Source organism: Bradyrhizobium sp. SZCCHNR1053, from assembly GCF_032381235.1.
Taxonomy (GTDB): Bacteria; Pseudomonadota; Alphaproteobacteria; order Rhizobiales; family Xanthobacteraceae; genus Bradyrhizobium.
The window spans coordinates 112,792-169,267 of record NZ_JAUHJM010000013.1; the positions used below are offsets into that span (position 1 = coordinate 112,792).

A 56,476-nucleotide genomic window follows, 5' to 3' on the forward strand; every position below is an offset into this window, starting at 1 on the left:
TGTTCAAATCAGTATCCGCAGCGCTGCTGGCCGGCGCATGCGTTTTCCATGCAGGTCTGGGCCGCGCCGCAGCCCAGGGATTTCAGCAGCCGACCGTGATCTATAGCGGCCCGCCGCAGCAGTCCGCGCCGGTGCGCACCGCCTATGTCGAACGCTCGCGCATGGGCGGCGGCTTCATCGAATTCCTGTTCGGGGATCCGCAAGGCGGCCGCGGCGCGCCTCCGCCGGGACAGCCGATGTACCAGCAGCAGCCGTCCTACTACGAGCCGCAGCGGCTGGCGCCGGGCATGGTCCCGCAGCAGGGAGTGCCAGATGAGGAGGCCTATGAGCAGACGCAGCGGCCGCTCGATCCGAAATACGAGAAACAGATCGTTGACTATGACGGCAAAGAACGGCCGGGCACGATCGTCATCGATACGCCGAACAAGTTTCTCTATCTGGTCCAGGGCGAGGGCAGGGCGCTCCGCTATGGCATCGGCGTCGGCCGCCCCGGCTTCACCTGGTCGGGTGTGAAGACGATCTCGGCCAAGCGTGAATGGCCGGACTGGACGCCGCCGCCGGAAATGCTCGCGCGCAGGCCCGACCTGCCGCGGCACATGGAGGGCGGACCACAGAACCCGCTCGGCGCACGCGCGATGTATCTCGGCTCGTCGCTGTATCGGATCCACGGTTCGAACGAGCCGTGGACGATCGGCACCAACGTCTCGTCAGGATGTATCCGGATGCGCAATGAGGACGTCATTGACCTCTATGGCCGCGTGAACGTCGGTGCCCGGGTCATCGTGCTCTGACGACTGCCGCTGCGCGACATCAGCAACAGAAAAAGGCCGCCCGTGGGGGCGGCCTTTGCATTTTTGAGTTGGCTGCGACCCGGGAGCTTCACGCGTAGTCGCTGCCACCGTCGTCGTCGCCATAGCCGTCATCGGCATCGAAGTCGGCCGCGTCGCTGTCATTGCCGCTGTCGTCATGGCTCGCCTGGTCGAACAGGCCGGCCCGGCCGCCGTCGCCGCCCGGGCGGCCGATGTCGTCGAGACCGGCGTCGCGCGCCAGCGAGCCGCCGGACTGGTCGCCGCTCCACGGGCTGGCACCGCCGCCCCGCTCCTCGATGATCGTGGTGTCACCGAACGCCTGATGCGACCCGCCGCCCATCATCGAGCGGATGCCGCCGAGCAGCAGCGAGCCGCCGACCATGCCGGCCGCTGCGGCCGCCGCCGTGCCGAGGAACGAGCCGCCTCCACCGCCGAACATGCCGCCGCGCGGCTGGCCGAAGCCGCCCTGGTCATAGGAGCTGGGCTGGCCGGGATAGCCGGGCTGGCCCTGGTAGCCCGGGGGCATCGCCTGGCCGCTGTTCCAGACCGGGCGGCTCTGCGACGGCGGCGGCACGTTGGGGACCGAGCCGCGACTGCCCGAGCCGAAGATGCTGTCGCGCATCGAATCGAGGAAGCCGCCGGACTGGCCCTGCGGGGCCTGGGCGTGCTGCAGCTCCTCGATGCGGGCATTGGCGCGCTTCAAGGCCTCATCCTGCACCAGCACCGTCTGCACCAGCGCGTAGACGGCGTTGGGAGCCCGCTGCAGCGCCTGGGCGATGGCGGCGGCGGCCTCCGGATCACGCGGTGCACTCTCCAACGTGGCAAGCCGGTCGAACAGATCGTCGATGAGTTGGCGTTCTTGCGGTGTCATGTCGTTCTCCTGCCGCTTGCCTTGTTCCGGCCAAGCGCGGCCAAGATTTAGGGGGACTTTGTGGCCGGGCCAGCCGGAGCGCGGATTAAATTTCCGTATGCGACAAAGCGTCTTTGCACTTGCGAGGCGTTTCGGAAGCCGAAGGCGGACGGCATGCCTGCCTCCCTCCCACTTCGAACGCCGCCGTGCCGGGTTTTGTTCGCCGGGGCACGCGAAACATCCATCAGCCGAGCGTCACCTTGCGGCGCTCCAACAGGCCCGGAAAATGCTCGCCGGCAAGATAGGCGTGCTCATGCTCGCGCTGCACCGTCAGCGGATCGAGCTCGATGAGGACGTCATCGACGAAACCGGGGTGGCACATCACCAGCCCATGCTCGGGCAACTCGTCGAGGAAGCCATCCATCAAAGCTCCGAAGTCGGAGGCCTTGGTGAAGTCGTAGGCGCCCGCGAAGCCGGGATTGAAGGCGATCTCGGCCCGCCTGGCCTGACGGCGGAATTGCGCGCTGAGCACGTCCAGCAGCAGCGCCTTCGGTGCCGCCAGCCGCTGCATCAGGGGCAGATTGCGGCCGCCCTGGCGCACCCAGGCCGTGGGCGCAGTTTCCTTGACGGCGGCGAGAAAGCCCTCGCGTACCTGCGGATAGAGCTGGGCATGCTGGTGGCCGTCGACGAAATCGGGGGCGCGACCGAACAAATCGCCGAACGCTGCAAGCTGAACCAGGACCTCGGCACGGATCATCTCGGGATCGAGCCGGCGGGTCAGTCCGGCGCGCAGCAGCTTCGGGAAGGGCAGGAACATGCCGCCTTCCGAGGGACGGAAATGCATCGTCAGGGGCCGGAACGGCGCGGTCAGCGTGACGTGCAGGCCGATGGCGCAACGCGGGCTGTCGGACGCGACCTTGGTCAGCTCCGTCACCTCGTCGCGCCCGATCGCGGCGCCCACGGTCATCACCGAGGTTGCGTTCAACCGACCGCGCGCGATCAGGTCTCGGATGGCGCTGTTAACCCCGGGGCTGATGCCATAGTCGTCGGCGCACAGCCAGATGCGCCGGTGCGGCGTCGCGCTCATTCGGCGGCGTTCCTCTCGGCGCCGTCGCTCCGCGCATCGAGCGCTGCACGCTTCTCGCTGTGCTCGGCGACGAAGTAGATCGGACGCGCCTTCAGCTCGGACAGGATCTTGCCGATATACTCGCCCATGATGCCGATCATGATCAGCTGCACGCCGCCGATCGTCATCAGGCCGACCATCAGCGAGGGATAGCCGGGCACCGACTTGCCGGTAGCTAAAGTCTCCCACAGGATCGAGAGGCCGAACAGAAAGGCCGCCGAGGCGAGCAGGATTCCGAGCAGGCTGGCGAACCGCAGCGGGGCGACCGAGAACGAGGTCAGGCCTTCGATCGACAGGCCGAGCAGGCTGGTCAGGTTGAAGGCCGTCACGCCATGGGCACGCGCGGCAGGCTCGTAGTCGACGCGGATCTGGCGGAAGCCGATCCAGCTCGCCAGGCCCTTGAAGAAGCGGTTGCGCTCCGGCAACTGCCGCAGCGCCGCCACCGCGCGCGGCGACAGCAGGCGGAAGTCGCCGGCATCCTCCGGGATCTTCTGCCGCGCGCCCCAGTTGATGAGCGCGTAGAAGCCGTGCACTGCGACGCGGCGCAGGAACGGCTCGTTGTCGCGATGCGCCTTGGCGGTATAGACGACGTCATAGCCGTCCTTGATCCAGTGCGTGACGAGCTGCTCGACCAGGGCCGGCGGATGCTGGCCATCGCCGTCCATGAACAGCACGGCGCCGCGCCGGGCATGATCGAGGCCGGCCATCAGCGCGGCCTCCTTGCCGAAATTGCGCGACAGCGAGACGACCTGGATGTCGAGCGCATCGGCCTGCAAGGTGCGCGCAATCGCAAGCGTGTTGTCGCGGCTGCCGTCGTCGACATAGACCAACTCGCAGGCGAGGCCGAAGCGCTGGCGCAGCGTACGGGCGAGATTGTTCAGCCGCTCGTGCAGCGCCGTCAGTCCCGCGCCCTCGTTGTAGACGGGGATAACGATCGACAATCCCTGCGACGCGGCGTCGGCCGCAGTCGTGGTCAGATCCGACACGTCAGTTCCCAGCATTGCTCAGCGTCCTCGTTCTGCTACCAACATATGGTAGCTGCGCTCGCCTGTCGCTACGATGAACGGCGATTTATGATCGCAGGAAGGCCTCGAGGCGAGCAAACAGCGGATTTTCGCGGTCGAGCACATAGTCGAGCGAGGCGACCGAGACGGTCTCGGCGCCATGTGCGCGCAGAAAGCTGCCGAGCGCGTAGATCTGCGCCGGCGGGCAGTGCAGGGTGAGCATGCCGGACGAGGTCGGGCCGCCGAACGGAGCCACGACGCCGAAGCGGTTGTGCGCCTCGGTCAGCATTGCTGCGTCGCACCCTTTGAAGCGGGTGCGGACCTCGCGGTATTTGCTGGCGCGGGCGCGGGCATGGATGTGGTCGAGAATGATCCGGGCGCTCTCGCGCGGACCCTCCGACCAGTCGGCGTCGCGGGAGGCGACCAGATTAGCCTGGCTGCGCAGGATCACGCCGTCGTCCAGCACCTTCAGCCCGTTGGCGGCGAGGGTCGAGCCGGTGCTGGTGATGTCGACGATGAGCTCGGCGGTGCCGACCGCCGGCGCGCCCTCGGTGGCGCCGGCGCTCTCGACGATGCGGTAATCGACGATGCCATGGGCGGCGAAGAAGCTGCGCGTCAGGTTGATGTACTTGGTGGCGACGCGCATGCGGCGATTATGCTGGGCGCGAAAGCCGGTGGTGACGTCGTCGAGATCGGCCATGGTGCGGACGTCGATCCAGGCCTGCGGCACGGCGACGACGACGTTGGCGCCGCCGAAGCCGAGCGTATCGATCAGCAGCACGCGCTTGTCGGCATCGGTGATGCTCTCGCGCACAAGATCCTCGCCGGTGACGCCGAGATGCACGGTGCCGCGCGCCAGTTGCGAGGCGATCTCACTCGCAGAGAGATAGGCGATCTCGACATTGTCGAGACCTGCGATGGTGCCACGATAGTCGCGCGCGCCGCCGGGCTTGGACAGGTTCAGCCCGGCGCGGCCGAAGAAGGCCTCGGCATTCTCCTGCAGACGTCCCTTGGAGGGAACGGCGAGGACGAGGGGGCCGCTCATGATGCTCTCCCGCGCGGGGACTTGCCGACGGCGCTGCTCTGGGCCAGGCGCTCGATCCAGATCGAGAAGCCGACGGCCGGAATCGACTCGGCGGCGCCAAGCTGGCTCAGCAGGCCGTCATAACGGCCGCCGGCGACCAGTGGCTCGTCGCCATTGCCCGGATGATGCAGCTCGAACTCGAAACCGGTGTAGTAGTCGAGGCCGCGGCCGAACGACGTGGCGAAGCGCACCTTGGTGATGTCGATGCCGCGCTGGGCCATGAAGCCGGCGCGAGCCTCGAACGTGTCGATCGCCGCTGAAATGTCGAGCTTGGCGTCAGCGGCGAGCGCGCGAAGCTGCTGGACAGCCTCGGTCGGGCTCCCGCTGATTGCGAGGAAGCGCTTGATACGGTCCAGCGCGTCACGCGGCAGCGCGCCGCTCTTGAGGGTGGACTGCTCGAGGAATCGGTCGGCGATCTCCGCCACCGTGCGGCCGCCGACCGCGGTTGCGCCGGCAATCGACATCAGGTCGGTGACCAGGGCGAGCGCCGCCTTGCGGTCGGAGCCGGCCAAGGCGGCGAGCACCCCTTCATACTCGTTGCGCGGGGCCACCGAGGCGATCGCCAGCCGCTCGAGGTCCTGCGCCAGGGTGCGCTTGCGGTTGAAGTCCTTGATCAGCCGCCGCCGCCATACCGGATAGAGATCGAGGGCGTCGATCAAGGCCGTGAACAACGCGACGTCGCCGGTACGGATATCCACCGCGGCAAGGCCGGCGGTGGCGGTCGCCTCGATCGCCAGCGCCAGCATCTCGGCATCCGCGGCGGGCCGATCCTGACGGCCGAACGACTCGATGCCGGCCTGCAGGAACTCGCTCGGGCGGCCCTCGCGGTAACGAAATACTGGACCGAGATAGCTGAAGCCGGCCGGATGCCCGGCGCGGGCCGAGGCGAGGTAGTCACGGGCGACGGGAATGGTCAGGTCGGGGCGCAGGCAGAGCTCTTCGCCGGCGGCGTCGCCGGTCAGATAGAGGCTCTTGCGGATGTCCTCCCCGGAGAGATCGAGAAATGGCTCGGCCGGCTGCAGGATCGCCGGTTCGGCCCGCTCATAGCCGGCCTGGGCGAAGGATTGCAGCAGCATGTCCGCCCACGCGGCGGGTCCGGTTGGAGCGGGTCCGGTCATGTCGATCGAGTTCCAAAGTGGAGTGAGCGCCTCTGGAGGCCGCGGCTGCCCCTTAGCATGGCCGTTTGACGGTTTCGACTGCGAATGGCCGCGGCAAGCCACAATTGGCCGGATGCCTTAACCGCGGGGGCCGGTCCAGTCCCCGAGCGTAGCCTGGATCACGGCGAGGGCGGCAACGCCGGCCGTATCCGCGCGCAGGATGCGCGGGCCCAGCGCTAGCCTGATCACGTGCGGCTGGCGGAGCAGCAGCGCCCGCTCGTCGTCGGCAAAACCGCCCTCCGGTCCGATCAGCAGGTCGATGCCGGCCGGGTCCTTGCCGCTGCGCAGCGCCTGCAGCGGATCGGCCAGTTCGGCGGCCTCGTCGCAGAACACCAGCAGCCGCTCAGGTTGCCGCTGCGCGAGGAAGCGCTCCAACGGCACCGGGTCCTTCACCTCGGCGAGACTGAGGATGCCGCATTGTTCGGTGGCCTCGACCACGTTGGCGCGCATGCGCTCGCCATTCACGCGCGACACCTGGGTGTGACGGGTGATGACCGGCTGCAGGCACGAGGCGCCCATCTCGACCGCCTTCTGCACCATGTAGTCCAGCCGCGCGTGCTTGAGCGGTGCGAAGACGTAGGCGATGTCCGGCAGGTGATCCTGAGGCCGGCTCTGCTGCTGGATCGTCAGGCCATCTGGCCGCTTGCGGCCCTCGATCACGGCCCGCCATTCGCCGTCGCGGCCGTTGAAGACCAAGACGTGATCGCCGGTGCCGAGACGCAGGACGTTGCCGAGATAGTTGCTCTGATTGCGGTCGAGCGCGACCGTGCCTCCCTCCTGCAAGGGTGCGTCGACGAACAGGCGCGGGGCGGTGAAGTCGTATGCGGGCATGGAGCGAAGCGGTGCCGATGATGGATGTTGCTTAACCAGACCACGCGCCGGCCGCAAAGCCGGCGGAGCCGTCACGGGGTGTTGTATCGGGTATTGGCGATGGCGCCTTTCGGCCGTGCTGTCGACAGATTTTACCGGTTCGATCCCGCCGGTCGTCCCTTGGGGACGGACATCCGACGATTCCGTGAGCCTTGAAGCGGAGAACGGCCTTGATCTTGAGACATTCGACTTGGGCGCTTGCCGCGGTCATCGTGGTGACGGTCGCCGGGCCGTCCCGGGCCGACGACAAGGCGATCGCTGCTCCGCCCCAGCAAGCGGCTCCCGCGGTGCCGGGTGGTGCCGCAGCGGCCGGCTTTCGCCCGCCCGAAACCTGCCTGAAGGAATTCACCCCGCTGCGGGACGAGACCGCCCGCCGGGCCAAGCTGCTCAAGGCGGCGACTGGGCGGCGTTTCGCGCCCGGCGAGGCTTGCCAGCTGGTGCATGACTACGAGCTCGCCCAGACCAAGATGATCGACTACGCGGTCGCCCATGCCTCGCTCTGCGGCATCCCGCCCAAGATCACCGATCAGCTGAAGGCGAATCACGAAAACACCCTGGCCGTGATGCGCAAGGTCTGCACGGCGACGTGAACCGTCCCGCCGGCCGCCGAACTGGCGACTCCGGCCTGACGAGGTGGGCGAGGGCGCGGAGTGAACGGATTTTGGGCCCCGATGTTCGGGAAGGGCCTCGTTTTGGGCCTCCGCGCCGGTTGGAACCCGGCTGCGTCCCTCCGCCGCGGCTGTGATCAACTCCGCGGTTGTGCTGGACGGGCGAGAATCGTAAAAGCCCCGGATCGGATCGTGCTTTCATCCGGAAGTGTTGAGGATTCTTGGTCTTACCGGAGAACCAGCCTTGATCGTCCGCCAGTCTTTCATGCCGCTCGCCATTGCCGCCCTGGTGCTCTCCACAGGGCAGCTCTTCGCGCAGAGCTCCTTTCCCGCGCCGATGCCTGGTCAGGCCCAGACCAGCAACTCGCCGTTTCCGCCCATCAACGGCGCGGCGCCGACCCGGGCCGCAGCTCCGGCAAGTCCGTTCCCCAGTCCAGGCGCCTCGGCGTTCGGCGGCGGTGGTGGCTTCCAGCCGGCCCCGATGGGAGCCGCGCCGCAGGGTGGCCCGCCGGAGAGCTGCATGAAGGAGTTCATTCCGCTGCGCGAGGAAGCCGAGCGTCGCGGCAAGCTGATCAAGGCCGCGAGCGACCGCAAGGCCTCGCCTGACGAGGCCTGCAAGCTGATCGCAAATTTCGGCAAGGCCGAAGTGAAGATGATCAAATATGTCGAGGCGCATTCGGCGAGCTGCGGCATTCCTCAGCAGATCGCCGATCAGCTGAAGGCCGGTCACAAGAACACCGACGCGCTGGAAAAGAAGGTCTGTGCCGTGGCGGCGCAGATGCAGTCGGGGGCCGGAAGGCCCTCCGCTCCGAGCCTGAGCGACGTCCTGGGCTCGTCGGCCGCGTTGCCTGAGGCCAACACGACCAAGAAGGGCGGATCCGCCTTCGACACCATGACCGGCAACGTTCTCACCCGATGAGCGACACGGCCGTCCGCGTTGCTGACGCGACCGGCAATTGGGTCGATACGCTGGCGCCGGTCTGGAGCCGGCCCTACCTGCGTCTCGCCCGCTTCGATCGCCCGATCGGATCGTGGCTGCTGCTGATGCCGTGCTGGTGGTCGGCCGCTCTGGCTGCTGGGATCGCCGGGAATCTATCCATGTTGCCGGCATGGACCGGGCTCTATTTCGTCGGCGCGTTCGTCATGCGTGGCGCCGGCTGCACCTGGAACGACATCACCGACCGCGATCTCGACGCCAAGGTGGAGCGCACACGTTCGCGACCGATTCCCGCCGGTCAGGTCGGCGTGAAGCAGGCGCTCGCCTTCCTGGTGGCGCAGGCCCTGATCGGTTTGGTGGTGCTGCTGCAGTTCAACCGGTTCGCGATCGCCACCGGCATCGCCTCGCTGCTGATCGTCGCGATCTATCCGTTCATGAAGCGTGTCACCTGGTGGCCGCAGGTCGTGCTGGGTCTCGCCTTCTCGTGGGGCGCGCTGATGGGATTTGCGGTCGCGTTCGGCCGCATCGATGCAACCGCGCTGCTGCTCTACGCCGGGTCGATCTCGTGGGTGATCGCCTATGACACGATCTACGCGCATCAGGATGCCGAGGATGACGCGCTGATCGGCATCAAGTCGACCGCGCGCCTGTTTGCCGACCGCACGCATCTGGCGCTGGTCATCTTCTACAGTCTGGCCGTCATCCTGATTGGGGCCGCGTTCGCGACCGCCCACGTGCATGTCGCGGCGTGGCTCGGGCTGGCGTGCTTTGCCGCCCATCTCGGCTGGCAGATCCGGCGTCTGGATATCGCCGATCCGGCGCTGTGCCTGCGGGTGTTCAAGTCGAACCGCGATGCCGGACTGCTGCTGTTCGCAGGGCTGTTGGTCGATGCCGTGCTGCGCGCAACCTGATCAGCTGCGCGCGATGATCTCGCGCTCGCCGCGATGGATCGAGGCTGGATTGAGCTGGTAGCCGACACGGCGTCGCATCAGGAAGCGCGGGCGGCGCGAGCGGATCGCGTTGCGGCGGCGGCGGCGCGGCGTGGCCTCCCGGCGCGTGTCCTGCAACTGGGGCAGCGCGAAGGTCTCGCTCCACATCGCCCACGCAGCAACGATCTCGTTCTGGTCGTCGCTGACGCAGAGCGGGATGGTCAGGGAAGGGTCGCGGTGGACGAGCACCAGCATCACCTGTGTGTCGTCGATCTCGCGCACGCCGATGCCGAGGAAATCGCTGACGCGGAGGTTCAGGGCCATGCGCATGCCGCTGACGGCACGACGCAGGACCACGCGCTCCCGGTGCAATTCGATCTGCCGGATTCCGCCATCGGCACGGGTATCGTGCGCGCTGTACGAGACGGGCAGGGAAAGAGGGTCGAGCCGCAGGGCGCGGCCCGACCCAGCGGAATGGCTTCCGCCTGTTGCTGTTTGACGCCTCACGGCTTGGTCTCCCCGCCGGGATTATGCTCCCGGTCGATGCGTGTGACCTTGCCACGCGGATCGCCCGTATCGGCTTAACAAGCCTGGTTAATCAGATCTCACGCGTGATCCTCCTACCGTCATGATTGACAAGCGCTTGCCCCGCATGATTGACGAGACCTTGCCGATTTGCCGACAATCCGATGTGCCGTCTGCCGTCCTGCTTGAAGTCGGCGTGAACAGGCCACATTTCCTTTGGATTGAGCCGTCTTCGCCGCCCACCTGACATCGATCGGATCGTGTTCGTGACCTCTTCCTCAGCCTCATCGTCGACATCAGCCCAATCAGATCTGCTCGACCAGTCCGCCCTGCGAACGCTCGCCGAGCGGCTGGTGGAAGCCGCGAGGAAGGCCGGCGCCGATGCCGCCGACGCCATCGCGGTGCGCGGCATCTCGCAAGGCGTCGAGGTCCGTGACGGGCGCGTCGAGGAATCCGAGCGCTCGGAAGGCGACGATGTCGGCCTGCGCGTTCTCGTCGGCAAGCGCCAGGCCGTGGTGTCGACCAACGACGTCAGCGGGGACGGCGTGGCGCGGCTGGCCGAGCGGGCCGTGGCGATGGCGCGGGTGGCGCCTGACGACCAATATGTCGGCCTCGCCGATCCGGCGCTGCTGGCGCGCGACATTCCCGAGCTCGACCTGCTCGATCCGCAGATTCCCTCGACCGCAGAGCTGGAGCGCCGTGCCCAGGAGGCGGAGGCTGCCGCGCTCGGCGTGAAGGGCGTGACGAAGTCCGGTGGTGCGTCGGCCTCGACCGGCATCGGCGGCATGGTGCTGGTCACGAGCGACGGTTTTCACGGCGCCTATCTGCGCTCGAGCCAAAGCATCTCGACGACCGCCATTTCCGGCGAAGGCACCGGGATGGAGCGCGACTACGACTACACGGCGGCTCCGCACGGCGCCGACCTGCTGGCGCCCGCGGCCGTCGGGCGCAGCGCTGGCGAACGCGCGGTGGCGCGCGCCAATCCGCGCAAGGTTGCCACGTGCCAGGTGCCGGTCGTGTTCGATCCCCGCGTGTCCGGCTCGCTGGTCGGACATCTGGTCGGCGCCATCAATGGCGCCTCGATCGCGCGCAAGACCAGCTTCCTCAAGGACAAGCTCGGCGCGCAACTGTTCGCCAAGGGTATCCGCATCATCGATGATCCGCTGCGCAAGCGTGGGCTGCGGTCGCAGCCGTTCGACGCCGAGGGCGTGAAGGTGAAGCAGACCGCGCTGGTCGACGATGGCGTGCTGACGACGTGGCTGCTGGATTCGGGCACCGCGCGCGAGCTCGGCATGGTGACGACCGGCCACGCCCATCGCGGCGTGTCGTCGTCGCCTTCGCCCGGTCCGTTCAATCTGCATCTCGAAGCCGGCGTCGTGACAGCCAAGGAGCTGATCTCGGACATCAAGCAGGGCTTCTACGTTACGGACCTGATCGGCTCGGGCGTCAACGGCGTCACCGGTGACTACAGCCGTGGCGCGTCCGGCTTCTGGATCGAGAATGGCGAGATCGGCTATGCCGTGAGCGAGGTGACGATCGCCGGGCATCTGTTCGAGATCTTCAAGTCGATGACGCCTGCCAGCGATCTGGAATTCCGCTATGGCGTCAATGCGCCGACGGTGCGCATCGAAGGATTGACGCTTGGCGGACGGTGAGATCGAGAAACCGGACGAGACCAGCCTCGCGACAGACGCCAGGCTCCTGAAGGAGGCGGTGCGCGAAGCCGGCGAGCTCGCACGTTCGATGTTCGGAACGGAGTTGCGCAAATGGACCAAGGGCGCGTCGTCGCCCGTCTCCGAAGCCGACATGGCGGTCAATGCGCTGCTTGAGCTCAGGCTGCGATCGGCAACGCCGGATTACGGTTGGCTGTCCGAAGAGAGCGCGGATGATCGGGCGAGACTCGGTCGGTCGCGGGTCTGGATCGTCGATCCGATCGATGGCACGCGGTCCTATCTCGGCGGCCGCAACGACTGGTGCGTGAGCGTCGCGCTGGTCGAGCACGGTGCGCCGATACTCGCCGCGGTGCATGTCCCGGTCAGCGAGGAGTTCTTCTTTGCCGCCCGCGGCAGCGGCACCACGTTGAACGACGAGCCGGTTCAGGCCTCGACCGGACGCGTGCTCGACTTCGCGCGGGTGGCCGGTCCAAAACCGTTGGTTGAGCGGTTGGCTCCGAGTTCTGCGCGGATTGAACTCCATCCGCGAATCGGATCATTGGCGCTGCGTCTGTGCCGTGTCGCGCATGGCGGGCTCGATGCCGCTTTTGCAGGCGGGCAAAGCCGCGATTGGGATCTTGCGGCGGCTCATTTGATCGTGCAGGAAGCGGGGGGTAAAATGACCGCGTTGTCCGGCGAGGCGATCCTCTATAATCGTCCGGAGGTGGTGCACGGGATGCTGGTGGCAGCGGGCCGCGACCGACATGCCGACATCGTCGCGCAGTATCGCAGGTTACCGCCGGACTGAACGCCCCTGGATCGCACCCTCCACGTCGCCTGCAAGGCGTTGACTAGGAAACAATACCGATGACAGATAGCGCCTCGCAGCAGCTCCTTCACCTCGTGATCGGCGGCGAGCTCATCAATCTCGACAAGAACGAATTCAAGGATCTCGACAAGGTCGATATCGTTGGCGTCTATCCGAACTACGCGGCGGCCCACGCCGCCTGGCGCGCCAAGGCGCAGATGACGGTCGACAACGCCCACATGCGCTATTTCATCGTTCACCTGCACCGGCTGCTCGATCCCGGTCAGGACGCGAAGTAAGACGCAAAGCTCGCGACTTGAAACACCTGATCCGCAATACGCTGCGTAGCGGCTGGTTCCAGCGCGCCGTCGGGTTCCTCGCGGCCGAGTACCTGCGCCTTGTGTGGCTGACCAATCGCTTCACCTATGAGCCGCCCGAGGTCTACGACATCGTCGAGCCGCAGATGCCGGCGATCTTCGCGTTCTGGCACGGCCAGCATCTGCTGACACCCTTCATCAAGAACAAGCCGAGCTATCGCGCCAAGGTGCTGATCTCCCGCCATCGCGACGGCGAGTTCAACGCGATCGCCGCCGAGCGGCTCGGCATCGGAACCATCCGCGGCTCCGGCGATCATGGCTCCTCCTTCCACCGGAAAGGCGGGGTGGGGGCGTTCAAGGAGATGGTGCGGGCGCTCGAAGACAACTATAATGTGGCATCGACCGCCGATGTGCCGAAGCGTGCGCGGATTGCGGGGCTGGGCATCATCATGCTCGCGCGCGAATCAGGACGTCCGATCATGCCGTTCGCAATGGTCACGAGCCGCTTCATCCGCCTGAAGAACTGGGACAGCACCACCATCAATTTGCCATTCGGCCGCGGCGCATTGGTGGGAATCAAGGAAATCAACGTGCCGCGCGATGCCGACGCCGCGATGATGGAAGAGGCGCGTCTCGACCTCGAGGCGACGCTGAACGAGTGCATGCGCCGCGCCTATGAGATCGTCGGCCGTCCCGAGGCCTGTCCTCCGCCGGTCGCGTCGGGAGCATCAAGTGCCTAGGCCGCTGCCGATGGCCCTGCGTGTCTACCGCGGGTTGTCCTCGGCGGCGGTGCCGCTTGCGCCGGCACTGATCAGACAGCGGCTCAAGCATGGCAAGGAGGATCCCGAGCGGACCGACGAGCGGCGCGGCCTGAGCCACGACACGCGCCCGCTGGGTCCGCTGGTTTGGATTCACGGTGCCAGCGTCGGCGAGGTGCTGGCGGCGGCGGCGCTGATCGAGCGGCTGCGTGAGCTCAACATCCGCATCCTCATCACGTCCGGCACCGTGACGTCGGCCGCCATCGTGGCCAAGCGCTTCCCGCCCGACGTGATCCACCAATACGTGCCCTATGACACGCCGCGCTTCGTCGAGCGCTTTCTCGATCATTGGCGTCCCTCGCTCGGGCTGTTCATCGAGTCGGACCTCTGGCCGAATCTCATCCTCGCCGGCGCCTCGCGGCGGGTGCCGATGGTGGTGATCAACGGCCGCATGTCGCCGCGCTCGTTCCCGCGCTGGCGCCGCATGTCCGGCACCATCTCCGCTTTGCTGGGACGCTTTGATCTCTTCCTGACGCAGTCGCAGGCGGACGCCGACCGGTTCTCCGCGCTCGGCGCGCGCACCGTCATCACCACCGGCAATCTCAAGCTCGACGTGCCGGCGCCGCCCGCCGATCCGGCGAAGCTCGATCGGCTCACGGCGATGACGCGCGGCCGTCCGGTCGTCGTCGCCGCCTCCACGCATCCCGGCGAGGACGAGATCCTGATCGCGGCCCACAAGGCCTTGTCGGCTACCTATCCGTCGCTGCTCACCGTGATCGTGCCGCGCCATCCGCATCGTGGCCCGGCCGTCGCCGAACTCGTCGCAAGCGCCGGCCTGCAGGGCGCCTTGCGTTCGCGCGAGGAACAGCCGCTCGCCGGCACCGACATTTACGTCGCTGACACGATGGGTGAGCTCGGCCTGTTCTACCGGCTGGCGCCGGTCGTGTTCATGGGGGGGTCGCTGGTCGAGCATGGCGGTCAGAATCCGATCGAGGCCGTCAAGCTCGGCGCGGCCATCGTGCACGGACCCCACGTGTTCAACTTCACCGACGTCTATGAGTCGCTGGACAAAGCCGGGGGAGCCAGGCTCGCCCACGATCAGGAGGCGCTGATCCGCCAACTCCGGCAGCTGCTCGCTGATCCCGCAGCCGGCAACAGCCTGGTTGCGGCAGGAACGCGCGTGGTCGATCAGCTCGGTGGCGCGCTGGAGCGGACGCTGTCGGCGCTGGAGCCGTATCTATTGCAGGTCAGGCTCGAAATGGGGGCAGCCGGCGATGCGTGAGCCGGCCTTCTGGCATCGGCCGCCGTCCTGGCAATCGCGTCTGCTGTTCCCGCTCTCGAAACTCTACGGCGCCGTTGCCGCACGCCGCATGGCGCAAGCCGGCATCGATGCCGGCCTGCCGGTGATCTGTGTCGGCAATTTCCATGTCGGCGGAGCCGGCAAGACGCCGACCGTGCTGGCGCTGACCGATATGCTGCGTGACCTCGGCGAGCAGCCGGTGGTGCTGAGCCGTGGCTATGGCGGCCGGCTGCACGGGCCCGTCGTCGTCGATCCAGCTGTCCATGAGGCTGCCGATGTCGGTGACGAGCCGCTGATGATGGCGGCGCGAGTGCCGGTCGTCGTGGCGCGCAGCCGCGCCGACGGCATCGGTCTCGTCAAGGCGCAGGGCGCCTCCGTCATTCTGATGGACGATGGCTTCCAGAACCCGTCGATCACCAAGGATCTCGCGTTGATCGTGATCGACGGCGCGCGCGGTCTCGGCAATTCCGAGGTGTTTCCCGCGGGCCCGTTGCGCGCGCCGCTGCCACCGCAGCTGGCGCGCACCGACGCGTTGGTCGTGATCGGTAGCGGCCGAGCCAGCGAGGCGGTCGCCTCACATGTGTTGGCGGCCGGCAAGCCGGTGTTTTCAGCCGCGTTGCAGCCCGATGCGCAGATCGTCGCGGCGCTGCAGGGCAGGCCGCTGCTGGCGTTTGCCGGGATCGGCGATCCCGCCCGATTCTTCCGCACCCTTCGCGGTGCCGGTCTCGACGTCAGGCGCGAGCGTGCCTTTCCGGATCACCACCCATTCACGACGGCCGACGTCGTAGCCCTTGCCAACGAAGCCAGGCGTGATGGATTTGCCCTGGTGACCACGGAAAAAGATCTCGTGCGGTTCCGCGGCCACGAGGCCGCGCCCGATGTCATGGCATTCCCGGTGACACTGCAGTTCGGCGATCTCGCCGCGTTGCGCGCGTTGGTTGTGCAGCGGCTGTCAGCGAAGCGGAACGGTCAGCCGCTGGCTTTCAATGCGCCCGGATAATGCCGCTGCAGCACGGCGCTCGGCAGGGCATAGGCTTCCTGCAGATCGACACTCCAATACTTCAGCTCGTCCAGCGGAATCCGCACATCGGTGACCGCGCAGCGCACATAGCTTCCCGGCGAGATCACGCGGAAATCGCCATCCAGATACTGCACCTGCGCCTCGCCCTGGCCCGAGGGACCAAACTTGTTGAGCACGTCCGCGATCTCCAATTCCTTGACGTGAAGTCCCCCTACGTGGGCGCCGCGCGCACACGACAGGCCGAATTTCGATGATTTCCTAGCATAGATGGGGGACGCTGTCCCCCCGCGCAAACCCACTGATTTGTGATGCTTCTGCACGAAACTCCGTGCTAGCTAGGTTTCAATATCCGCCGCTTGTCCCGCCCGGCTGGTTTGATGCGCTCCCTCGTCGCCATCGTCGTCTCAATGCTCTGCGCCACGGCGTTTTCGGCCTTGGCTGAGCCGTTGCCGGCGCCCATCGCGGTCGAGATCCCCTCGGGAAGCTATGTGCTGCGCGCCCAGCTCTACCGGCCGAAGGGGGCCGGCCCATTTCCGGTCGTGGTTGCGCTGCACGGCTGTGGCGGGCTTTCCGGCCGCTCCGAGCCGGTGCTGCCGCGCTATCGCGACTGGGCCGAGGAACTGGTCAAGGACGGCAAGGCCGTCCTGCTGCCGGACAGCTACGGCTCGCGCGGACTGGGGCCGCAATGCCGCGTCAAGGAGCGTCGTATCAGCGGCCGGCGCGAGCGTGTCGCTGACATCGTGATCGCGCAGAAATGGCTGGCCGAGCAAGCCTGGGCGATGCCCGACCGGGTCAGCCTCGTTGGCTGGGCCAGCGGCGCGAGCGCGCTGTTGTGGGCGGTGCGCCCGCAATTGCCCGAGCATGTCTCGCCGGATTTCCGCTCGGCGGTGGCGTTCTATCCGGATTGCCGCGCCTCGTCCGGCCTCGGCTGGAGCACGCGCGTCCCGACATTGGTGCTGATCGGCGGCCTGGACGACGTCTATTCGCCGCCGGCGTGCCGACAGATGATCGATGGCGCGCGCGGCCGCAGCGCGCTGACCCGCATCGTCATCTATCCCGGCGCCTATCACGATTTCGATCGTGTGAACCTGCCGCTGCATCAAGTCGCAGGGTCGGACGCCGGGGCGCCCGAGCGCGGCCATGTCGGCTCGGATCCCGAGGCGCGTGCCGATGCGCAGAAGCTCGTGGCCGATTGGCTCGCGCGCTGAGGACCACTCAGAACAGGCTGCCCTGATCGGCGGGATCGGGCGTGCGCTTCGGCGCCGAAGGCTTGCCCTCACGCGGGGCTTTTGGCGATGCTGGCGCCGCGGCTGGAAGCGGGCGGTCCGCGCCCGCCGTGGCCGTGACCTTGCCGTCCGCAAATTCGATCGAGAGTGCGGCGCCCGGACCGATGCTCGCGGCATGGTGCAACGGATGGCCGGCCTCGTCGCGCACCAGTGCAAATCCACGCGCCAGCACGCTGCGATAGGACAGCGCGGTGAGGAGCTTTTCGTTCTGTCCCACGCGGGCCGTCAGGCGCTGGAGCTGAGTCTGCAACGCGCGCCGGGCCCGCTCGGCAAGACGTTCGGTTCGGTCGCGCTCGCGACCGATGGCCTGGCGCTTGGCCTGCGCATAGGCCTGGCGCGAGGCCTTGAAGCGGGCGTCGAGCGCCTCGAATCGCTCGCGCCGCCGGTGCAGCTGGCCGCGCGACGACAGCGACAGCCGCTCGGACGAAGCGATGAGGCGATGGCGCGATTGCGCGATCTGCGCGTGCAGCACGCGCAGAGTGAGCTTGGCGCTCGCCGCTGCGAACTGGCGAAAGTGCACATGCGTGTTGGTCTTGAGCGCGCGCGGCAGGCTGGCGGCCGCCGAATCCAGCCGCTGCCTGGGAATGGCGAGCAGATCGCCGGCGCCGGGCAAAGCGCGCGCGGCGGCGCGCAGCTCGTTGCGGCGGCTCTCCTGGCCGCGCTGCCAGCAGACGCTGACACGGCGCGCGAGGCTTGCGACCTCCTGCATCAGCTCGCTGCGCACCGGCACCGCCATTTCCGCGGCTGCTGTCGGCGTCGGCGCACGTTTGTCGGCGGCGAAATCGATCAAGGTCACGTCGGTCTCGTGGCCGACCGCCGAGATCAGCGGGATCATGCTCTCGGCCGCGGCGCGGACCACAATCTCCTCGTTGAACGACCACAGGTCCTCCAGCGAGCCGCCGCCGCGCGCGACGATCAGCACGTCGGGCCGCGGGATCGGGCCATCCTGCGGCAAATCGTTGAAGCCGCGGATCGCGGCGGCAACCTGCTCGGCCGAGCCTTCGCCCTGCACCTTCACGGGCCAGACCAGCACGCGGCGAGGAAAGCGGTCCTCGAGCCGGTGCAGGATGTCGCGGATGACTGCCCCGGTCGGCGAGGTGACGACGCCGATCACCTCGGGCAGCCACGGCAGCAGTTGCTTGCGTGCGGGATCGAACAGTCCTTCGGCGCCGAGCTTCCGCTTGCGCTCCTCCATCAGCGCCATCAGCGCGCCGATCCCGGCCGGCTCCAGCGCCTCGATGACGATCTGGTACTTCGACGAATTCGGGTAGGTGGTGAGCTTGCCGGTGGCGATCACCTCGAGCCCTTCCTGGGGCTTGAAGCGCATGCGGCCATGCACGCCCTTCCAGATCACCGCCTCGATCTTGGCGCTCTCGTCCTTGAGCGCGAAATAGCAATGCCCCGAGGAATGCGGCCCGCGAAAGCCGGTGATCTCGCCGCGCACCCGGACATGGCCGAACTGGTCCTCGACCGTGCGCTTCAGCGCCGAGGACAGCTCGGTGACGGTGAATTCGGGCGCGTTGGGCAAGGCTTCCGCAGGCGGCATCGCTGTTTGATTCGGTTCGGGGAGCAGTTGCCAAGGTAGGGGCTTTCCGCGTCCGCCGCCAATCAAGCCGTTGCCTTTTCGATAACTCTGTATTACAGAGGACTCTATAGAAAATGGAGAGGGGTATGCGGTCAAGCATCAAGATCGTGCGTCGGCTCATCGGTTGGGGCTTCGGCCTCGCCGGGGCCCTTGCCCTTCTTCTGGGCGGGATGATCGCGACGCCGTTGGTGCGCCCGCCCGAGCTGAAATCGATCTCGGAGACCGTCGGGCGTGTCGATCGGAGCACCATGCCGGCCCTACAGCGCTTCAGCGCCCGGGACGGCACGGAGCTCGCCTACCGCCACTATCCGGCGCGGGCGACGCCGATCGGCAAGGTTGCCATCCTCGTGCACGGCTCCTCCGGCTCGAGCGTCGCCGTGCATGCGCTGGCGGATGGGCTTGCCGCCCGGGGCATCGACACGTTCGCGCCCGACATCCGCGGCCATGGCGGCTCAGGCACCCGCGGCGACATCGGCTATCTCGGCCAGCTCGAGGATGATTTGGCCGATCTCGTCGCAGAGGTCAGGAGGACCGCGCCGTCCCAGCCGATCGTGCTGCTCGGCCATTCGGCCGGCGGCGGCTTCGCGCTGCGCGCGGCCAGCGCGCCGACCCAGGACCTGTTCGCGCGCACCGTGCTGCTGTCGCCCTATCTCGGCTATGACGCGCCCACCAACCGGGAGAGCTCGGGCGGTTGGGCCAGTCCCGACATTCCGCGCATCCTCGCGCTCGGCGTGCTCGATCGCGTCGGCCTGAGATGCTGCGAGGCGCTGCCCGCGCTGGCCTTTGCTGTCAGGCCGAACTCGGAGAAGTTCGTGGCCTCGACCTACAGCTACCGGCTGTTCCGCAATTTCGCGACCCGTGGCTACAAGGCCGATCTCGCTGCGGCGAAGCACCCGGTGACCCTCATCGCTGGCGCCGATGATGAGCTGATGCTCGCCGACAAATATGCAGATGCGGTGCACGCCGTCGCGCCCGGCGTTGACGTGAAGCTGATCGCCGGCGTCAATCACATGGAGATCGTGTCGGCGCCGCAGGCGGTGAGCGCGATCGCCGATGACGTGGCGACGCGCTAGGGGTTCAAGCCGCATGATCGACAGCCTGGAAGCCGCGCGGGCGCTCAGCGACATCGAGGATGTCACGAAGCGCGTGCGGCAGTCGCAGATCTATCGGCTGTCGAGCCTGATGATGATCCTTTGGGGCGTCCTCGTCTTTGCCGGCAATCTCGTGACCTATCTGGCGCCTTACTACGCCGACAAGGCCTGGCTGTCGGTCTATGTCCTCGGTCTGGCCGGATCGGTGGTGTTGGGCGCGACGGAGAAGGCGCGTTCCGGCGTCCGCAGCTTCGATCTCCGGGCCCTGCTCGCCTTCGTCATGTTCTTTGCGTTCGGCTTCTTCGTCGAAGCGATTGGCCATTTCGGACCGCGTGAAATGGGCGCGTTCTGGCCGGTCTATTTCATGCTGTTCTACGGCCTCGCCGGATTGTGGTTCGGCGCGGCCTTCACGGTGTTCGGCCTGTGCGTCACCGCGTTGACCCTGGTCGGCTACCTCTTCATCGGCGCGGCTTTCCCGTTGTGGATGGCGTTCGTCAATGGCGGCGGCCTGGTTCTCGGCGGCTTGTGGATGCGGCGGGGCTGACGGTTTGGCGGAGCTCGACGAGATCATCCACCAACCGCTGCGGCTGAAGATCATGGCGGCGCTGAATGCCCTGCCTGCCGGGGCCGGGCTGGAATTCGTCCGGCTGAAGAAGCTGACCGGCGCCACCGACGGTAATCTCGGCGCCCATATCGACACGCTGGCGCGCGCCGGCTACGTCGCCGTGGACAAGGCCTTCGTCGGCAAGAAGCCGCAGACCACGGTGACGGCGACCGCGGCCGGCCGGGCGGCGTTCGCCCGCCACGTCGCCAGCCTGCAGGAGATCATCGCCGGCGCCGCCGTCAAGCCGTCCGAGCCATGATTTGACTCTGTAGCGACGGCCGGGCAATTGGGGCGTCCAAATTGGCCCACCCCTGCGACGGCATCGACGATGAACATTCTGCTCCTTGGTTCCGGCGGCCGCGAGCACGCGCTCGCCTGGAAGATTGCCGGCTCGCCGCTGCTCACCAAGCTGTGGTGCGCCCCCGGCAATGCCGGGATCGCCAAGGAGGCCGAATGTGTCGCGCTCGACGTCGCCGATCATGCGTCGGTGATCGCCTTCTGCCGGGCGAACAAGGTGGATTTGGTGGTGGTCGGCCCCGAGACGCCGCTCGCCGCCGGCATCGTCGACGATCTCGAGGCTGCGGGCATCAAGGCGTTCGGCCCATCCAGGCTTGCCGCCAAGCTCGAGGGCTCCAAGGGCTACACCAAGGATCTCTGCGCCGAATACGACATCCCGACCGGCGCCTACTGCCGCTTCGACAATGCCCCCGAGGCGCTCGCTTATGTCCGCGAGCACGGGGCGCCGATCGTCGTCAAGGCAGACGGGCTCGCGGCCGGCAAGGGGGTCGTCGTCGCCAAGACGGTTGCCGAGGCTGAGGACGCCATCAAGATGATGTTCGAGGGCGGCTTCGGCGTCGCGGGCGCCGAGGTCGTCATCGAGGAGTTTCTCGAAGGGCGGGAGGTGTCGTTCTTCGCGCTGTGCGACGGTGAGACCGCGATACCGCTGGCCTCCGCCCAGGACCACAAGCGGGTGTTCGATCACGACCAGGGACCGAACACCGGCGGCATGGGGGCGTATTCGCCGACGCCGTTCGTCACGCAGGAGATTCATGACAGGATCATGAATCAGATTATTCAGCCGACCATCGCCGGAATGAATGCGCGTGGCACTCCGTTCAAGGGCATTCTCTATGCCGGTCTGATGCTGACCGCCCAGGGGCCGAAGCTGTTCGAATACAACGTGCGCTTCGGCGATCCGGAATGTCAGGTGCTGATGCTGCGGATGATGTCGGATCTCGTGCCCGCCATGCTGGCCGCTTGCGACGGGCAGTTGAAGAATTTCGACCTGCGCTGGTTTCCCGACGCCGCCGTCACCGTGGTCATGGCCGCGAGTGGCTATCCCGGCGACTACGCCAAGGGCGGTGTCATCGAGGGGCTCGACGACGCCGCGCGGATCGAGGGCGTGGAGATCTTCCACGCCGGCACGGTGGCGAAGGACGGCGCCATTCTCGCCAATGGCGGGCGCGTCCTCAATGTCTGCGCGTCGGGAAAGAGCGTCACCGAGGCTCAGGCGCGGGCCTATCAGGCCGTCGACCGCATCAAATGGACCGACGGCTTCTGCCGGCGCGACATTGCCTGGCAGGCGGTGGCGCAGGAAAGCGCTCAGGGCTGAGCATCGTGATCGCCGTAGTCGGCCCTGCAAGGCTATTTTTCCCGCGAGAATTGTGGCAGTTCCATAGACTCATGCCGTGATGGGATGAATCAGTTCCGCCGTGGAACGGAGGGGCCATGGAATGCGCGCGGTGCGGCAGGCAGAATCAGCCAGGGAGAGCCTCGTGCGACCGGTGCGGCGAGCCGCTCGGCCTCAGATGTGAGGCTTGCAACCAGACCAACAGCCCGTCGAATCGGTTCTGCGGCCAATGCGGCGCGCCGTTGCCCGGCCGGCCGGCTCCGCCCGACCAGGCGGCGCAGCGCGTCCTGAGGACCCTGAGCAGCAAGGGCGGAGAACGCAAGCGTCTCACCATCCTGTTCGCCGACATCCGGGATTCCACCCAGCTGATCGATAGCCTCGGCGATCCCGAGCTCGCGATGCAGCGGCTCGATCCGGTGCTCAACCTCATGAAGGAGGCGGTTCACCGCTACGACGGCGTCGTCAACAAGACGCAGGGCGACGGCGTCATGGCCCTGTTCGGGGCGCCGGTGCCGCATGAGGATCATGCGGTTCGCGGCTGCCTCGGCGCGCTGGCGATGCAGGACTCCATCGCGCGCCTCGCCGACCCGCATTTGCAGGTCCGGGTCGGACTGCACACCGGCGAGGTGATCGTCCAGGTCGTCGAGAACAGCATGTACCAGACCTACGACGCGGCCGGCGCCAACGTCCATCTGGCCAATCGTCTGGAGCACATGGCCGAGCCCGGGACCATCCTGATCAGCAAGGAAACCTACACCGGCGCCAGGCAGTTCGTCGAAGCCGAGCCGCTCGGCACCCACACGCTGCGCGGCATTGCCTCGCCGGTGTCGATCTACAAGCTGATCGGCCGCCTCAGTGCGCCGGCGAGCGACGTCTTCCGTAGCGGCCAGCGCCTGTTGCCGCTGATCGGGCGCAACGCTCAGCTCGCCGTGCTCGAACGCGAGCTCGACGACGTCCTGGCGGCGCGCGGCGCTGTCGTCGGCATTGTGGGTGAGGCCGGCATCGGCAAGAGCCGGCTGTGCTTCGAGTTCGCCGAGCACTGTCGCCGCCAGGGCATTCGCGTCTACGAGGCGCGCGTGCTGGCACATGGCCGCGCCACCCCGTTCCAGCCGGTGCTCGAATTGCTGCGCGACTTCTTCGGCATCCGGCCGAAGGAGCCGGTGGAGGTGTCGCGCCAGCGCGTGGTCGACCGGCTCGAAGCCATTGCCATGCCCGACACGGCGCTGGTCCTGCTCTTGGACTTCATGAACCTCGCCGATCCGTCACGTCCGGCGCTCCGGCTCGATCCCGGCGTGTTCAAGACCCGTCTCCTGAACGTGTTCAAGACGCTGTTCCGCGCCGCGCCGGCTGATGGCGCCATGGTGATCATGATCGAGGATCTGCATTGGATCGACGAGGCCAGCGAGGAGTTCGTCGAGGCGCTCGCGGAGGCCACGATCGGCACCAAGACGCTGCTGGTCGTGAACTACAGGCCGGGTTTCGCCGCCTCCTTCATGCAGCAGGTCCCATTTCACGAACTGCACATCGTTCCGCTGGCCTCCGAGGAGGCCAGCGAGCTGCTGCGCGGGGTGTTTGGTGACGATCCTTCGCTGGAGGTGCTGGCGCGCGACATCGTCGAGCGCGCTCAGGGCAATCCGTTCTTCCTCGAGGAATTGGCGAGCGCGGTCTCCGAGAGCGGTGGGTTCGAGGGTGAGCGCGGCGCCTATCGGCTGAAGGGCGGGATCGGCCCGATTCCGCTGCCGCCGACGGTGCATGCCGTGGTAGCGGCCCGCATCGACCGTCTGAGCGAGACCGCCAAGAGCGTCCTGGAAACAGCGGCTGTGATCGGCCGCTCGGTCGCGCTCGCCGTGCTCAAGCCGGTCGTCGGGCTCAGCGAGGCGGATCTGTTCGACGCGCTCGCACAACTGAGACATGCCGATCTTCTCTATGATCTGCCGCCGTTCGACATGGGCGTGCTCGCCTTCCGCCATCCGCTGATCCAGGAGGTGGCCTATGCCATGCAGCTGCGCTCGCGCCTGAGCGGCGTGCACGTGGCCGTGGCCAAGGCGATCGAGGCGCTGGATTGGGGCACGCAGGACGAGTTCGCCGCCCTGATCGCCTCGCATTACGAATTCGCCGGCCAGACCATGCAGGCCGTCGAGCATCTGCAGCGCGCGGCGCGCTGGATCGGCCGCACCAATACGGCCGAGGCACTGCGGCTGTGGAAGAAGATCCGCTCCCTGCTGCAGGCGCTGCCGCAATCGGAGCGCGTCGACCGCCTGCGAGCGCTGGCCAGCGGCCAGATCCTGAACTTCGGCTGGCGCGAAGGCATCTCGGCCGAAGAAGTCAAGCCGTTTGCTGAGGAAGCGTTGAGATTTGCACGCTCCTCCGACAAGGCGCATGAGCCGTTGTTGATCGGCGCTTATGGACGCGTGCTCGCTTCGACGGGAGCGGCCGATGACTACGTCGACCTGGCGCAGAACGCCATCAAGCTGACCTCGGGCGAGGGGGATGTCGGCCGCTACGCGACCGTCAACGCCATGCTGGCGCAGGCATACACACATTCGGGACGGATGAACGAGGCGCTCTCGGCGGCCAATACGGCTATCGCTGCGATGGCAAGCCAAGCCGGCTTCGACAGTCACGTCACGCTTGGTTTGAACCCGAACCAGATTCTCGGCTTCGACGTCAGCTATTGGGTGAGATGCATCAGGGCGCGCGCAATGGCTCATCTCGGCCAAATCGAGGATGCTCGCAGCGAGCTTCTCGAACTGGTGCAGCAGCCTTCATCCGAGGTCGCACCGGTGCTTCAGTTCGTTCCGCACTTCAACCTGGTGGAGCTAGCATGGATCGTCGGAGACCAGGGTCTTGCGCGCGAGCACGCAAGGCGAGTTTCCGATCTCGCTGAAACATCCGGCATTCCCTACATCCGCGTGCTCACCTTGCTCTGTGCAAGCCTCGAACAGGCTTTGACTGGTCGATTCGCCGATGCGACGAATGAGATGGTTGGCGCGATCGAAGCCGCACGGGCCGCAAGAACCGGGCTCGAGCTTGAGGCGCGCATGGCTGCCATAAATGCCGATCTGCTTTACCGGAGTGAGGACTTCGATGCCGCTATCGAGGCCAGCAAACAGGCGATCCTTGTAGCCAAACGAAAGACGGATCGAGTCGCGGAGTGTTACGCGACGATCATCCTGGGCCTTGCTCTTGCCGGAGCCGGCAGGAACGAGCAGGCTGCGGGACTTCTCGAGCAGATACGACATTTGATGAATGTCTCCGGTGCGTTCTGTCTGCGTTCATTAGTTCAGAAACTGCAATTGCATCTTGAAGCAATGCAATGATGCATGCATTGTCGATTCGTTGAATTCCAGCTTTTTCAGATTTGGGGGTTACAATGGGGGTAATGATTAAAGACAGTACTACCCTTGATATTATCGTGCAGCTCAACAAACGGTTCGATGCTGATGCTTTGCCCGAAATGGTTGAGCTACAACGGGAGTTCGGGGTCTTCTCGCTGAAGCATGGTCTACAGCAGTCCTTTGCTTTGCTCGGAATCGTGCCTGCCGATTGGTCCGAGCGGCGGCGCTGGTATAAGTTTCTCGAGTTTCTGAAGACGTATCCATCGGACATCGCCAGCGTGAACGGCCATGATCGTGTGATCCAGGCATTCAAGGATGATCTGGAGTGCGAAAAGCCGCTGCCGGTCTCGATCGTCTGTCACTCTGCGGCAGAGGATCCCCGTGTCGCCGTGTCCGAAGGACGTCCGATCGTTTTCTCTCTCGACAAGCACGTCATCATCTCAATCCCGACGACGCCCGGTCGTGAGGCACGCAAGCAGGCCGCTGAGACCGTCCGGGCAAGGCGGGTCGAAAAACGCAAGAAGTGAGGAGACCGCGGGCTTCGTCTTCGGACACGAGGCTTTTTGCTCGCCCCCTCTGCTCTGACGACGATATCCATCGGGCCGTGCGGTCCCGAGCGATCACCGATCCCGTTCGGCGCTGATGTGCGCGTGCGAGGCTGAGCGCTGCCTTGCGCCGGTCAGCTTCGTCATCCCCGTCGGCGGCAGATCGTCCTTGATGGTACGCGGAAAAGAAGGCATCATGACACCGGTTCATTTTGTGCTGAGGGGAGGATATTCGTCATGGGGATGATGATGAAGGACAGCACGACGCTCGACGTCATCGTGCAGTTCAACAAGCGTTTCGAGACCGATGCGGTGCCCGAGATGGCCGCGTTGCAGCGCGAATTCAGGATTTTTTCCGCTGAGCACGGTCTGCAGCGCTCTTTCACTCTGCTCGGTATCGTGCCGGGCGATTTGAACGAGCGTCGTCGTTGGTACAAGTTCCTGGACCATCTCAAGACCTATCCTTCCGATCGCGACGGGATGAACGGTCACGACCGGGTGGTCGAGGCATTCAAGGACGATCTGGAATCGGATGCGCCGTTGCCGATCTCGCTCGTCTGCCATTCCGCCGCGGAGGATCCGCGCGTCATGGTCTCTCGCGGAAGGCCCGTCGTGTTCTCATCAGAGGTGCATGTCATCGTGTCTATCCCGACCACGCCCGGCCGCGTCATGCGGCAGCAGATTGCCAAGACGGTTCGGGAGCGGCGGCCGCGAGAGCTCAGCATGCAGTGAGCGCCGGATCTGCTACGCGCATGGGGCCGGACGTTCCGATGCTCGGTTCGATCCAGGCCGACGTCGATGCTTACTACACCAACTGCGTCGCGCGTCATGGCGCGACGCCACGCGGTGTTGACTGGTCGTGCGAGGCGACGCAGAGCCTGCGCTTCGTGCAGCTTATGAAGCTGTGCGATGCGACTGCAGCGTTCAGCCTCAATGACATCGGCTGTGGTTACGGCGCGCTGGTGCCGTTTCTGGCGGCACGCTTTCCGTCATGCGAGATCGATTATCTCGGTATCGACTTCTCGCATGCCATGATCCGCCGGGCACGGCGGCGCTTTGCTGGACCATTGCGACGATTCTCCGTCGCTCTCGATAGCCCGCGTGTCGCCGACTATTCAGTCGCCTCGGGTATCATGAACGTCAATGTCGGCTATTCGCGCGACGCCTGGGAAGGCTACATCAAGGCCATGTTGCAGCGCATGTTCGCGACCAGCCGGCGCGGCTTTGCCGTCAATTTCATGCGAGCTGCCGCGGACGAGGAGCAGGAAGGCGATCCTGCCAAGGCGCGCCTGTATCGCACGACGCCGGACGTTTGGGCCACCCACTGCGAGCAGGAGTTTGCGGCGGCCGTCGAGGTCATCGGCAACTACGGCATGAAGGAGTTCACGCTCCTGGTGCGCCGCTTGCCTCATGCCGCGCCGTCGCAAGCGGGGCCCTCGCACTGATGTCGGCTGTTCCGTCGCTATCCTCGCAGACAGATCGCCGCAGCGCCGCCATCGAGCGCGCTGTGGACGTGCTGATCTCCTCGCGAGGTCACGCTGATCCAACGCGGCTGGAACGCGCCTGCGCGCTGCTGCGCCAGCGCGCGCCGCTGCATTGGGTCGAACGCCCCGGCGTGCGTCCGTTCTGGGCTGTCACGCGCTACGCCGACATCGTTTCGATCGAGACACGGAGCAATGAGTTTGCCGCGGGCCCGCGCACTTATCTTGCCAGCGAGACCGCCGAGGCCGTGCTGCAGCGTGTCACCGGCAAGCCGCAACTCGTGCGCGGCCTGACCGAGATGGATCCGCCGGATCATGGCGTTTATCGCGGCATCATCCAGGGCGCCTTCGCGCCGCCGGCCTTGCGCGCGATGGAAACCTGGCTGGCACAATGGGCAGCCGAGATCGTCGACCGGGTTGCTGCGCACGGGGACGCATGCGATTTCGCTGTTGACGTGGCGCTGCCCTTCACCTTCCGGGTGATCGGCCGCATGCTGGGCACGCCGGAGGCCGACGATGCCCGGCTTGCGTGGCTGGCCCAGGCCTTCGTGGGCGCCGAGGATCCGAAGCGCCGTCTGGCCGAGTCGCCGGGCGATACGATGCGGATGGCCATGCTGGCGCTGCGCGATTATTTCGAAGCCGTCGTGGCCGATCGGCGCGCCCGGCCGCGCGACGATCTCGCCAGCCTGATTGCGCATGCCGCGCCGCATGGCGCGGCGATGCCGCATTACGAGCTGATCTCCTACTTCATCCTGCTGGTCACGGCGGGCCACGATACGACGGCGCTCGCATTGGCCGGCGGCCTGGCGGCGCTGCTTGCAGCGCCCGAGCAGATGGCGCGGCTGCGGGCCGAGCCCGAGCTGCTCGATCCGGCGATCGAGGAAATGCTGCGCTGGACCTCGCCGGTGCGGCACTTCATGCGCACCGCGGTCCGCGACACCGAGGTCGCGGGGCAACGCATTCGCGAAGGCGATGCGCTGGCCTTGTTCTTCCATTCCGCCAACCGCGACGAGGCCGTGTTCGAAGATGCCGGCGCGTTCCGGATCGATCGCAGTCCGAACCCGCACATCGCCTTCGGCCGTGGCCCGCACATCTGCATGGGATTGCAGTTGGCGCGGATGCAGATGCGGGTGCTATTTGCGGAGCTGCTGCGCCGGACCGAGCGGATCGAACTGGCCGGGCGGGTGCGCCGGGTGCGGTCGCCCTTCATGAGCGGCGTCTCCAGCCTCCCTGTTCGCATGAGCTTTCGCGCGCTGCGCAAGGAGGCGGCTGCATAGGCTGACCGAGCCTCATCGCCGCGCCTTGAAGAACTCCTTGAGCATCTGCGCCGCCTGTTGCTCGCCCACGGCCGAATAGACCTCCGGCGCGTGATGGCAGGTCGGCGCAGTGAAGAAGCGCACGCCCGACTCGACCGCGCCGCCCTTCGGATCGGCGGCCCCGTAATACAGCCGTCGGATGCGCGCGAAGGAGATCGCGCCGGCGCACATCGTGCACGGCTCGAGCGTGACGTAGAGGTCGCACTCGACCAGCCGCTCGCTGCCGACGACCTGGGCCGCCTGCCGCAGTGCCAGGATCTCGGCATGCGCGGTCGGGTCGCGGTCGGTCAAAGTGCGGTTGGCGGCGGTGGCGATCACCGCGTTGTTCCGCACCACGACGCAGCCGATCGGCACCTCGCCGGAAAGTGCGGCCGATTCGGCCGCTTTCAGCGCCAAATCCATGAAAGAAGGGCCGTTCATGGCTCGTCACGCCCGCCCAAGTCTGCTACTGGATCGCCCTTCAGCACAACCGGACCCCGATTTCCTGCGTGACATGCGCTGCTTCAGAAGCGCGCGGTTCACGCCTCGTCCTGCACCTCGAAGTGAGACCTTCATGCCCCGCACCACCGACAAAGACAACGATTCCCGCGGCCGCCGCGGCGGCGCCCCGCGGGGGCGGTCCGAGGGCGGCAAGGGACGCTCGGGCGCCGCACGCGGGCCGGAGAAGAAGTTCGCCAAGCGCGGCTTCGGCGACAAGGAAGCGGGTGGCCGGGGCAAGCGCGCCTTCGACGAGGGCCGCGCGCCGCGCCGCCGCGACGAGGGCGATGCGCCGCGCAAATCCTTTGGCGACAAGCCACGGTTCAACCGCGATGAGCGGCCGCGTGGCGATCGGCCCTATGCCGCGCGCCCGGCGCGGGACGGCGATGGCGAGAAGCGCGCCTTCAAGCCGCGGGGTGACCGGCCCAAATTCGATCGGGACGAGCGGGGCGGCGAGAAGCGTCCCTATACGCCGCGCACTGGTCGCGACGAGGCTCGTCCTGCCGGGCGATCGTCCGAGCGCAAGTTCGGCGAGCGCAAACCCTACGCTGCGCGCGAGCGTGACGGTGACAAGCGGCCCTATACGCCGCGCGGCGAAGGCGCCCGCGATCGCAGCGACCGGCCTCGGGCGGAGCGCAGCTTTGGCGACCGTCCGCCGCGCAGCGGCGATCGGCCGGAGCGCAAGTTCGGCGGCGAAAGGAAGTTTTCCCGCGGTGCTGATGGCGATCGTGGCGAACGCAAGTTCGGGGCCGGACCGCGTGGTCCGCGCAAGGAGTTTGGCGATCGTCCGGCCCGTGGCGAGAGCAAGCCGTGGCAGAAGCGCGGCGCGGAGGGAGATCGTTCGGAGCGCAGTGCGCGTCCGCCGCGAGAAGGCGGGCGCAGCTTTGACCGGCCGCGCACCGAGCGCAGCCGTGAGGATCGTCCCAAGTTCGACAAGCCGAAGTTCGACAGGCCGAAATTCGATCGTCCGCGTGATCGCGGCGACGACCGCGGCTTCGACAAGCCGCGTCGCCGTCCTGAGGGCCGCACCGATTGGCAGGAGCATCCGCGCAGCGAGCGCCGCGGCGGCGAAGGCTTCTCCGAGCGGCCGCGCCGCGACAACGAGGACGACAGCAAGGTCTTCGCCAAGCGCCCGGCGTTTGGCGGCCGCGGCGCCTATCGCGAGCGCAAGCCGGAGACGGACAAGCGCAGCCCCCGCGTCGCGGCCGAGCCGGCCGCGCCGAAGAAGGCGGGCGAGCGCATCGCCAAGGTGCTGGCGCGCGCAGGGCTGGCCTCGCGGCGCGATGCCGAGGAGATGGTCACGCAGGGCCGCGTGACGGTGAATGGCCGCATCATCAACTCGCCGGCGCTCGACGTCACCGAGAACGACGTGATCCAGGTCGACGGCGCGCCGCTGCCGGAGCGCGAGCGCACGCGGCTGTTTCTGTATCACAAGCCGCGCGGGCTGATGACGACGCACAGCGACCCGGAGGGGCGACCGACGGTATTCGACAATCTGCCCGAGGGCCTGCCGCGGCTGATCTCGATCGGCCGGCTCGACTTCAACACCGAGGGCCTGCTGCTGCTCACGAATGACGGCGGGCTGGCGCGCGTGCTCGAATTGCCGGACACCGGCTGGACGCGGCGTTATCGCGTTCGCGCCCATGGCGAGATCACGCAGGCGCAGCTCGATCAGCTCGCCGCAGGCGTCGAGGTCGACGGCGTCAAATACGGACCGATCGAAGCCACGCTCGAACGCGACCAGGGTGCGAACGTCTGGCTCGTGGTTGCGATCCGCGAGGGCAAGAACCGCGAGGTGCGCAACGTGCTCGCTCATCTCGGCCTCGAGGTGAACCGCCTGATCCGCGTCTCCTACGGCCCATTCCAGCTTTTGGAGCTGCCCGAGGGCGAGGTGCAGGAGGTCAAGACGCGAGTTCTGCGCGAGCAGCTCGGCGAGAAGGTCATCGCGCAATCGGGCGCCGATCTCGGTCCAGCCGGCAAGGGCAATCGCGAGCCGTTGCCGGATCCGAAGCCCAAGCCGAAGCGCGAGGTGGTCGCCGATCGCAAGGGCCGCCGCGTGCTGGTCCAGCGTACCGGCAGCGACGAGGCGCGCGAGCGCCACGAGGCCGAGGCGCGCTTTTCTGGCCCGCCACGGCGGCCGAAGCGCGGCTATCACGGCAAGCGCGATATCACGCCGCAGGACGAGTAGGGCGTTGCGATGCGTGTCGTCGGTGGACGGCTGAGAGGCCGCAACATCGCTTCGCCTGCGTCGCGCGAGATTCGGCCGACGCAGGATCGGCTGCGCGAGGCGCTGTTCAACATCCTCGTCCACGCCTACGACGATCCGATCGCCGGCGCGCGCGTGCTCGACCTGTTTGCCGGCACCGGCGCGCTCGGCATCGAGGCTGTCTCGCGCGGTGCGGCGTTCACGCTGTTCGTCGACAACGGCGCCGAGGCAAGGGCGCTGCTGCGCAACAATGTCGAGGCGCTCGGCCTCGGCGGTGTCACCAAGGTCTACCGCCGCGATGCCACCGATCTCGGTCCTGCGCATCCGGTCGAGCCGTTCTCGCTGGTGTTCCTCGACCCGCCCTATGGCAAGGGCCTGGCGGAGAAGGCGCTGGCCGCGTTGCGCGACGGCGGCTGGCTGGTGCCATCGGCGCTTCTGGTCGTCGAGGAGTCCAAGGCCGCCGCGTTCAAGGTGCCCGAAGGCTTCACCGAGCTCGAACGCCGCGCCTATGACGACACCGAGTTCGTATTTTTGCGCAGCGCGTGATCCTTGCTCACTGTCGCCCCTGCGAACGCAGGGGCTCATAACCACAGGATCGGGTTGGGACGCGCGACGCTCGCGACGGCGTACTCGCACGCCACTTCTGCTGCGGCGTATGGGTCCCGGGTCGGCGCCGCCGGACAACGCTGCGCGTTGCCGGTGGCTTGCCCGGGACGACAGCCAGTTTGTCGCTCTCGTCGTGCTCCAATTCGTGGCCGCTATCTCCTCCCGAACAGCTTCTCGACGTCGGCGAGCTTGAGCTCGACGTAGGTCGGGCGGCCGTGGTTGCATTGGCCGGAGTTGGGCGTGTCCTCCATCTCGCGGAGCAGCGCGTTCATTTCCTCCGGCTTGAGGCGGCGGCCGGCGCGGACGGAGCCGTGGCAGGCCATGGTGGCGGCGACGTGCATCAGGCGGCGTTCGAGCGGCAGCGCCTCGCCCCATTCCTCCATATGCTCGGCGAGATCGCGCAGCAGCGCGGATGCATTGATCTTGCCGAGCAGCGACGGTGTCTCGCGCACGGCAACGGCGCCGGGGCCGAAGGATTCAATCGCGAGCCCGAATGAGGCGAGCTCATCGGAGCGCGCGAGCAGCGCCTCGACGGTCGCCTCATCCAGCTCGACGATGTCGGGGATCAGCAGGATCTGCCGCTGCACGCCATGCGCGGCGAGCGAGGCCTTCAATCGCTCATAGACGATGCGCTCATGCGCGGCGTGCTGGTCGACGATGACGAGGCCGTCGCGGGTCTGCGCCACGATGTAGGTGTCGTGGATCTGCGTACGCGCGGCGCCGAGCGGGCGGTCGAGCAGGTCGGGCGCGGCCGGCTGCTCATGCAGCCGGAGATCGGCGCGCGGCGTGCCGACGTCGAATGCGGACTGCGTCGACTCGGCGAGACCAAATGATGTGGCAGCGGGCGAGGGCGCGGCTGATGGGAACGAGCCGCCGAAGTGCGGCATCACGGGCGCCGACGGCGAGCGTTGCCAATCCCAATTGGCAGGCCGCGGCTGCGGCGCGAACGCCGGGCGGAACGCGGCGATGGTCGCGCCACCGTCATTGGCTGCGGTGCGGCGGCCCTCGCGGGCGAGGCCTTCCTTCAGCGCGTGAATGATCAGCGCGCGCACGAGGCCGGCATTGCGGAAGCGCACCTCGGTCTTGGCCGGATGGACGTTGGCGTCAACCTCGCGCGGGTCGAGCGTCACGAACAGCGCCACCACGGGATGGCGGTCGCGCGGCAGATAGTCGGCATAGGCTGCGCGCACCGCGCCGAGGATCAGCTTGTCGCGTACCGGCCGGCCGTTGACGAACAGATACTGTCCGAGCGCATTGGCCCGCGTCAGCGCCGGCGCCGCGGCGAAGCCTTCGATCATCACATGATCGCGCTCACTGCGCACGGCGATCGCATGGCTACGGAAGTCGGCGCCGAGAATGTCGCCAAGCCGCGTCAGCTGGCCCGGCGCGCCGGGCAGCGCGGCCGCCCAGGTCACCGGCGCGCGCTCCTCGCCGGCCAGCGTAAACGCAATATCGGGCCGCGCCATCGCCAGCCGCCGCACCACCTCGCGGATCGCCTCGGCCTCGGTGCGGTCGGTCTTGAGGAACTTCAGCCGGGCCGGCGTGGCGTGGAACAGATCGGCGACCTCGACGCGGGTGCCCCGGTTGAGCGCGGCCGGCACGATCGGAGACTTGTCGCCGCAGTCGACCGCGAGCGCCCAGGCATGCGGCTCGCTCTTGTGCCGCGTCGTGATCGACAGCCGTGCCACCGAGCCGATCGAGGGCAGCGCCTCGCCGCGGAACCCGAGGGTGCGGATCTGCAGCAGGTCCTCGTCGTCGAGCTTCGAGGTCGCGTGGCGCTCGACCGCGAGCGCAAGATCGGCCGCCGTCATACCGCCACCGTCGTCGGTGATCGCGATCTTTCGCCGGCCGCCGCCATCGGTGAAGATGTCGATGCGGCTCGCGCCGGCATCGATCGCATTCTCGACCAGCTCCTTGACCACGCTCGCCGGCCGCTCGACCACCTCGCCGGCGGCGATGCGGTTGACGATCTGTTCGGGAAGCTGGCGGACGGGCATGGTGCGGCTCGGAACGTTGATGCGACGCCGCTGTCGCGGCGCCACTTGTGTTGCCGGGAGAATAGCGTTTTTCACGCAGTGCGGCAGACGAATGCGGCGTTCTCCAACGGGATTGTGAGGCGGGCGGGGCCAGTATATCGTTTCGCAAAAATAACGATCAGCCGGAGGAAGCCCATGTGCCATCTGTTCGCACACCAGCCTCAGCGCGACTATGCATCGCAGACCCGCTCGTTGCGGATCGGCGGCCATAGCACCTCGATCCGGCTCGAAATGGCGTTCTGGGACACGCTCGAGGAGATCGCCGCCAAGGAGGGCATGAGCCTCGCCAAGTTCGTGACCACGCTGTACGCCGAGGTGCTCGATCATCACGGCGAGGTGAAGAATTTTGCGTCGCTGTTGAGGTGCTCCTGTCTGATCTACCGGGCCAAGGCGACCGCGGCGCTGCCGGATTTTCCCGCGGCCGCGATCATGGACGCGGCGGAGTAGCCAAAAATCCGCTGCCTCGTCGCCCTCCCCCGCTTGCGGGGGAGGGCGGGGTGGGGGGCGCCGCAACGGCAGTCTTTCCGGAGCGTTCCCCCACCCGGATCGCATCTCCGATGTGATCCGACCTCCCCCGCAAGCGGGGGAGGCGCTGACCGAGTGTGGAGCGCCAAGCGTGCCCCATCGCACGACCTTGTCCCTCAGATCTCCTTCTTCTGCATCGCTCCCGCAATGTAGTCGGCCTGCCGGATCGCCAGCGCGACGATCGTCAGCGTGGGATTGCACGCCGCGCCCGTGGTGAACTGGCTGCCGTCGGAGACGAACAGGTTCTTGATGTCGTGCGTCTGGCCGAACTTGTTGACGACGCCGTCCTTGGCCTTCTCGCTCATCCGGTTGGTGCCGAGATTGTGCGTCGAGGGGTAGGGCGTGGTCGGATAGGTCACGGTGGCGCCGACCGCCTCGTAGATCGCCGAGCCCTGCTTGTAGGCGTGGGCGCGCATCGCGACGTCGTTGGGATGATCGTCGAAATGCACCGACGCCACCGGCATGCCGAACTTGTCCTTCGCCACGGGATCGAGCGTGATGCGGTTGGTCTCCTGCGGCATGTCCTCGCCGACCAGCCACATGCCGGCCATGCGCGGATAGGTCTCCATCGCCGCCGTGAAGCTGCGGCCCCAGGCGCCGGGATTGAGGAACGCCGCCATGAACGGCAGGCCGAGCGACAAGGTCTCCATCTCGTAGCCGCCGACGAAGCCGCGCTTCGGATTGAACGCCGCCTCGTCGCGGACGATGCCGGCCATCGTGGTGCCGCGATACATGTGCACCGGGTTCTCGAACGTCGCATAGACGCTGCCGGTCATGTGCCGCATGTAGTTGCGCCCGACCTGGCCGGAGGAGTTGGCAAGGCCGTCCGGGAACATGTTCGAGGCGCTGTTGAGCAGCAGCCGCGGGCTCTCGATCGAGTTGCCGGCGACGGCGACGATACGGGCCTTCTGCAGCTGCATCTTGCCCTGGCTGTCGGCATAGACCACGCCGGTTACCTTGCCCGAGGCGTCATGCTCGACCTTGATCGCCATGCTGCCCGGCCGCACCTCGAGATTGCCGGTGGCCTCGCCCTTCGGGATCTCGGTGTACAAGGTCGACCATTTCGCACCGGACTTGCAGCCCTGGAAGCAGAAGCCGATCTGCTGGCAGGCGCCGCGGCCGTCGCGCGGCTGCGAGTTGATCGCCATGTTGCCGGTGTGCACGGTCTTGTAGCCGAGCTTCCGGGCGCCGGCCTCGAGCACCTTGAAATTGTTGTTGCCGGGCAGGCCGGGAATGTCGTTGGTGCGGGTCACGCCCATCTTGAACTCGGCCTTGGCGTACCACGGCTCCATCTCGGCCAAGGTCACCGGCCAGTCCAGCAGGCTCGTGCCGGGCACGCCGCCATAGGTGGTGCGCGCCTTGAACTCGTGCTCGTCGAAGCGCAGCGAGGCGCCGGCCCAGTGCACGGTGGAGCCGCCGACCGCCTTCACGATCCAGGCCGGCAGATTGGCGAAGTCCTTTGCCACCCGCCAGGTGCCGGACGTGGTGCGCATGTCGGTCCAGGCGAGCTGGGTGAAACTCTCCCATTCGTCGTTGATGAAGTCGGGAATCTCGTAGCGATTGCCGGCTTCGAGAATGACGACCTTGATGCCCTTCTGTGCGAGCTCGTTGCCGAGCGTGCCGCCGCCGGCGCCCGAGCCGATGATGACGACGACGCTCGAATCGTTCTGATCGAATCTTGCCATGGTGGTTTCCTCCGTGTTTCTTGTCTTGGTGCTGGCCGGCGTCAGGCTTTCGGCAGCCAGTCGATGTCGGAGAAGCCACGGTTGATGTAGCCGCCATGCTCGGCGGAGGAGCCCTCGTAGCCGAACTTCGGCCAGAGCTCTTTCTGATTGTAGAGCGAGACCACGAGGTCGCCGCGGATGGTCTTGAAGAACGTCGTCTGCTCGATCCCTTGCAGCAGTGCGACGCGGTCGACCTCCCACGGCACCTGCGCATACGGCACCTTGTGGCGGTCGCGCGCATCCTGGTCGAGCCGGGCGATGCCGTCATTGATCATCGCCTTCACGGCGGCATCCTCGGCGGCCTTGCCGTCCCACGGCTTGACCGCTGTGATGTAGTAGCGGTCGGCGAGGAAGTCGTGCGGGTAGATGTCGCGCGCGACCTTCACCAGCGTCTTCAGGGTCGCCGGCGTCAGCGCCTTGGCGTCCTCGGCCCAGGCGTCGGTGACGCCGAGGCCGGTCGCGGAGGCGACGGCCGCGGCCGGCACGGTCGAGGCCGCGCCCTTGAGAAAGACGCGGCGGTCGTATTTGTTGCGGCGATCGACTTCTCTCATGGGTATCCTCCGTGTGATTTTGTTGATGTATGGTCGTAGTTCAGCGGCTCAGCCGAAGCGGCCGCCGCGCTGGATCACCTCGATCTTGTAGCCGTCGGGATCGGTGACGAAGAAGAAGCGCGCGAGCGTCGCACCATTGTGCTTGAAATCGCGCAACGGGCCTGGCGCCAGGTTCTCGCGCTCGAAGCGGGCATGCTCGGCATCGAGATCGTCGACCACGACGGCGAGATGGCCGTAGCCGTCGCCGAGCGTGTAGGGCTCCTTGCGGTCGAAGTTGACGGTCAGCTCGACCTCGAACGGCGACAACGGGTGACGCAGATAGATCAGCGCAAAGCCGTCGAAGCGCAGATTGTCGGCGATCTCCAGTCCGAAGGCGCGCTTGTAGAAGTCGAGCGCCCTGGCCTCGTCGAACACGCGGATCATGGAATGAACGGGCTGTGCCATCTCAATTGTCCTTCAAATAGGTGATGATCGCGGCGCGCAATTCGGGCTTGGCCTGGCGATAGGCCATCACGGCGCCGGGGATCAGCTCTTGCGGATTGGTCAGCCAGGCGTCGAGCTTGGCTTCGTCCCAACTGAAGTCGGCCCTGGCGAAGCCGGCCGAATAGCGGAAGCCGTCGATCGATCCGGCGCGGCGGCCGACGATCTTCGATAGCGGCGGTCCCTGTCGCATCGGTTCGCCGCTGCTCAGCGTATGGCAGACGCCGCATTGCTGCTTGAACAGGGTGGCGCCGTCGGCCGGCTTGGGTGCGGGCAGCGGCATCTGCGCGAGCGCGGCGGCCGCGCCCAGCATCGCGCCGCAACATCCAAGTCCAACGCGAAGAAAAGCAGTTTGCGCTGCACGCTGTCCCGACATCGATCCTCTCTCATCATTTTTGATGAGACTAGGTCGCAGTGAAAGCACCGTGGTAGTAGCGGGCTGTTTCAGCAGGAACAAAGCGTGCGCAGGACGCGTCCGCCCGCAGGATGTGTCAGCGTTGCGGACTAATCGTCGAAGCGACGCCCGCCGCGTCCCGCCTTGACGTCGCTGCGGATCTTCTTGCCTTCGAGCCGGCGCTGCTTGGAGCCGAACGTCGGCTTGGTCGGGCGCCGCACCTTCGGCCTGATCATCGCCTCCTTCAACAGCGCCAGCAGGCGGTCGATCGCGTCGGCCTTGTTGCGCTCCTGAGTCCGAAAGCGCTCGGCCTGGATCACGATGACGCCGTTCTTGGTCATGCGCTGGCCGGCCAGCCGCGCCAGCCGTGCCGCGGCATCCTCGGGCAGCGTGATCCGGGTCGTGTCGAAGCGCAGCTGCGCCGAGGTCGACAGCTTGTTGACGTTCTGGCCGCCGGGCCCGGAGGCGCGGACGAACGAGATCTCGATGTCGTTCTCGTCGATGGCAAGGTCGCGGGAGATCCGCAGCATGGGGCACCAGGTGGAATCGAGGCTTTCGCGCACCATAGCGGGTTTAGGGCCGGTGCGCGCGGGTTCGCATCAACGGCATCGTTGGCCCGGGACCGTCATCACAATCTCCACTGTCATCCCGGCGAACGCCGGGATCCATAACCCCAGGGAGAAGTTTGAGGCAGGCTGGTCGTTGACACCTCCCGCATCACGTCGGCCGCGGAGTGTGGGTCCCGGATCGGCGCAGCGCCGCGCTGGCGCGCGTCATGGCTTGTCCGGGACGACAGCGGTGGGGGCGAGACTTCACGGCTCAAACAGCGAAGAGCAGGTCAGGGACATGTCATCGCATTCTCGCGGCGCGTTGCGCCCGAGGTCTGCGATCAGTTCGTCCCTCTTGAAAGTGCAGAGGGCGCGGGGAATGCCGGGCGCTGGCCGCACCCATGGCCCGCCTGCGAAAAAAATGCAGGCGGCAGGTACCACAGGTTCAGCCGAGACATCCCGGCATTCCCCGCGCGGTGGTCTTCACGCTTATACGCAGTCTCCCTGGTGCGCCGGGCTTGTTGGCCACCATGATCCACGCGGCGCGTTAGCGCCGTCGCGAACGTGACACCAGCGTCGGGGTGTCAGGACCCTGCGACTTCACGTCCGCAAGCGATCGTTCGTCCGCGTCCTCGCAAGAAGACGCTGCGATCTTTCGCGGCCACCGCTCCCCGCCTCGCGTGTCGTGACGATCGCGCGCAACGCCCCTCCGCAGTGAGGCGGGATGGCGGAGAAGAACATGATTTCCGAAAAATAGCAAGATAATTATTATTATCGGAAGTCGACGCGCGGTCCTCCGCTGTCGTCCCGGGCAAGCCGTCAGCGACACGAAGCGTGGCTGACGGCGCCGACCCGGGACCCATACGCCGCAGCCGACGTGAGGCGGGAGGTGTCAATGACCTGCCTGCCTCAAACATCTCCCTGGAGTATGGGTCCCGGCTCAAGGCCGGGACGACACCATTTTTGTGGAGGCAGCGATGGTCAGCGACATCGAAGCGTCGCGCGACGAGAGCGCCCCGCCCGCTCAGTTCGTCTTGGTCATCGGCGCCGTGGCCGGTGCTTGCACCGGCTCGGCGGCGGCCTGCGGCGTGCGGCCGACGACCGCCGTCAGCAGGCCCTGGCTCCAGAGCTGCTTCGCCGCCTTCTTGGCGTCGTCCAGGGTCACGGCCTTGACGATCTCGCTGCGCTTCTCGATGTAGTCGATCGGCATCTTGTCGAGCTGATATTGCAGCATCGCCTGGGCGAGCTTGGAGGAGGTGTCGAGCGCCAGCATCTGCGAGCCGTTGATGTAGGACTTGGCCTCGTCGAGCTCCTGCTGGGTCGGGCCTTCCTCGGCCATGCGGCGGATCTCGCCCTCGACTGCGGCGATGGTCTCGCCGGCGCGGTCGAAGCGGGTGGCGGTGTTGCCGATGAACAGCGCGGAGTGATCCATCCACAGCAGCGCGTCATAGACCGAGTAGGCGAGGCCGCGCTTCTCGCGCACCTCCTTGTAGAGCCGCGACGACAGGCCGCCGCCGCCGAGGATGTGGTTGACCACATAGGCCGCCATGAAGTTCGGGTCGTGGCGGCGGATGCCGGGCCCGCCGAAGGTGATGACGGTCTGCGGCACGTCGAGCGAGACGAGGACGCGCTGCGGCGGCTTGGTGGCGATGACGTCAGGCACCGGCGTCAGGGTCGCTTTCGCCGGCAGCGCGCCGAAGGTCTGGTCCAGCAGCTTGCCGAGCGTCGCCGGATCGACGTCGCCGACGACGGCAACCTTCAGCGTGTCCTTGGCGAGAACGCGGCCGGTGTAGTCCTTGAGATCGTCGACGGTGATCGTCGGCACGCTGTCCAGCGTGCCGTTGGACGGACGGCCGTAGGGGTGGTTGGGGAAGGCGAGCTCGAGGAACTTGCGGCCTGCCAGCGAGCTCGGGTTGGTGGTCTCGCGGCGCAGGCCGGAGATCACCTGCGAGCGGATGCGCTCGACATCGGCGCTGTCGAAATGCGGCGAGGTCAGCGCGGTGCGCAACAGCTCGAACGCCTCGTCCTTGTTGTCGCGCAGCATGCGCAGCGAGCCGCGGAATTGATCGCGCGATACCTGGAAGCTGAGCTCGATGGCGCGGCGGTCGAGCCGCTCGTGGAAGGTCTTGGAGTCGAGATCGCCGGAGCCTTCGTCGAGCAGGTCGGCGACGAGATTGCCGACGCCGGGCTTGCCAATCGGATCCTGTGAGGCGCCGCCCTGGAAGGCGTATTCCATCGCGATCAGCGGCACGGTCGCGTCCTGCACGAACCAGGCCTCGATGCCGCCGGGCGAGACCAGGCGCTGGATCTTGGTTGCGGCCTGTGCAGCCGACGTGACGGCGAGCGCTGCGGCAGCGACGGCGAGCGTGCAGGCGAAGCGGCGCGCGAAGGTCATTGTGTTCATCACGACCGCTTCTCCTCGCGCTTGGCCGCATTGTCCTTGATCAGATAGCCGGTCACGGAGCGCTTCTTGTCGAGCCACTTCTGCGCCGCTGTGCGCACCTGCTCGGCGGTCACGGCGCGAATGCGATCGGGCCAGCTCCGGATGTCCTCGATGCTCAGTCCCGTGGTGAGGCCGCCGCCATACCAGCGTGCCATCGTGGCCTGGTTGTCCTGGGCGTAGATCGCCTCCGCGATCAGCTGCGTCTTGACCCGTTCGAGATCCTCGGCGCGAACCGGGTTCTGCGCCAGCTCGGCGATCACGCTGTCGACCACCGCCTCGACCTGGGCGAACTCCACGCCGGGTCTCGGCGCGGCCGCGACCGAGAACTGGCTCGGATCCAGCGAGGTGCCCTGATAGGACGCGCTGGCGCTGATCGCGAGCGGCTTGTCGATGACGAGCGCGCGGTAGAGATAGGAGTTGCTGCCGTTGCCCATCAGCTGGGCCAGCACGTCGAGCGCAGCGGATTCACCGGGCGCGGCCGTCGTCGCCGACGGCACCAGGTAGAAGCGGCGCATCGAGGGCTGCTCGACATGCGGGTCGGCCAGCGTGACCGTGCGCGGCGCCACCGGCTGCGGCTCCTGCGGCCGGAGCCGGCGCGCGGGAATGTCGCCCTGCGCGGGGATCTTGGCGAAGGTCTGCTCGACCAGCGGACGCACTTCCTTGGCGTCGGTGTCGCCGGCGATGATGAGGATCGCATTGTTGGGCGCGTAGAAGCGGCGATAGAACGCCAGCGCATCCTCGCGGCTGAGCTTTTCGATCTCCGGCTTCCAGCCGATCACCGGGCGGCCATAGGGATGATTGACGTAGAGCGCCGCCATGACCTGCTCGTTGAGCCGGGCTTCCGGAGAGTTGGCGACGCGCATGTTGTATTCTTCGAGCACGACGTCGCGCTCGGGCAGCACGTTCTCGTCCTTCAGCACGAGGCCGGTCATGCGGTCGGCCTCGAACTCCATCATCTTGGGCAGTTGGTCGCGCGGCACGCGCTGGAAGTAGCCGGTGTAGTCGACCGAGGTGAAGGCGTTCTCATTGCCGCCGATCTTCAGCACCGTCTTGGAGAACTCGCCGGCCGGATGCTTCTCGGTGCCCTTGAACATCAGATGCTCGAGGAAATGGGCGAGGCCCGATTTGCCGGGCGTCTCGTCGGCGGAGCCGACCTTGTACCAGATCATCTGCGTCACCACGGGGGTGCGGTGATCCTGGATCACGACGACCTGCAGGCCGTTGGAGAGGGTGAAGCTGGCAGGGGGCTCGGAGGCGAACGTCGTTTGCGCCGAAGCGCCGGCCGTGAACGCAATGATGGAGAGGAGCGCGGCGGCGACGGGAATGAACCGGTGCGAGGACATCATGATCCTTCTGAAGGCCCGCGGGGAGGGGCGATCGGGTTTGAGCGCAGCATGCTACATCGCGCCGGACGGAGCCCGACGTCACAAAGCGGCGATGGCATGGTGCCGCCGCGAGACATTAAATTTCACTAATGCCCGGCAAACGCGGCAAGTCCGGGACTCCGGCGGCTGGCCGCCGTCACCGTTCCTTGCCGGTCATGATGTCCATCTGCTTGCCGCCGAGCGGCTCCTGCGGGCCGGTCCCGTAGGCATAGCCCGGCGACGGCGTCTGATAGCCCGGCGGCGGCTGGGTCAGGCTTTCGCGCTGCGGCTCGCTGGTGAACGGCTTGGTCTCGCTGTCATTGCCCTTGAACAGGCCGAACAGATTACCTTTGAAGCCGAGCTGGGACGGGCTCATCATCGGGTTGTTGGTGACCCCCGGCTGCACCGGCTCGGTCTGTTTCGCCGCCGCCGTCCGGCCCATCTTCATCTCGGCCGGGGTCAGCGGGCGGGCCGCATTGACCGGATCCTTGTTGTCCTTCTTGCGCGCGGCGGCCGCGGCACGGCGCTGCTGCTCGTCGGGGTCCTTCGGCCAGTTCGGGGCATTGGCCTGGGTCGCGGCAGCCGGCGGCGGCAGATCGAGCTTGGGCGGCACGACGAGCGGCGAGCGCTCGCGATAATTGATGGTCGGCGTCTCCATGTTGGTGCCGCCGAGGCCGCGCATCAGGTTGTCGACGATCTTCTCTTCGAAGGTCTTGTCGTCTTCCTCGTCCTCCTGGGCACGGGCGACGCCCGCGGCCATGATGACGCCGATGCAAAGCGCAGCCGCCGACAGGCGCAGAGCGCGAAAGGCCGCGTGGGTCATGATCCGGCCGCTGACTTCGGTCTTGCGCATGGCTTTCCCTGTCCTCGCTTGTCCAGTGCTCGTGCTCCGACGAACCGGCCGCGAACCCACCGATTGCGATCCTCGATTCGACGGGGGCCGTCCAGGCATCGCGCCGATCTCGAAAACGTGAAGATCATCAGGCTCTTGACCCTGGATCGGCACCGGCCGGTATCGACCCGGATCAGGGCGCTTTTGCGGCGGGAGCCCCGAAGAAGGAGTCATACAGCAGGCCCGCCACCCCGGCAACGATGGCCACGTCGGCCATGTTGAAGATGTACCAGTTGTAAACCGTGCCGCCGATCTGGACGTGGAACAACGCGAAATCGACCACCGCGCCATAGGCCAGCCGGTCGATGCCGTTGCCGATGGCGCCGCCGATGATCAGGCCGAGCGCCGCCGTCGCCAGCTTGCTTTCCGCGCGCGCCATCCAGATGGCGAGGGCGACCACCGCGACGGCCTTCACCGCCATCAGTCCATATTGCGCCAGCGCGCTCTCGCTCTGCAGCCAGCCGAAGCTGATGCCGATGTTCCAGGCGAGGTAGAGGTCGAAGAACGGGGTGATCCTGACCGTGCCGCGGTTGGGCAGGTCGAACACGTACAGCAGCCACAGCTTGGAGGCCTGGTCGATGACCAGGGTGGCGAAACCAGCGATGAGGCCGAGGCGGAGGCGGGGGGTCATTGCGGACCGGCGAGGGTGCCGGGCCACTCGCGGCAAACACCGCTGTCGTCCCGGCGAAAGCCGGGACCCATACCGCGGATGGCCAATTGTTGAAAAAGGCTCTGGGTCATCTGTCTTTGTCTACAAAGGCGCCGGTGGCTATGGGTCCCCGCGTTCGCGGGGACGACAGTTGTGGGTGTCGTACCAGCGAGCCTCACATGCTGACCCCGAGCGCCTTCCACTCGCGCAGCGCCTGCGCGTCGCGCGGGGAGACGTCGGGGTACTCCTTGTCGTCGCCGACGCTCTCCAGGATCTTCCAGGAGCGGGCGCACTTCTTGCCCACGGCCTTCTCGACGACGACCGCGACCCCTGGCACCGCATCGAGCCGGAACGCATCGGCCGGTGCGTCGCCTTCGCGGACCTCGTAGTTCGAGGTGATGCAGACCTCGGCGAGGTCGGTATCGAACAAGGTGCCGAGCAGCGCGCGATCGGCCACATAGATGATCGGCGACGCTTCGAGCGAGGAGCCGATGGTCTTGGCGGCACGCGCGAGCTCCAGCGCCCCGGTGACGACGCGGCGGATGTTGCGGATGGTCTCCCACTTCGCCGCCAGATGATCGTCGCGGTACTGGTCCATCGCCTCCGGGAACAGCGTCAGATGCACCGACGGCTCGGCGTCGGGGCGGTACATCCGCCACGCCTCGTCTGTCGTGAAGGACAGCACCGGCGCCAGCCATTTCAGGACGGCGTCGCAGATCAGGTCGATCGTGGTGAGCGCCGCCTTGCGCGCCATCGACGACGGCGGATCGCAATACAGCGTGTCCTTGCGGATGTCGAAATAGAACGCCGACAGCTCCGTGTTCATGAACGCAGCCAGGCTCGCGATCACGGTCTTGTAGTCGAACGCGGCATAGGCGCGGCTGATGACCTCGGCCTGCTGCGACAGCTGATGCAGCATCAGCCGCTCCAGCTCCGGCATGTCGGCGAAGGCGACGGCATCGCTGCGCTTGTAATGATGCAGCGTGCCGAGCATCCAGCGGATGCTGTTGCGCAGCTTGCGGTAGGTCTCGATGGTGTTCTTCAGGATCTCCGGGCCGATGCGCTGGTCGTCGGCGTAGTCGGTGGCGCACACCCACAGCCGCAGGATGTCGGCGCCGGAATCCTTGATCACCTTCTGCGGCTCGACGGTGTTGCCGAGCGACTTCGACATCTTGCGGCCGTTCTCGTCGAGCGTGAAGCCGTGCGTCAGCACCACGTCGTAAGGCGCGCGGCCGCGGGTGCCGCAGCTCTCCAGCAGTGACGAGTGGAACCAGCCGCGGTGCTGGTCGCTGCCTTCGAGGTACATCACGGTGTCACGGCCGCCATCGACCTTGCGCCTGATGCCGGCGAGGCCGGGGAAGTGCACGGGGTCTTCGAGCACGAAGGCGTGGGTCGAGCCGGAGTCGAACCAGACGTCGCAGATGTCGTCGACCTTCTTCCAGTCCTCATTGGCGCGCGAGCCCAGGAAGCGCTCGCGCGCGCCGTCGGCGTACCAGGCGTCGGCGCCTTCCTTGGCGAAGGCATCAGTGATGCGGGTGTTGACGGTCTCGTCCTGCAGGATCTCGGCCGAGCCGTCGCCTTTCTCGCGCACGAACACCGCGATCGGCACGCCCCAGGCGCGCTGGCGCGAGATCACCCAGTCCGGACGGTTGGCGATCATGCCGTTGATGCGGTTCTGGCCGGCGGCCGGCACCCATTGCGTGACGCTGATCGCGCGCAGGGCTCGGGCGCGCAACGTGTCGCCGGACTTGGCCTTGCCATCATCGGCAATGTCCTTGTCCATCGCGATGAACCATTGCGGCGTGTTGCGGAAGATCACCGGCTTCTTGGAGCGCCAGGAATGCGGATACTGATGCTTGAGCCGGCCGCGCGCGAGCAGCATGCCCGCGTCCGTCAGCGCCTTGATGACCGCCTCGTTGGCGTCGCCCTTCTCGCCCTTGTCGTTGATGACGCGCTTGCCGGTGAAGCCCGGCGCGTGGTCGGTCAGCGCGCCGTTCTCGTCGACGGTGTAGGGGATGGTGGTGGCGATGCCGCGGCCGTCGAGCTCGCGGGCATTGGCCATCCAGACGTCGAAGTCCTCGCGACCGTGGCCGGGCGCGGTGTGCACGAAGCCGGTGCCGGTGTCGTCGGTGACGTGGTCGCCGGGCAGGAGCGGCACGGTGAAGCCGTAGCCGCCGGCGAGACCTTTCAGTGGATGCGCGCATTCGACGGCATCGAGCGTATCGCCGGGGATGTCGCGCACCTTCTCATAGGCCGTGACGCGCGCCTGCTTGAACACGCCCTCGGCTAGCGCATCGGCGAGGATCAGCATGTCGCCGGTCTTGGCCCAATTGTCGGCGGGCGCATCCGTGACCTTGTAGAGGCCGTAGGCGATCTTCGGCGAGAACGAGATGGCGCGGTTGCCGGGCAGGGTCCAGGGCGTGGTGGTCCAGATCACCACCGAGGCGCCCGCAAGCGCGCCATGCGCCGGCGAGGTCACCGGAAACTTCACCCACACCGTGTCGGACTGATAGTCCTCATACTCGACCTCGGCCTCGGCGAGCGCGGTCTTCTCGACCACACTCCACATCACCGGCTTGGAGCCGCGATACAGCGTGCCGTTGGCGGCGAACTTCATCAGCTCGCGGGCGATCTGGGCCTCGGCCGGATAGGTCATGGTGGCGTAGGGATGGTCCCAGTCGCCGATCACGCCGAGACGCTTGAACTCCTCGCGCTGCACGTTGAGCCAATGATCGGCATAGGCGCGGCATTCCCTGCGGAACGCGACCATGGCGGCGGAGTCGCGGAAGTCGGGCTTGGTCTTGCCCTTCTTGCGGTAGTTCTCCTCCTCGATCTTCCATTCGATCGGCAGGCCGTGGCAGTCCCAGCCCGGCACGTAGTTGGAATCGTGGCCGAGCATCTGCTGGCTCTTGGTCACGACGTCCTTGAGGATCTTGTTCAGCGCGTGCCCGATGTGGATGTTGCCGTTGGCATAGGGCGGGCCGTCGTGCAGGACGAATTTCGGCCTGTTCTTGGCGGTCTCGCGCAGCTTGCCGTAGAGGTCGATGTCGCTCCAATATTTCAGGATCTCCGGCTCGCGCTGTGGCAGGCCGGCGCGCATCGGGAATTCCGTCTGCGGCAGGTAGAGGGTCTTGGAATAGTCCTTGGCGTCGGATTTTTGGGCGTCGGGCTTTTGCGGCTTTTCGGACATCGTGATCTGGCTGGCTGAGAGATGAGGCGCTGAGACGCGATTTCGATCGCGGGCGGCGGAACGAGCAGAGACATCCCGGTCTTGCGCCGAGCTCAAAGCTCAGGCGGAAGCCGGGCCGCTAATGCCGATGATGCGCCGTATCAACATGGGCCTCCTCATAGCAGCCGGACTGCGGAATCGCAAAGCGATCCTGCGGCAGCAACGCTGCGGGATCGTCGTTCAGCGTCATTCCGGGGCGATGCGCGAGCATCGAACCCGGAATCTCGAGATTCCGGGTTCAGCCCTGGCGGGCTGCCCCGGAATGACGTCACCGATGGAGCAGGAGGATCAGCCGATCTCGCCAAGCCGCGGGAAGAGACCAGGATGGGCCGCCAGCAGGGCGCGGGCCTTGGCGCTGTCGTCGTCCATCTGCCGGATCAGGGCCTCGATGGAGCCGAATTTGGCCTCCTCGCGGATGAAGCCGATGAAGGCGACATCCAGGACCTCGCCATAGAGGCTGCCATGGAAGTCGAACAGGAAGGTCTCGAGCAGCGGCGCACCATTGTCGAAGGTCGGCCGGCGGCCGAAATTGGCGACGCCATCGATCAGCACCCGGTTCGCGCCGCGGCCGCGGCCGACCCGGACGGCATAGATGCCGTGGCGAAGCCCGCAATCACGGTCGAGCCGCATGTTGGCGGTGGGGTAGCCGAGGTCGCGGCCGCGCTTCTCGCCGTGGATCACCTCGGAGCTCACGAACCAGGGGCCGCCGAGCATCGCGGTCGCCTCGCTGACCTGGCCCTCCGCCAGCGCCTCGCGGATCGCGGTCGAGGACACCGGCCGCTCGTCGATGTCGACATGGGCCTGGATGTCGACCTCGATGCCGAGCTTGGGGGCCTCGTTGGCGAGCAGGCTGGGCGAGCCGACGCGGCCCTTGCCGAAATGAAAGTCGTAGCCGACCGCGATTCCGGCGATCCCCAGCCGCCCGATCAGGTCATGGTGAATGAAATCCTGCGCCGAGGTCTGGGCGCGGCCCTTGTCGAAGGCCATGACCACGGCGCCGGCAAGGCCGGTTCCGGCCAGGAGCCGCAGCTTGGCGGTCTCGTCGGTCAGGCGGAACTGCGGGGTATTGGGGCTGAAGAAGCGCCGCGGATGCGGCTCGAAGGTCAGCGCCAGCGCCGGCCGCCCCTTGGCCTTGCCCATGTCGATCGCCGCCTCGATCACGGCCCGGTGACCGAGATGGACGCCGTCGAAATTGCCCATCGCCACCACCGCGCCCCTGAGGATGTCCGACGGCGGGGTGGAATCGCGGATGATCTTGAAATCGGGCATGTGACGGAAATATCTCGCGGATTTCGGTGGGCCGCCGTCTGGCGGCGTTGCCCTCGACCGTGGGCGGCCGGCCCCGCGAAGTCAAGCCGAAGGGGTTCCTCCGCTCATGCAGCGCAGCAATAGCGACATGCAGACGCAGCGCAGTTAACGCGCTGTTTAACGGCTGATGCTACTGCTCGGGGCGGATGGCGGGGTCGGTTACGACCCGTGCCGCAACAGCGTTTTTGTAACAGTCTGCGCGTTGTGTTCGCGTCTGGGGGAGTCAAGATGGCGGTTGATTTGACGATGCCGGTGCTCGTCGTCGACGATTACAGCACCATGATTCGTATCATCAGGAATCTTCTCAAGCAGATCGGGTTCGAGGACATCGACGATGCCAGCGACGGCTCGATGGCGCTGAACAAGATGCGCGCCAAGAAATACGGCCTCGTGATCTCGGACTGGAACATGGAGCCGATGACCGGCTACGACCTGCTCCGCGAGGTCCGTGCCGATCCGAACCTGGCGACCACGCCGTTCATCATGATCACGGCGGAATCCAAGACCGAGAACGTGATCGCGGCCAAGAAGGCCGGCGTGAACAACTATATCGTCAAGCCGTTCAATGCCGCGACGCTGAAGACCAAGATCGAGGCGGTGTTCCCGGACATGGCGACGGCCTGAAGCCCGCCTGATCCACTCCCACAGGACAGACGCCCGGCACTCGGCCGGGCGTTTTTCGTTTTAGGATCCGTTCACCACTTCAATTCGCGCATCAGCGCGCGGGGCGGGTGGCCGAACAGCTCCTTGACCGAGGCCGGGTCGAGCTGCTCGACGCCGGCGAACTCCTCGGAATGGATGCCGCGGGTCACGAACAGGCAGTCGATGCCGAAGCCGTGGGCGCCGGCGAGATCGGTGCGCACGGAATCGCCGATCGCGAGCACCTCTTCGCGCGCCACCGGCCGGCCGGCGTGCTGCTCGGCCAGCATCATGGCGCGCTCGTAGATCGGCCGGTGCGGCTTGCCGTAGAAGATCACCTCGCCGCCGAGCTCGCGGTAGAGCTCGGCGATGGCGCCGGCGCAATAGATCAGCCGGTCGCCGCGCTCGACCACGATGTCCGGATTGGCGCAGATCAGCGGCAGCCTGCGCTCGCGGGCGCGCAGCAGCATCGGCCGGTAGTCCTCGGCGGTCTCGGTCTCGTCGTCGTAGAGGCCGGTGCAGATGATGTAGGAGGCTTCCTCGAGAGGCGACAGCGCCAGGTCGAGACCGCGATGGATGGAATTGTCGCGCTCGGGGCCGAGCCAGAACACCTTGCCGCCGGGATGATCGGCCACGTAGTGGCGGGTCAAATCGCCGGAGGAGACGATGGCGCTGTAGACCTCGTCGGCGACGCCGAGCTTGCGCAACTGGCGCTGGACCGAATCGGCCGGACGCGGTGCGTTGGTGATCAGGATCACCGTACCGCCCTGGCGGCGAAAGTGGTGCAGCGCGTCGCAGGCGTCGGGGAAGGACTCCAGCCCGTTATGGACCACGCCCCAGATGTCGCTCAGCAAAACCTGCTTGCGGCCGACGAGATCGCGCAGCCGCTCTTCGAAGCGGAGAACGGTCATGGCAGGCGGCTGATCTCAGATGGTGCCGGCGACACGGCGGGCGAGGGCGGCATTGCCGCTGCGCGTCGGAGCGTTGGTGTGTGACACGTCGAGAGAGGTGGTGCCGGCGGCATTGGGGTCCTGAATCTTGATGTCCTGCCCGCCCGATGGGCCGGCGGCGGCATCGCCGGTAGCAGATGCGCCCTCCGGTCGCAATGGGCGGGGCGGCGCGAACAGGAAGCCCTGGCCGAAGCGGACGTCGTAGTCGAGCAGGTCGACGACGCTGTTCTCGCCTTCGATCCGCTCGGCGATCAGGTCGATGCCGAAGCGGCCCAGCAGATCGGAGAGATCGGTTGGATGAATGTCCGAGGCCGAGCTCTGCTTGGGGTCGAGCAGCAGCACGGCCGGAACCTTGATGAAGCGGACACCGCGATCAGCGAGCTCGCGCGGCTCGAACCGGAGGTCGGTGACGTGGTCGATCGAGAAGCGGTAGCCGCGCTGCGCCAGGGCCGCGAGGTGCTCGGTCTCGGTCGGGCCCAGGCTGCGAAAGGTCGACTGCTTGAATTCGAGCACGAAGGACGGCGCCAGGGCGCGATTGGCTTCGAGGAAATCGAGGCATTGTGAAAAGTTTGCAGGGCTGCTCAGGGTGGCTGAGGAGATGTTGCAGAAGATGCCGACGTCCTTGTTGCGAACCATCAGGCGGCGAAGCACCTGGACGCAGCGAAGCAGGACCATGTGGTCGATGCGCCCGACCAGGCCGGCGGCCTCCGCGATGCCGATGAAGTCCTCGGCCGCGACCACCTGATCGCGCTCGTCGCGTAGCCTGGTTACGGCCTCGTAGAAGCGCACCTTGCGCTGCGGCAGCGTTACCAGCGGCTGCAGATAGATGTCGAGACGGTTGTCCTCGATCGCGCCTTTGACGGCGGCGAGGATCTGCGGCTGGCTGCGCGGCACGGCGGGGGCAACCGGCGCCGACGGAGCTGGCGTCGTGATCTTGGAGGCTGCTGGCACGGCAGCGACCGCCGGGGCCTGCGGTTTGGAGGTCTCGGCCACCTTCTGCTCGAAGCCGCTCGACGGCAGCGCGTTCATCTCGAGCGCGCCGCTGGAGGAAGCGGTCGCCGGGAGCGGACGATCGGCGTCGCGAACCGCGCTGGCCCCAGCTCCCGGTGGTGTTGCCGGCGGGATGGCCGCGATCAGGTCCTCGTGCTGGGCCACGGTGACGGCGAGCTGCTTCATCAGTCCGCCGAGCTCATTGATCTCGCCGATCACACCCTGCAGGCGATCAGCGCTGACCGAACTCGACGACACGATGCGTCCCTCGACCGCCGACAGCCGCCGGCCGAACTCGGCGACCTGGCGCGCGAGGTCGGCGGTGCCGCGTGACAGATCGGCGATCTGGCTGCCGACATCGGTGCGGTCGCGCAGTCGCATCGACACGGCGTTGTAGAGAATCAGGAAGGTCAGTGCGGTGAGCGCGACGATCGCCGATTCCGAGCCACTGATACCGGCCACCGAATACAGGATCAGGCCGAGCGAGGCCGCGACCAGAACCATACAAACGGCAATGAAAATCGTGGAGATACGGATCATGCTGCGCGGCGCTCCCAACCGAACGCAACCTTAGCACTTCTGTTGATTCGCGAGGATAGTGGGCGGGATTCAAATACCGGGAGACGCCGATGATTTCTCGTCTGCGTGTCATTTACGCAAGTTCAGCTCGGCAAGCGGAGTGTCATCGTAGTGTCGCGGGTCCGTAGAACGCCGGAGTACGCGCCGTGCGGATTCCAGACATCTTCAGACATGCTCGCGACGCCCTTCGCCTAATCGGCGCATGTAGGCGCTCCAGGAGCGGCAGCGATCCCGACGCGGATCAGCTCAACTGAGCCGGTTATGCTTCGATGTCCGTCGAACCGCGCCTGTCGCTGTCCGGGCAGGCTCACTTGCTGCGGTGACGCCTGCGCAGGGCGGCCACGCCGAGCAGCAGTGCCGCAACGGCGACACCGACGGGCACGTTGACCCGTCCGAGTGCGCCCGCAACTCCGCTCGCGTGATTCGGCGACGTCGATGACGGCGCCAAGGGGATGGTGTCGGGATCGATCTCGTCCGCATCGGGTTCCTGGGCCGCCGGCGCGGCGATCGCCACGCGCAGCCGGCTGGAGAGTGAAGGATAATGCGGCGACGGGCTGCGGAGCTTCACCGCGGCGATGATCGCGCAGATCACCGCCAGCGCGACCAGGATGCCGCCGACCACCGCGAACGCGGTGAACAGGCCGTAGGTCATTTCCACCCAGCGGAACAGCGCCGTTAGCCCGACAATGCAGGCGGCGATCAGGAAGACGCCCGCAGTGGCGAACATCCCGGCCGCGACGGCGTAGGACGTCACGGTGCCGGTGGCCTGTCGCGCGCGATCACGTATGTAGGACTGGGTCGCGCGCTTGACGCGGTTGAGCCTCTGCTCGAGTCCCAAGCGCAACAGCTCTCCTGGCGGTGCAAGCATGCGCGTCCTCCGACAATCCGTTCGCCGCGCAAACCGCCGGCTCGCGACATGAACGTGGAGGATTTGCGAAGGTTCCCGGCAATCAGGCGTGCCGTTCTGCGGCAATCCTTGCAGGGCAAGCGAGATTCCGGGGTCAATCGCCAACGCGTGGCCGCGTTGACGATTGCCCCGGAATGACCGCTGCTGGGAAGCAGTCCAGATAAGGAAATGGCGGCCACCGGGGCCGCCATTCTTGTTGGCTGACGATGTCCGCGCGCGGCTTATGCCACGGCCTTGATGACCTTGCCGACCTTCTCGATGATCTCGCCGACCTGATCCTCGCTGACGATCAGCGGCGGGGTCAGCGCCAGCGTGTCGCCGGCGATGCGCAGCATCAGGTCGTTGTCGTGGAAAGCGGTCTCCATCGCCGAGTAGCCGCGTTTGCCGGCCGCGTCCGGCAGCGAGGCGAGATCGATGCCCGCAGTGAGACCGACGGTGCGGATGTCGAGCACGTTGGGCAGGCCCTTCAGCGACATCACCGCGTCGGCGAATTTCGGCTCGATCGCGCGAGCGTGCTCGAACAGCTTGTCGTCGCGATAGATGTCGAGCGTGGCGAGACCGGCCGCGCAGGCGATCGGATGCGCCGAGTAGGTGTAGCCGTGGGTGAACTCCACCATGTGCTCGGGGCCGCTCATGAAGGCGTCGTGGATGGTGTCGCGCACCAGAACGCCGCCCATCGGAGCCGCACCATTGGTGACGCCCTTGGCGAAGGTGAGCAGGTCAGGCGTCACGCCGTAGCGCTCGGCGGCGAAGGCGTAGCCGAGGCGGCCGAAGCCGGTGATGACCTCGTCGAAGATCAGCAGGATGCCGTGCTTCTGGGTGATCTCGCGCAGGCGCTTGAGATAGCCCTTCGGCGCCGGGATCACGCCGGTCGAGCCGGCCATCGGCTCGACGATCACGGCGGCGATGGTGTTGGCGCCGTGCAGGTTGACGAGATTTTCGAGCTCATCGGCGAAGTGCGCGCCGTATTCCGGCTCGCCCTTGGTGAAGGCCTGCTTCTCGCGGTCATAGGTGGCGGGGATGTGGTCGACGCCGGTCAGCAAGGTGCCGAACAGCTTGCGGTTGTTGACGATGCCGCCGACCGAGGTGCCGCCGAAGCCGACGCCGTGATAGCCGCGGACGCGGCCGATCAGGCGGGTGCGGCTGCCCTGGCCGTTGATCTGGTGGTAGGCCAGCGCCATCTTCAGCGCGGTGTCGGCCGCCTCCGAGCCGGAGTTGCAGAAGAACACGTGATCGAGGCCGGCGGGCGCGAGGTCGGCGATGCGGTTCGCCAGCTCGAAGGCCTGGGGAATGCCGAACTGGAACGGCGGCGCATAGTCGAGCGCTGCGGCCTGCTTGGCGATCGCCTCGGCGATCTGGCTGCGGCCGTGGCCGGCATTGCAGCACCACATACCGGCGGCGGCATCGATGATCTTGCGGCCGTCGACGGTGATGTAGTGCATGTCCTTGGCACCGGCGAGCAGGCGCGGGTTCTTCTTGAACGCGCGGTTCGCGGTGAACGGCATCCAATGCGCGGCAAGATCATTCGGAACGGTGACGGCGGGGCGGGGGCTCTTGTCCAGCATGGGGACCTCTCGGACGGTTGTGCGACGGCGGCAGCATGATCCGGAAAGGTGGCGAACCGGTGCCAGAAAAGCTTGCCGAAACGGATCGTGCTTGATGGGCCTGAATGCGTACGCCGACGTTGTCAGCGGCTGATCTGGGCCGGCTGCAAGTTATCAGCTTCGCGCGCAGACGGAAATGTCAAAGGTCCGGCGTTCCTGCTGCCCTGGTGAGCGGATTCTGCACAGCAGCAGCAGATTGTGCCGCATATTGGAAGTCGCCGCGTCATTTCGCGCCAACCGCGCGGGTGTGCCTCAGGCAGCCGCGTCTCAGACGAGATCGCGCGCGGTGATCCAGAACACCTCGCCCTCGGAGTCCTCAGTGTCGAGCCAGAGCAGCGGCAGGTCGGGATACGCCGCCTCGATCTGCGGACGGTCGCGGCCGACCTCGCACAACAGCCCGCCTTCGGCGGTCAGGTGGTCGCGCGCCTGGCCGAGGATGCGGTGGATGATGTCGAGGCCATCAGCGCCGCCATCGAAGGCCAGCGCCGGCTCGGCGCGGCATTCCCGCGGCAAGCCGGCCATGCCCTCGGCATCGACATAGGGCGGATTGGTGATGATCAGATCGTAGCGGCGCTGGCTGAGGGGGGCGAACAGGTCGCCGCGGTGCAGCGAGACGCGCCCGGAGAGATCGTAGGCGGCGACGTTCTTCGCCGCGACGGCGAGCGCATCCTTGGAGATGTCGACCGCGTCGATGACTGCATTCGGGAAGTGGCGGCTCGCGAGGATGGCGAGGCAGCCGGAGCCGGTGCAGAGGTCGAGCACGCTGTCGACCGCCAGGGGATCGTCGATCAGCGAGGTGCCGTCGCCCTCGGCGCCACCGAAATGCGTCTCCAGCAGCTCGCCGATGAACGAGCGCGGCACGATGACGCGCTCGTCGACATAGAACGGCAGGCCGCGCATATAGACCTTGTTGACCAGATACGCCGCCGGCTTGCGCGTGGTGATTCGGGCGGTGATCAGGTCGAGGATCGTCTTGCCTTCGGCGGCGGTGACCCGGGCCGTGACGAAGGTCTCGAACTGATCGGGGCGCAGATGCAGCGCCTCGCCGATCAGGAAGGCGGCCTCGGACACCGGATCGGTGGTGCCGTGCGCGAACACCAGATCGGCGTTCTGGAAGCAGCTCACGGCGTAGCGCAGGTAGTCGAGCAGGCTCACCAGCTCGCCCGCATTGACCTTCGGCAGCCTCAGTGCCGCCGCCTTGCGCGGCGCTGCCGTCTTGACCGTCTTCGCCATCACCTTGTCCAGCGCGCTGCGGCGGCGTCATCGTGGCTCCTGGCCTCGACCCAGCTGCCGCCGTCCTCGGTTTCCTCGCGTTTCCAGAATGGCGCGTTGGTCTTGAGATAATCCATCAGGAACTCCGCGGCCTCGAACGCCGCCTGGCGGTGGCTCGACGCGGTCACCACCAGCACGATGTTCTCGCCCGGCCGGATCCGGCCGAAGCGGTGAATCACGGTCAGCCCCTGCAGCGGCCAGCGCGTCATCGCCTGTTCGGCATGGCGCATGATCTCCGCTTCCGCCATCCCGGGATAGTGCTCGAGCGTCAGCGCGCTGATCGGCGTGTCATGGTCGTTGCCGCGGCACAGGCCGGAGAAGGTGACGACGGCGCCGATGTCAGTGCGGCCATGGCTGAGCGCCGCGATCTCGGCGGCGGTGTCGAAATCCTCGTGCTGCACGCGGACGGTGACGATCGCGGTCATGATGCCGTGTCCTGGTCTGCCGGTCCGGCGCTCGGCCTCAGCCGCCGGTCATCGGCGGGAAGAACGCGATCTCGCGGGCGCCGGCGATGGCCGCATCCGGCTGCACATGGGTCTGGTCGATGGCGGTGCGGATCACCTTGGGCTTTTCGAACGCATAGGCGTAGTCCTCGCCCTGCGCGCTGAGCCAGGCGATCAGCTCGCTGACCGTGCGGACATCCGCCGGCGGCTCGATGGTCTCCTCGGCCTTGCCGATGCGCTCGCGCACCCAGGCGAAATACTTCACCTTCATCGCTAGTCTGCCTCGATGAGGTGGTGGATGCCGGCGCGGAAATAGTCGTAGCCGGTGTAGATGGTGAAGACCGCCGACAAGCCGAGCAGCCAAATTCCGATCCCGCTCACGATCGGGCCAACGGCCGTCGAGATCTGGGCGACCGCGGCATCGCCCGCCTCGCCCGCGAGCAGGAAGCCGATTGCCACCAATTGCATCGTGGTCTTCCATTTGGCGACCTTGGTCACCGGCACCGAGACGCGCAGCGCGGCGAGATATTCGCGCAGGCCCGACACCAGGATCTCGCGGCACAGGATCACAATGGCCGCCCACAGCGACCAGTTCTGGATGGTGCTGTCGGCGGCCAGCATCAGCAGGCAAGAGGCGACCAGAAGCTTGTCGGCGATCGGGTCGAGCATACGGCCGAATGCCGATTGCTGGTTCCAGATCCGCGCGAAATGACCGTCGAGATAGTCGGTGATCCCAGCCGCAATAAACACCGCGACGGCGACCCAGCGGAGCCACAAAGGATACATCCAGACCGACTGCGCGTAGATGCAGCCGACCACGACCGGTATCGCGGCGATGCGCGTATAGGTCAGGATGTTCGGCAGGGACGTCGACGTCTTGCTGGGCACGCGTGTGGTCGCAATATTCATCCCGTGTACCAATACTGATGCCGTGCGAACGTCAACCTTCGAGCCGAGCCGCCCGGACAGGATGACGCAGATATGACGCAAATCGCAACAAAGCCTTGCGGAGATAGGAACTCTCGCGCG

Annotated in this window: 55 protein-coding genes (1 of these 55 cut by a window edge); 24 read left to right on the top strand and 31 right to left on the bottom strand. The window is 66.7% G+C overall.

Going from position 1 to position 56,476, the window contains the following annotated elements; translation table 11 throughout:
- Window positions 1-791: the 3' portion of a L,D-transpeptidase gene (locus tag QX051_RS25035; RefSeq protein WP_315777954.1), read on the top strand. The gene continues 1 nt to the left of window position 1, outside the view; 791 of the gene's 792 nt are visible here — the last part of the coding sequence; the start codon is cut by the window's left edge — 2 of its three bases fall inside, at window positions 1-2; the stop codon is at window positions 789-791.
- 88 nt (window positions 792-879) lie between these two features.
- Here the strand turns inward: QX051_RS25035 and QX051_RS25040 are convergent, their stop codons facing one another.
- From QX051_RS25040 to QX051_RS25065, 6 genes are all read right to left on the bottom strand, one after another.
- Window positions 880-1,680, bottom strand: a complete 801-nt coding sequence (locus tag QX051_RS25040) for a DUF2076 domain-containing protein (protein ID WP_315777955.1) — start codon at window positions 1,678-1,680, stop codon at window positions 880-882.
- Between the two features lie 223 nt (window positions 1,681-1,903).
- Window positions 1,904-2,746 carry a ChbG/HpnK family deacetylase gene (locus tag QX051_RS25045; protein WP_315736559.1) on the bottom strand — a complete coding sequence of 281 codons (843 nt, stop codon included), beginning with the start codon at window positions 2,744-2,746 and terminating at the stop codon, window positions 1,904-1,906.
- Entirely contained in the window at window positions 2,743-3,786 is a 1,044-nt protein-coding gene (locus QX051_RS25050; protein WP_315736560.1) for a glycosyltransferase family 2 protein, read from the bottom strand. The genes QX051_RS25045 and QX051_RS25050 overlap by 4 nt, the downstream gene beginning before the upstream one ends.
- Before the next feature lie 70 nt (window positions 3,787-3,856).
- Window positions 3,857-4,834: an ATP phosphoribosyltransferase gene (gene hisG / locus QX051_RS25055; protein WP_315777956.1), complete on the bottom strand. Its 978-nt coding sequence runs from the start codon at window positions 4,832-4,834 to the stop codon at window positions 3,857-3,859.
- Entirely contained in the window at window positions 4,831-5,991 is a 1,161-nt protein-coding gene (locus tag QX051_RS25060; protein ID WP_315777957.1) for an ATP phosphoribosyltransferase regulatory subunit, read from the bottom strand. Before QX051_RS25060 ends, hisG begins: the two co-directional genes overlap by 4 nt.
- Window positions 5,992-6,108: 117 nt before the next feature.
- Window positions 6,109-6,861 carry a 16S rRNA (uracil(1498)-N(3))-methyltransferase gene (locus QX051_RS25065; protein WP_315777958.1) on the bottom strand — a complete coding sequence of 251 codons (753 nt, stop codon included), beginning with the start codon at window positions 6,859-6,861 and terminating at the stop codon, window positions 6,109-6,111.
- 209 nt (window positions 6,862-7,070) lie between these two features.
- Here QX051_RS25065 and QX051_RS25070 point away from each other — a divergent pair, with 209 nt between their 5' ends.
- The 3 genes from QX051_RS25070 to ubiA all read left to right on the top strand — a co-directional run bounded on the left by QX051_RS25070 (window position 7,071) and on the right by ubiA (window position 9,356).
- A complete protein-coding gene (locus QX051_RS25070; RefSeq protein WP_315777959.1) occupies window positions 7,071-7,490 on the top strand; it encodes a hypothetical protein in 420 nt (139 codons plus the stop codon).
- Window positions 7,491-7,773: 283 nt separating this feature from the next.
- The gene (locus tag QX051_RS25075; protein ID WP_315778006.1) at window positions 7,774-8,427 is read left to right on the top strand and encodes a hypothetical protein; all 654 of its coding nucleotides are present in this window, start codon (window positions 7,774-7,776) and stop codon (window positions 8,425-8,427) included.
- Complete coding sequence (gene ubiA / locus QX051_RS25080) at window positions 8,424-9,356, top strand: 4-hydroxybenzoate octaprenyltransferase (protein WP_315777960.1); 933 nt, start codon at window positions 8,424-8,426, stop codon at window positions 9,354-9,356. Before QX051_RS25075 ends, ubiA begins: the two co-directional genes overlap by 4 nt.
- Here the strand turns inward: ubiA and QX051_RS25085 are convergent, their stop codons facing one another.
- Window positions 9,357-9,881 (bottom strand): DUF6101 family protein, encoded by a 525-nt coding sequence (locus QX051_RS25085; protein WP_315777961.1) that lies wholly within the window; start codon window positions 9,879-9,881, stop codon window positions 9,357-9,359.
- 284 nt (window positions 9,882-10,165) lie between these two features.
- Here QX051_RS25085 and QX051_RS25090 point away from each other — a divergent pair, with 284 nt between their 5' ends.
- The 6 genes from QX051_RS25090 to lpxK are packed head-to-tail and all read left to right on the top strand — an operon-like array spanning window position 10,166 to window position 15,734.
- Window positions 10,166-11,554 carry a TldD/PmbA family protein gene (locus QX051_RS25090; protein WP_315736567.1) on the top strand — a complete coding sequence of 463 codons (1,389 nt, stop codon included), beginning with the start codon at window positions 10,166-10,168 and terminating at the stop codon, window positions 11,552-11,554.
- Window positions 11,555-11,612: 58 nt separating this feature from the next.
- On the top strand, window positions 11,613-12,359 hold the full coding sequence (locus tag QX051_RS25095; RefSeq protein WP_315777962.1) for a 3'(2'),5'-bisphosphate nucleotidase CysQ: 747 nt from the start codon (window positions 11,613-11,615) through the stop codon (window positions 12,357-12,359).
- 59 nt (window positions 12,360-12,418) lie between these two features.
- Entirely contained in the window at window positions 12,419-12,658 is a 240-nt protein-coding gene (locus QX051_RS25100) for a DUF4170 domain-containing protein (RefSeq protein WP_009031572.1), read from the top strand.
- Between the two features lie 17 nt (window positions 12,659-12,675).
- Complete coding sequence (locus tag QX051_RS25105; protein ID WP_315716682.1) at window positions 12,676-13,416, top strand: lysophospholipid acyltransferase family protein; 741 nt, start codon at window positions 12,676-12,678, stop codon at window positions 13,414-13,416.
- The gene (locus QX051_RS25110; RefSeq protein WP_315777963.1) at window positions 13,409-14,716 is read left to right on the top strand and encodes a 3-deoxy-D-manno-octulosonic acid transferase; all 1,308 of its coding nucleotides are present in this window, start codon (window positions 13,409-13,411) and stop codon (window positions 14,714-14,716) included. Before QX051_RS25105 ends, QX051_RS25110 begins: the two co-directional genes overlap by 8 nt.
- Window positions 14,709-15,734, top strand: coding sequence for a tetraacyldisaccharide 4'-kinase (lpxK, locus tag QX051_RS25115; protein ID WP_315777964.1), 1,026 nt, complete (start codon window positions 14,709-14,711; stop codon window positions 15,732-15,734). Before QX051_RS25110 ends, lpxK begins: the two co-directional genes overlap by 8 nt.
- Here lpxK and QX051_RS25120 read toward each other — a convergent pair.
- The gene (locus tag QX051_RS25120; RefSeq protein ID WP_315736570.1) at window positions 15,704-15,931 is read right to left on the bottom strand and encodes a DUF2093 domain-containing protein; all 228 of its coding nucleotides are present in this window, start codon (window positions 15,929-15,931) and stop codon (window positions 15,704-15,706) included. The genes lpxK and QX051_RS25120 overlap by 31 nt on opposite strands.
- Before the next feature lie 201 nt (window positions 15,932-16,132).
- On the opposite strand from QX051_RS25120, the gene QX051_RS25125 reads away from it, so the two are divergent.
- Entirely contained in the window at window positions 16,133-16,963 is an 831-nt protein-coding gene (locus tag QX051_RS25125) for a dienelactone hydrolase family protein (protein WP_315777965.1), read from the top strand.
- 7 nt (window positions 16,964-16,970) lie between these two features.
- Here QX051_RS25125 and xseA read toward each other — a convergent pair whose 3' ends face one another.
- Window positions 16,971-18,587 (bottom strand): exodeoxyribonuclease VII large subunit, encoded by a 1,617-nt coding sequence (gene xseA / locus QX051_RS25130; RefSeq protein ID WP_315777966.1) that lies wholly within the window; start codon window positions 18,585-18,587, stop codon window positions 16,971-16,973.
- Between the two features lie 125 nt (window positions 18,588-18,712).
- Between xseA and QX051_RS25135 the strand changes: the two genes are divergently transcribed.
- The 9 genes from QX051_RS25135 (at window position 18,713) to QX051_RS25175 (ending at window position 28,592) form a co-directional block, all read left to right on the top strand.
- Window positions 18,713-19,699, top strand: a complete 987-nt coding sequence (locus QX051_RS25135; RefSeq protein ID WP_315777967.1) for an alpha/beta hydrolase — start codon at window positions 18,713-18,715, stop codon at window positions 19,697-19,699.
- A gap of 13 nt (window positions 19,700-19,712) precedes the next feature.
- Window positions 19,713-20,261 (top strand): hypothetical protein, encoded by a 549-nt coding sequence (locus tag QX051_RS25140; RefSeq protein ID WP_315777968.1) that lies wholly within the window; start codon window positions 19,713-19,715, stop codon window positions 20,259-20,261.
- Window positions 20,262-20,265: 4 nt separating this feature from the next.
- Entirely contained in the window at window positions 20,266-20,580 is a 315-nt protein-coding gene (locus tag QX051_RS25145; protein WP_315736575.1) for a transcriptional regulator, read from the top strand.
- 69 nt (window positions 20,581-20,649) lie between these two features.
- Window positions 20,650-21,933, top strand: a complete 1,284-nt coding sequence (purD, locus tag QX051_RS25150) for a phosphoribosylamine--glycine ligase (protein WP_315777969.1) — start codon at window positions 20,650-20,652, stop codon at window positions 21,931-21,933.
- 116 nt (window positions 21,934-22,049) lie between these two features.
- Window positions 22,050-25,271 (top strand): AAA family ATPase, encoded by a 3,222-nt coding sequence (locus QX051_RS25155; RefSeq protein WP_315771261.1) that lies wholly within the window; start codon window positions 22,050-22,052, stop codon window positions 25,269-25,271.
- A gap of 95 nt (window positions 25,272-25,366) precedes the next feature.
- Window positions 25,367-25,816, top strand: coding sequence for a hypothetical protein (locus QX051_RS25160; protein WP_315777970.1), 450 nt, complete (start codon window positions 25,367-25,369; stop codon window positions 25,814-25,816).
- Window positions 25,817-26,071: 255 nt separating this feature from the next.
- Window positions 26,072-26,566, top strand: coding sequence for a hypothetical protein (locus QX051_RS25165; protein ID WP_315777971.1), 495 nt, complete (start codon window positions 26,072-26,074; stop codon window positions 26,564-26,566).
- Window positions 26,567-26,604: 38 nt separating this feature from the next.
- A complete protein-coding gene (locus tag QX051_RS25170; protein ID WP_315777972.1) occupies window positions 26,605-27,279 on the top strand; it encodes a class I SAM-dependent methyltransferase in 675 nt (224 codons plus the stop codon).
- A complete protein-coding gene (locus tag QX051_RS25175) occupies window positions 27,279-28,592 on the top strand; it encodes a cytochrome P450 (RefSeq protein WP_315777973.1) in 1,314 nt (437 codons plus the stop codon). The genes QX051_RS25170 and QX051_RS25175 overlap by 1 nt, the downstream gene beginning before the upstream one ends.
- 12 nt (window positions 28,593-28,604) lie before the next feature.
- Here QX051_RS25175 and QX051_RS25180 read toward each other — a convergent pair whose 3' ends face one another.
- Complete coding sequence (locus QX051_RS25180) at window positions 28,605-29,051, bottom strand: nucleoside deaminase (protein ID WP_315754706.1); 447 nt, start codon at window positions 29,049-29,051, stop codon at window positions 28,605-28,607.
- A gap of 133 nt (window positions 29,052-29,184) precedes the next feature.
- Here QX051_RS25180 and QX051_RS25185 point away from each other — a divergent pair, with 133 nt between their 5' ends.
- Both QX051_RS25185 and rsmD read left to right on the top strand, forming a co-directional pair.
- Entirely contained in the window at window positions 29,185-31,296 is a 2,112-nt protein-coding gene (locus QX051_RS25185) for a pseudouridine synthase (RefSeq protein ID WP_315777974.1), read from the top strand.
- A 9-nt stretch (window positions 31,297-31,305) separates the two neighbouring features.
- On the top strand, window positions 31,306-31,860 hold the full coding sequence (rsmD, locus tag QX051_RS25190; RefSeq protein ID WP_315777975.1) for a 16S rRNA (guanine(966)-N(2))-methyltransferase RsmD: 555 nt from the start codon (window positions 31,306-31,308) through the stop codon (window positions 31,858-31,860).
- 212 nt (window positions 31,861-32,072) lie between these two features.
- Here rsmD and mutL read toward each other — a convergent pair whose 3' ends face one another.
- Window positions 32,073-33,917 carry a DNA mismatch repair endonuclease MutL gene (gene mutL, locus QX051_RS25195; protein ID WP_315777976.1) on the bottom strand — a complete coding sequence of 615 codons (1,845 nt, stop codon included), beginning with the start codon at window positions 33,915-33,917 and terminating at the stop codon, window positions 32,073-32,075.
- Window positions 33,918-34,091: 174 nt separating this feature from the next.
- On the opposite strand from mutL, the gene QX051_RS25200 reads away from it, so the two are divergent.
- Complete coding sequence (locus tag QX051_RS25200) at window positions 34,092-34,403, top strand: ribbon-helix-helix domain-containing protein (protein ID WP_315754714.1); 312 nt, start codon at window positions 34,092-34,094, stop codon at window positions 34,401-34,403.
- A 194-nt stretch (window positions 34,404-34,597) separates the two neighbouring features.
- Here the strand turns inward: QX051_RS25200 and QX051_RS25205 are convergent, their stop codons facing one another.
- From QX051_RS25205 to QX051_RS25260, 12 genes are all read right to left on the bottom strand, one after another.
- A complete protein-coding gene (locus tag QX051_RS25205; RefSeq protein ID WP_315777977.1) occupies window positions 34,598-36,166 on the bottom strand; it encodes a GMC family oxidoreductase in 1,569 nt (522 codons plus the stop codon).
- Window positions 36,167-36,207: 41 nt separating this feature from the next.
- Entirely contained in the window at window positions 36,208-36,756 is a 549-nt protein-coding gene (locus QX051_RS25210) for a gluconate 2-dehydrogenase subunit 3 family protein (protein WP_315777978.1), read from the bottom strand.
- 48 nt (window positions 36,757-36,804) lie between these two features.
- On the bottom strand, window positions 36,805-37,200 hold the full coding sequence (locus QX051_RS25215; RefSeq protein ID WP_315777979.1) for a VOC family protein: 396 nt from the start codon (window positions 37,198-37,200) through the stop codon (window positions 36,805-36,807).
- Between the two features lies 1 nt (window position 37,201).
- Window positions 37,202-37,519 (bottom strand): c-type cytochrome, encoded by a 318-nt coding sequence (locus QX051_RS25220; RefSeq protein WP_315778007.1) that lies wholly within the window; start codon window positions 37,517-37,519, stop codon window positions 37,202-37,204.
- Window positions 37,520-37,740: 221 nt separating this feature from the next.
- Window positions 37,741-38,160 (bottom strand): alternative ribosome rescue aminoacyl-tRNA hydrolase ArfB, encoded by a 420-nt coding sequence (arfB, locus tag QX051_RS25225; protein WP_315777980.1) that lies wholly within the window; start codon window positions 38,158-38,160, stop codon window positions 37,741-37,743.
- Between the two features lie 1,042 nt (window positions 38,161-39,202).
- Window positions 39,203-40,582, bottom strand: coding sequence for a pitrilysin family protein (locus tag QX051_RS25230; protein WP_315736590.1), 1,380 nt, complete (start codon window positions 40,580-40,582; stop codon window positions 39,203-39,205).
- Complete coding sequence (locus QX051_RS25235) at window positions 40,582-41,967, bottom strand: pitrilysin family protein (protein ID WP_315777981.1); 1,386 nt, start codon at window positions 41,965-41,967, stop codon at window positions 40,582-40,584. Before QX051_RS25235 ends, QX051_RS25230 begins: the two co-directional genes overlap by 1 nt.
- Window positions 41,968-42,142: 175 nt before the next feature.
- Window positions 42,143-42,808 carry a hypothetical protein gene (locus tag QX051_RS25240; RefSeq protein ID WP_315778008.1) on the bottom strand — a complete coding sequence of 222 codons (666 nt, stop codon included), beginning with the start codon at window positions 42,806-42,808 and terminating at the stop codon, window positions 42,143-42,145.
- Window positions 42,809-43,010: 202 nt separating this feature from the next.
- Entirely contained in the window at window positions 43,011-43,508 is a 498-nt protein-coding gene (lspA, locus tag QX051_RS25245) for a signal peptidase II (RefSeq protein WP_315777982.1), read from the bottom strand.
- A 193-nt stretch (window positions 43,509-43,701) separates the two neighbouring features.
- A complete protein-coding gene (gene ileS, locus QX051_RS25250; protein ID WP_315777983.1) occupies window positions 43,702-46,716 on the bottom strand; it encodes an isoleucine--tRNA ligase in 3,015 nt (1,004 codons plus the stop codon).
- A 118-nt stretch (window positions 46,717-46,834) separates the two neighbouring features.
- Window positions 46,835-46,966 carry a hypothetical protein gene (locus QX051_RS25255; RefSeq protein WP_315777985.1) on the bottom strand — a complete coding sequence of 44 codons (132 nt, stop codon included), beginning with the start codon at window positions 46,964-46,966 and terminating at the stop codon, window positions 46,835-46,837.
- A 77-nt stretch (window positions 46,967-47,043) separates the two neighbouring features.
- Complete coding sequence (locus QX051_RS25260; RefSeq protein ID WP_315777986.1) at window positions 47,044-48,024, bottom strand: bifunctional riboflavin kinase/FAD synthetase; 981 nt, start codon at window positions 48,022-48,024, stop codon at window positions 47,044-47,046.
- Window positions 48,025-48,291: 267 nt separating this feature from the next.
- Here QX051_RS25260 and QX051_RS25265 point away from each other — a divergent pair, with 267 nt between their 5' ends.
- Window positions 48,292-48,687, top strand: a complete 396-nt coding sequence (locus QX051_RS25265; RefSeq protein ID WP_315736595.1) for a response regulator — start codon at window positions 48,292-48,294, stop codon at window positions 48,685-48,687.
- Window positions 48,688-48,758: 71 nt separating this feature from the next.
- Here the strand turns inward: QX051_RS25265 and QX051_RS25270 are convergent, their stop codons facing one another.
- The 8 genes from QX051_RS25270 to pgsA form a co-directional block, all read right to left on the bottom strand.
- Entirely contained in the window at window positions 48,759-49,613 is an 855-nt protein-coding gene (locus QX051_RS25270; RefSeq protein WP_315736596.1) for a TIGR01459 family HAD-type hydrolase, read from the bottom strand.
- A gap of 15 nt (window positions 49,614-49,628) precedes the next feature.
- The gene (locus QX051_RS25275; protein WP_315777987.1) at window positions 49,629-51,182 is read right to left on the bottom strand and encodes an EAL domain-containing protein; all 1,554 of its coding nucleotides are present in this window, start codon (window positions 51,180-51,182) and stop codon (window positions 49,629-49,631) included.
- 346 nt (window positions 51,183-51,528) lie between these two features.
- Window positions 51,529-52,089 carry a phage holin family protein gene (locus tag QX051_RS25280; RefSeq protein WP_315777988.1) on the bottom strand — a complete coding sequence of 187 codons (561 nt, stop codon included), beginning with the start codon at window positions 52,087-52,089 and terminating at the stop codon, window positions 51,529-51,531.
- A 260-nt stretch (window positions 52,090-52,349) separates the two neighbouring features.
- A complete protein-coding gene (locus tag QX051_RS25285; RefSeq protein ID WP_315777989.1) occupies window positions 52,350-53,693 on the bottom strand; it encodes an aspartate aminotransferase family protein in 1,344 nt (447 codons plus the stop codon).
- Window positions 53,694-53,999: 306 nt separating this feature from the next.
- Window positions 54,000-54,965, bottom strand: coding sequence for a 50S ribosomal protein L3 N(5)-glutamine methyltransferase (gene prmB, locus QX051_RS25290; protein WP_315777990.1), 966 nt, complete (start codon window positions 54,963-54,965; stop codon window positions 54,000-54,002).
- Window positions 54,965-55,429: a molybdenum cofactor biosynthesis protein MoaE gene (locus tag QX051_RS25295; RefSeq protein WP_315736601.1), complete on the bottom strand. Its 465-nt coding sequence runs from the start codon at window positions 55,427-55,429 to the stop codon at window positions 54,965-54,967. The genes prmB and QX051_RS25295 overlap by 1 nt, the downstream gene beginning before the upstream one ends.
- A 37-nt stretch (window positions 55,430-55,466) precedes the next feature.
- Entirely contained in the window at window positions 55,467-55,718 is a 252-nt protein-coding gene (gene moaD, locus QX051_RS25300; protein WP_315736602.1) for a molybdopterin converting factor subunit 1, read from the bottom strand.
- Between the two features lie 2 nt (window positions 55,719-55,720).
- Window positions 55,721-56,356, bottom strand: a complete 636-nt coding sequence (gene pgsA, locus QX051_RS25305) for a CDP-diacylglycerol--glycerol-3-phosphate 3-phosphatidyltransferase (RefSeq protein ID WP_315777991.1) — start codon at window positions 56,354-56,356, stop codon at window positions 55,721-55,723.
- Window positions 56,357-56,476 lie beyond the last annotated feature (120 nt).

Coding starts and splice junctions, on each gene's coding strand:
- mutL (WP_315777976.1), bottom strand. CDS start 33,917: ATGCCCGTCCGCCAGCTTCCCGAACAGATCGTCAACCGCATCGCCGCC.
- QX051_RS25180 (WP_315754706.1), bottom strand. CDS start 29,051: ATGAACGGCCCTTCTTTCATGGATTTGGCGCTGAAAGCGGCCGAATCG.
- ubiA (WP_315777960.1), top strand. CDS start 8,424: ATGAGCGACACGGCCGTCCGCGTTGCTGACGCGACCGGCAATTGGGTC.
- QX051_RS25215 (WP_315777979.1), bottom strand. CDS start 37,200: ATGGCACAGCCCGTTCATTCCATGATCCGCGTGTTCGACGAGGCCAGG.
- lpxK (WP_315777964.1), top strand. CDS start 14,709: ATGCGTGAGCCGGCCTTCTGGCATCGGCCGCCGTCCTGGCAATCGCGT.
- QX051_RS25210 (WP_315777978.1), bottom strand. CDS start 36,756: ATGAGAGAAGTCGATCGCCGCAACAAATACGACCGCCGCGTCTTTCTC.
- ileS (WP_315777983.1), bottom strand. CDS start 46,716: ATGTCCGAAAAGCCGCAAAAGCCCGACGCCCAAAAATCCGACGCCAAG.
- QX051_RS25185 (WP_315777974.1), top strand. CDS start 29,185: ATGCCCCGCACCACCGACAAAGACAACGATTCCCGCGGCCGCCGCGGC.
- QX051_RS25275 (WP_315777987.1), bottom strand. CDS start 51,182: ATGATCCGTATCTCCACGATTTTCATTGCCGTTTGTATGGTTCTGGTC.
- QX051_RS25285 (WP_315777989.1), bottom strand. CDS start 53,693: ATGCTGGACAAGAGCCCCCGCCCCGCCGTCACCGTTCCGAATGATCTT.
- QX051_RS25040 (WP_315777955.1), bottom strand. CDS start 1,680: ATGACACCGCAAGAACGCCAACTCATCGACGATCTGTTCGACCGGCTT.
- pgsA (WP_315777991.1), bottom strand. CDS start 56,356: ATGAATATTGCGACCACACGCGTGCCCAGCAAGACGTCGACGTCCCTG.
- QX051_RS25170 (WP_315777972.1), top strand. CDS start 26,605: ATGCTCGGTTCGATCCAGGCCGACGTCGATGCTTACTACACCAACTGC.
- QX051_RS25125 (WP_315777965.1), top strand. CDS start 16,133: ATGCGCTCCCTCGTCGCCATCGTCGTCTCAATGCTCTGCGCCACGGCG.
- QX051_RS25280 (WP_315777988.1), bottom strand. CDS start 52,089: ATGCTTGCACCGCCAGGAGAGCTGTTGCGCTTGGGACTCGAGCAGAGG.
- QX051_RS25175 (WP_315777973.1), top strand. CDS start 27,279: ATGTCGGCTGTTCCGTCGCTATCCTCGCAGACAGATCGCCGCAGCGCC.
- QX051_RS25235 (WP_315777981.1), bottom strand. CDS start 41,967: ATGATGTCCTCGCACCGGTTCATTCCCGTCGCCGCCGCGCTCCTCTCC.
- QX051_RS25065 (WP_315777958.1), bottom strand. CDS start 6,861: ATGCCCGCATACGACTTCACCGCCCCGCGCCTGTTCGTCGACGCACCC.
- purD (WP_315777969.1), top strand. CDS start 20,650: ATGAACATTCTGCTCCTTGGTTCCGGCGGCCGCGAGCACGCGCTCGCC.
- QX051_RS25135 (WP_315777967.1), top strand. CDS start 18,713: ATGCGGTCAAGCATCAAGATCGTGCGTCGGCTCATCGGTTGGGGCTTC.
- QX051_RS25050 (WP_315736560.1), bottom strand. CDS start 3,786: ATGCTGGGAACTGACGTGTCGGATCTGACCACGACTGCGGCCGACGCC.
- QX051_RS25075 (WP_315778006.1), top strand. CDS start 7,774: ATGCCGCTCGCCATTGCCGCCCTGGTGCTCTCCACAGGGCAGCTCTTC.
- QX051_RS25045 (WP_315736559.1), bottom strand. CDS start 2,746: ATGAGCGCGACGCCGCACCGGCGCATCTGGCTGTGCGCCGACGACTAT.
- QX051_RS25060 (WP_315777957.1), bottom strand. CDS start 5,991: ATGACCGGACCCGCTCCAACCGGACCCGCCGCGTGGGCGGACATGCTG.
- lspA (WP_315777982.1), bottom strand. CDS start 43,508: ATGACCCCCCGCCTCCGCCTCGGCCTCATCGCTGGTTTCGCCACCCTG.
- xseA (WP_315777966.1), bottom strand. CDS start 18,587: ATGCCGCCTGCGGAAGCCTTGCCCAACGCGCCCGAATTCACCGTCACC.
- QX051_RS25205 (WP_315777977.1), bottom strand. CDS start 36,166: ATGGCAAGATTCGATCAGAACGATTCGAGCGTCGTCGTCATCATCGGC.
- QX051_RS25100 (WP_009031572.1), top strand. CDS start 12,419: ATGACAGATAGCGCCTCGCAGCAGCTCCTTCACCTCGTGATCGGCGGC.
- QX051_RS25230 (WP_315736590.1), bottom strand. CDS start 40,582: ATGAACACAATGACCTTCGCGCGCCGCTTCGCCTGCACGCTCGCCGTC.
- hisG (WP_315777956.1), bottom strand. CDS start 4,834: ATGAGCGGCCCCCTCGTCCTCGCCGTTCCCTCCAAGGGACGTCTGCAG.
- QX051_RS25255 (WP_315777985.1), bottom strand. CDS start 46,966: ATGCTCGCGCATCGCCCCGGAATGACGCTGAACGACGATCCCGCAGCG.
- rsmD (WP_315777975.1), top strand. CDS start 31,306: ATGCGTGTCGTCGGTGGACGGCTGAGAGGCCGCAACATCGCTTCGCCT.
- prmB (WP_315777990.1), bottom strand. CDS start 54,965: ATGGCGAAGACGGTCAAGACGGCAGCGCCGCGCAAGGCGGCGGCACTG.
- QX051_RS25295 (WP_315736601.1), bottom strand. CDS start 55,429: ATGACCGCGATCGTCACCGTCCGCGTGCAGCACGAGGATTTCGACACC.
- QX051_RS25165 (WP_315777971.1), top strand. CDS start 26,072: ATGGGGATGATGATGAAGGACAGCACGACGCTCGACGTCATCGTGCAG.
- arfB (WP_315777980.1), bottom strand. CDS start 38,160: ATGCTGCGGATCTCCCGCGACCTTGCCATCGACGAGAACGACATCGAG.
- QX051_RS25140 (WP_315777968.1), top strand. CDS start 19,713: ATGATCGACAGCCTGGAAGCCGCGCGGGCGCTCAGCGACATCGAGGAT.
- QX051_RS25155 (WP_315771261.1), top strand. CDS start 22,050: ATGGAATGCGCGCGGTGCGGCAGGCAGAATCAGCCAGGGAGAGCCTCG.
- QX051_RS25240 (WP_315778008.1), bottom strand. CDS start 42,808: ATGACCCACGCGGCCTTTCGCGCTCTGCGCCTGTCGGCGGCTGCGCTT.
- QX051_RS25220 (WP_315778007.1), bottom strand. CDS start 37,519: ATGCCGCTGCCCGCACCCAAGCCGGCCGACGGCGCCACCCTGTTCAAG.
- QX051_RS25200 (WP_315754714.1), top strand. CDS start 34,092: ATGTGCCATCTGTTCGCACACCAGCCTCAGCGCGACTATGCATCGCAG.
- QX051_RS25260 (WP_315777986.1), bottom strand. CDS start 48,024: ATGCCCGATTTCAAGATCATCCGCGATTCCACCCCGCCGTCGGACATC.
- QX051_RS25270 (WP_315736596.1), bottom strand. CDS start 49,613: ATGACCGTTCTCCGCTTCGAAGAGCGGCTGCGCGATCTCGTCGGCCGC.
- moaD (WP_315736602.1), bottom strand. CDS start 55,718: ATGAAGGTGAAGTATTTCGCCTGGGTGCGCGAGCGCATCGGCAAGGCC.
- QX051_RS25265 (WP_315736595.1), top strand. CDS start 48,292: ATGGCGGTTGATTTGACGATGCCGGTGCTCGTCGTCGACGATTACAGC.